The organism is Streptomyces sp. CNQ085, assembly GCF_022614595.1.
GTDB lineage: Bacteria > Actinomycetota > Actinomycetes > Streptomycetales > Streptomycetaceae > Streptomyces.
On sequence record NZ_JAJFAU010000006.1, the window covers coordinates 1 to 55,341 of the forward strand.

The window sequence follows — 55,341 nt, forward strand, 5'->3', positions numbered from 1 at the left end:
GCCCGCCACCGCGAGGACTTCGTCCGCCACTGCCCCGACCTGGTGATCGTGGACGAGGCGCACACCTGCGTGGCCGGCGTACGGCTACCCGCACGTACCCCCGCCGCCGGCCCGGCACCCGGCCCACCGGCCCGGCACCCCCGACCCGGCCTTCACCCTGCCGCCGCAGGGGCCGCAGTTCGTGGGTCGCTAGCCGAGCCGGGGCGCGTCTCCCCCGCGAGGGCGGGGAAACGCGCCCCGGCTCGGCCAGCCGGTCACGTCCGGTCCGCCTTGTTCTTGTAGCCGCGCGCCCACTGCAGGCCCCAGCCGTAGAGCCGGTCGAGTTCCGACTGGAAGCCGTAGACGTACCGCACCTCGCGGCGGGCCACCAGCTGGCCCTTGGCGTCGTTCTCGATCAGCGCCACCGCGCAGGAGCGCGCCTCGGGGGCGCGTTCGTCGAGGCCGACCTCGATGCGCGGGCCGTTGCTGGGAATCAGTGAGACCACCGCCTGGGTGCGGTCGAACGCCGGAGTCCCGTCGTAGATGTAGACGAAGACCAGCAGCCGCTTGATCTCGTCCTTGTGGTCGAGATTGACGTAGATGGTCTCGCCCGACGAGCCGCCGAACCGGTCGTCCCCGCTGAGCTTGACGTACGGCGGCGCGTTGATCTCCCCCAGCAGTCCGCCGAGCGGCTGGACGACGCCCCTGGATCCATCCTTCAGCTCGTACATGCAGGCCAGGTCGAGGTCGACCGTCACCACACCCCGGGTGTGCCCCTGCACCGGTTCGGGCTTGAACGCCTGGAGCGGGTTGCGCAACAGGCCGCCGCGCCGCGGCCTTCCGTCGAGGTCGGACGAGCGCATCCGCCAGGAGAGATTGATCTGCAGGTGGCCGCTGTCGGCGCCCTGCTTGGTGAGCGAGACCGTCGAGTGCCGCTTGGTCAGCTCCATCGCGTACGTCGACGCGCCGCCGACCGTGTCGAACCTAGGGCCTCTGCGCATTCCACCGCGCCAGTTCTCCCACAGGGAGACCATGCCTTCCTACCCCCAACTCCCGAGCGGACCGTCCCGTGACCGTGCCATGACCGTGCCGTCTGCGTGTCCGCGGCGTCTGCCGCGGGGACGGCCACGAGACGCCTCGTGACCGCCCCCGGACAGAGCGTTCCGCAATCGGGCCGCCGTCACACGCCGGAGGGGACTTCCGGCTTCCGCGCCGGGCTGCCGCCCTCGTCCCCGCCCCGCAGGGCGTCCTTGCGATTGTGCCGCACCGAGGTCCAGAAGGCGGTGCCGATCAGCGCGACACCGATCAGGCCGGTGATGACCTCATTGACGTGCCACCTGATGGTGACCAGCAGCAGGATGCCCAGGGCGCCGATGGCGTAGTGGGCGCCGTGCTCCAGGTAGCGGTACTCGTCGAGCGTGCCCTGGCGGACCAGGTAGACGGTGATGGACCGGACGTACATCGCGCCGATGCCCAGGCCGATCGCGATGACGACCGGGTCGTTGGTGATGGCGAAGGCGCCGATGACGCCGTCGAAGGAGAAGGACGCGTCCAGGACCTCCAGGTAGAGGAACATGAAGAACGCGGCCTTGCCCGCGAGCAGGACGACCGAGGGCTCCTTGCCCGCGCGCCGGGCGGCCTCCTCGGCTTCGTGCTGCTGTTCCTCGTCCTCTTCGATCTTGTTCTCGAAGTGACTGGAGAGGCCGTTGACGATCAGATAGGTGAGCAGACCGGCGATACCCGCGAGGTAGACCGTCGCGGACTCGTCCGCGTGCCCCTCGTAGAGCACGGCGTGGGTGCCCAGGACGGATCCCGAGATCAGCAGGGCGATCAGGGCTACGACGACCGAGAGGCCCTCGACCTGGCCGAAGCGGGCCAGCGGGCGCTCGATCACCTTGAGCCAGTGGATGTCGCGTTCCTCGTCGAAGAGGAAATTGAGGAAGATCATCAGCAGGAACATGCCGCCGAAGGCCGCGATCGACGGGTGAGCGTCGGTGACCAGCTGCTCGTAGCGCTCCTGGTCATTGAGCGCCAGGTCGACCGCCTCGATCGGCCCCAGCTGGGCCGAGACGGAGACGATCACAATGGGGAACACCAGGCGCATACCGAAGACGGCGATGAGAATGCCGATGGTGAGGAAGATCTTCTGCCAGAACTCGTTCATCTTCTTCAACACGCCGGCGTTGACGACGGCATTGTCGAAGGAAAGCGAGATCTCCAGGATGGAGAGGATCCCCACCAGGGCGAACGCCTCCCACCCCCCGAACAAGAAGGCGGCGACGAGTCCGGCGGCGGTGACACCGAAGGACCAGCCGAATGTCCTTAGAACCACTGATTACCCAATCTTCTCTCTGGTGGGATCCCCCCACGCCTTGGGCGGTGTGGGCCGCCGGGCGACCCGCTTTACGAAACGTTTACTCCGAAGTCTAGAGCGATGCCCCGCAGCCCCGACGCATACCCCTGACCGACGGCACGGAACTTCCACTCGCCCCCGTACCGGTAGAGCTCCCCGAAGATCATCGCGGTCTCGCGGGAGGCGTCCTCGCTCAGGTCGTAGCGCGCCAGCTCGTTGCCGTCGGCCTGGTTCACCACGCGGATGTAGGCGTCGGTGACCTGGCCGAAGCTCTGCCGTCGGGTCTCGGCCTCGTGGATCGACACGGCGAAGACCACCTTGTCGGCCTGCTGGGGCACCCTGGTGAGGTCCACCAGGACCGTCTCGTCGTCACCGCCGACCGTACCGCCGACCAGCTCGTCGCCCGTGTGCTCGACCGATCCCTCGGGGCTGGTGAGGTTGTTGTAGAAGACGAAGTACTCGTCACCGAGCACCCGGCCGCCCGCGCACAGCAGCGCGCTGGCGTCCAGGTCGAAGCCCGCGCCCGTGCTGGAGCGGGCCTTCCAGCCCAGACCGACCTGGACCTGGGTCAGGTTCGGCGCGGCCTTGGAGAGGGAGACATTGCCCCCCTTGGCGAGCGTGACGCCCATGTTCCTGCTCCTCTCCCGTTGTGGTGCGCCCAGTGTTCCCGGGACACCCGGCGCCGCATACCTCCCGGACACGGAAGTCTGCGGCGCCGGAGACTGCCGGGATCGGGTGCAACCGACCGGCGGCAGGAGACGACCGGCGGGTCTCAGACGTTCACGCCGAAGTCCTGCGCGATGCCGCGCAGGCCGGAGGCGTAGCCCTGGCCGATGGCCCGGAACTTCCACTCGGCGCCGTGGCGGTACAGCTCGCCGAAGACCATGGCGGTCTCGGTGGAGGCGTCCTCGCTCAGGTCGTAGCGCGCCAGTTCCCTGTTGTCAGCCTGGTTCACCACGCGGATATAGGCGTTGCGGACCTGGCCGAAGCTCTGCTGACGGGTCTCGGCCTCGTAGATCGACACCGGGAAGACGATCCTGGACACCTCCGCCGGCACCCCGGCGAGGTTCACCTTGATGACCTCGTCGTCGCCCTCTCCCTCACCGGTGAGGTTGTCGCCGGTGTGCTCCACGGAGCCGTCGGGGCTGGTGAGGTTGTTGAAGAAGACGAAGTGCTGGTCGGAGACGACCTTCCCCTCGGTGCTCGTCAACAGCGCACTGGCGTCCAGGTCGAAGTCCGTACCCGTGGTGGTACGGGCGTCCCAGCCGAGACCGACGATCACGGCGGTCAGGTTGGGGGCTTCCTTGGTCAGCGAGACGTTGCCGCCCTTGCTGAGGCTGACTCCCACGAGTCCTCCCGGTTGGTCATGAGGAGCACGATGTGCCCCCGTTGCGTGGATGCCGTTCGATAACGAGCCGATCCTAGTGATCGGTTCCCGGCCGCCGTACGGTCCTACAGGCTTTCGAGAGCCCTGACGTACTCGTTCAGATCACGCGCGTCGGGCAGCGCGTTGACCACCGCCCAGCGCACCACGCCCTCCTTGTCGATGATGAAGGTCCCGCGCACCGCGCACCCCTTCTCCTCGTCGAAGACGCCGTACTCGCGGGCGGTGTCGCCGTGCGGCCAGAAGTCCGACAGCAGCGGGTAGCCGAGTCCCTCCTGCTCCGCGAAGACGCGCAGCGTGAAAGGGGAGTCGCACGAGACGGCCAGGAGCTGGACGTCGTCGTTGACGAAGCGGGGCAGTTCGTCGCGCAGGGCGCACAGCTCACCGGTGCACACCCCGGTGAAGGCGAAGGGGTAGAAGAGCAGGACGACGTTCTTCTCACCCTTGAAGTCCGCGAGCCGCACGGTCTCGCCGTGCTGGTTCCTCAGTTCGAACTCCGGGGCCTTGGTGCCCACCTCGATCGCCATGGACGGGTTTCCCTTCGGTATAGGTGACGCCTCCACCCTACGCAGGGTCCCCACGGCCTCCGAAGAGCGCCGAGCCCCCGTACGGCCGGGCCGTACGGGGGCTCGGCCCGGCCTTCGGGGCCGGGAGCCGTCAGTGGCTGGTCACCGTTTGCCGGTGCGGGCGGTCTTCGGGGTGACCAGGCGGTTTCCGGTCCAGTCCTTGCCGGCGTTGACGGTGCTGGTCTGGGCCAGTCCAGCGGTCTGGGCCGCCTCGCCGATCTCGCTCGGCTCGACGTACCCGGGCCGTCCGGTCTTCGGCGTCATCAGCCAGACCGGAGCACCGTCCTCGACCAACGTGATGGCGTCCACCAGCGCGTCCGTCAGGTCGCCGTCATCCTCGCGGAACCACAGCACCACGGCGTCGGCCATGTCGTCGTAGTCCTCGTCGACGAGTTCCTGGCCCGTGATGGCCTCGATTCCCTCGCGGAGGGCCTGCTCGGCGTCGTCGTCGTAACCGAGCTCCTGGACCACCTGCCCGGGCTGGAAACCCAGCCTCGCGGCGGGGTTGGTCCGCTCCTCCGCGTGGTCCGCGGTCGCGCTCACGGATTGCCTCCTGTCATCTTTCGAAAGTAGGTGGTGCCCGCGCGGGCGCGCGGAGCAATGGGCGTAGTCCACACGGGCTGGACCGATCGCGCAAGTACCCGGCCGCCGATCCCGCCCAAACGTTGACGTGTCGCCGCACACCACCTGAACCGCTGTGGTGCGCGGCACGCCCGTATGCCTAGTTTGCCCCAATCAACGATGAATAAGACCGGAGTCGAACGGCCGTGCGTGGAGCGCGGCTCTCTTGGGCGTAGGGTTGCCGTTCGGCCGACTCACGCCCCGGCCGCACCGGCCCGGGCACCCGGGCGTCTCACGGAGTGGGGTTACCCCTCGGTAGAGATGACGTATCCGCCCCAGCGGTACACGATGGGAGACGGCGCGACATCCCAGCAGAGCAAGACCGAACAGCGAAGGAACAGCGTGGCTTCCGGATCCGATCGCAACCCGATCATCATTGGTGGCCTTCCCAGCCAGGTCCCGGACTTCGATCCCGAGGAGACCCGGGAATGGCTCGACTCGCTCGACGCCGCCGTCGACGAGCGGGGCCGGGAACGTGCCCGCTACCTGATGCTCCGCCTCATCGAGCGCGCCCGCGAAAAGCGTGTGGCCGTGCCGGAGATGCGCAGCACGGACTACGTCAACACCATCGCGACCAAGGACGAGCCGTTCTTCCCCGGCAACGAGGAGATCGAGCGCAAGATCCTCAACGCGACCCGCTGGAACGCGGCCGTGATGGTCTCTCGCGCTCAGCGGCCGGGCATCGGGGTGGGCGGCCACATCGCCACCTTCGCCTCCTCGGCCTCGCTGTACGACGTGGGCTTCAACCACTTCTTCCGCGGCAAGGACGGCGGCGACGGCGGCGACCAGATCTTCTTCCAGGGCCACGCCTCCCCCGGTATCTACGCCCGCGCCTTCATGCTGGACCGGCTCACCGAGACGCAGCTCGACGGATTCCGCCAGGAGAAGTCGAAGGCGCCCGACGGTCTGTCCAGCTACCCGCACCCGCGGTCGATGCCGGACTTCTGGGAGTTCCCGACCGTCTCCATGGGGCTCGGTCCGATCGGGGCGATCTACCAGGCCCGAATGAACCGCTACATGCAGGCGCGCGGGATCGCCGACACCTCCGACTGCCATGTGTGGGCCTTCCTGGGCGACGGCGAGATGGACGAGCCCGAGTCACTGGGACAGCTCTCCCTGGCCGCCCGCGAGGGTCTGGACAACCTGACCTTCGTGGTCAACTGCAACCTCCAGCGACTCGACGGCCCGGTGCGCGGCAACGGCAAGATCATCCAGGAGCTGGAATCGGCCTTCCGCGGCGCCGGCTGGAACGTGATCAAGGTCATCTGGGACCGCTCCTGGGACCCGCTGCTTGCACAGGACCGCGACGGCGTCCTGGTCAACAAGCTGAACACCACCCCCGACGGCCAGTTCCAGACGTACGCCACCGAGACCGGCGCGTACATCCGTGAGCACTTCTTCGGCGGCGACCACCGGCTGCGGAAGATGGTCGAGAACATGACCGACGAGCAGATCCTGCACCTGGGACGCGGCGGCCACGACCACCGCAAGGTGTACGCGGCCTACAAGGCGGCCCGGGAGCACAAGGGCCAGCCGACGGTGATCCTGGCGCAGACGGTCAAGGGCTGGACGCTCGGCCCGAACTTCGAGGGCCGCAACGCCACCCACCAGATGAAGAAGCTGACGGTCGAGGATCTCAAGCGCTTCCGCGACCGGCTGCACCTGCCGATCGCCGACAAGGAGCTGGAGTCCGGCCTGCCCCCCTACTACCACCCGGGGCAGGACTCTGAGGAGATCCAGTACATGCACGACCGGCGGCGCGAGCTGGACGGCTTCACGCCCAGGCGCGTGGACCGCTCCAAGCCGCTGGTACTGCCGGGCGACAAGACCTACGCCACGGTGAGGAAGGGCTCCGGCCAGCAGCAGGTCGCCAGCACGATGGCGTTCGTACGGCTGCTGAAGGACCTGATGCGGGACAAGGAGATCGGCAAGCGGTTCGTGCTGATCGCCCCCGACGAGTACCGCACCTTCGGAATGGACTCCTTCTTCCCGTCGGCCAAGATCTACAACCCGCTGGGCCAGACCTACGAGTCGGTGGACCGCGAGCTGCTGCTGGCGTACAAGGAGTCCCCCAACGGTCAGATGCTGCACGACGGCATCTCCGAGGCCGGGTGCACGGCCTCGCTGATCGCCGCCGGCTCCGCCCACGCCACCCACGGCGAGCCGCTGATCCCGGTCTACGTCTTCTACTCGATGTTCGGGTTCCAGCGCACCGGTGACCAGTTCTGGCAGATGGCCGACCAGCTCGCGCGCGGCTTCGTACTCGGCGCCACCGCCGGCCGCACCACGCTGACGGGTGAGGGGCTGCAGCACGCCGACGGCCATTCCCAGCTCCTGGCCTCGACCAACCCGGCCTGCGTCGCCTACGACCCGGCCTTCGGCTTCGAGATCGCCCACATCGTGCAGGACGGCCTGCGGCGGATGTACGGCGAGAATGCCGAGGACGTCTTCTACTACCTGACCGTCTACAACGAGCCGATCAAGCAGCCCGCCGAGCCCGAGGGCGTGGACGCCGAGGGCATCGTCAAGGGGCTGTACCGGTACCGGCAGGGCGAGGCCGGGTCGATCCCGGCGCAGATCCTCGCCTCCGGTGTGGCCGTGCCCTGGGCCGTGGAGGCCCAGCGCATCCTCGCCGAGGACTGGAACGTCCGGGCGGACGTCTGGTCGGCGACCTCGTGGAACGAGCTGCGCCGGGAGGCCGTCTCGGTCGAGCGGTACAACCTGCTGCACCCGGAGGAGGAGCAGCGCGTGCCGTACGTGACCCGCAAGCTCCGGGGGACCGAGGGCCCGGTGGTGGCCGTCTCGGACTGGATGCGCTCGGTACCCGACCAGATCGCCCGCTGGGTGCCCAACCGCTACCAGTCGCTGGGTGCGGACGGTTTCGGCTTCGCCGACACCCGCGGTGCGGCCCGGCGTTTCTTCCACATCGACGCCGAGTCGATCGTCCTGGGCGTGCTCACCGAGCTGGCCGGAGAGGGGAAGGTGGACCGCTCGGTGCTCAAGCAGGCCATCGACCGGTACCGGCTGCTCGATGTGGCCGCCGCCGACCCGGGCCCGGCGGGCGGCGACGCCTGACCCCCGGCCGCGGACGTGACCGCGGATCCCACCGATGTGCTTCGGCCCCGGCCTCCGCGCCGGGGCCGAAGCACATCGCGTACCGGCACATCAGGTGCCGGCAGACCACGCGCCACGTGTCGGCACAGCCGTCACAGCCACAGCCCCCATGAGCCGGAGGCGGTGAAGAGCCATATCAGGCCGAAGACGGTGTCCAGCGCGCCCAGGACCACGGCCACCACGGCCGCCTTCGACCGGGTGCTCCAGTGGCGGCCCATGGCCAGCCAGCCGCAGACCATGGCGATGGGACCGAGCACGAAGCCCATCACGAAGAGTCCGACGACCGCGCAGACCGCGCCGATGACGCCGAACGTCGAGCGCTCGTCCCCGGTGAGATCCCCGCCGCCGCGCCGTTTGCCTTCGAAGTACCGCGTGCCCGTCATCTTCCCTCCCGGGGTCGTCGGACCGGCCTGTGGCTTCGGATACCCCGGGCCCCCCGTACGATGCCGGGCATGGCGGATATACAGGCCAAAGAATGCTGGGAGCGCCGGACCCAGGGGCCACTGCTGCTGTTGTCGGTCCTCTTCGCCGTCGCCTATGCCGTACCGATCGTGCGCACGGACCTCGCTCCGTGGGTACGGGACGTGTGCAAGGGTGTGGAGTGGGGGGTCTGGGCGGCGTTCGCACTGGACTACGCGGTGCGGCTCCGGCTGGCTCCGCGGCGGTGGGCCTTCGTGCGCAGCCAGCCCCTCGCGCTGCTGGCCGTACTGCTCCCGCTGCTCCAGCCGCTGCGACTGCTGCGGCTGGTCTCCGCCCTGCTGCTGGTCGGGCAGCGGGCCCGGATGGCCTCCCGGGTGCGGGTGACCACCTATGTGGCCGGCTCCTGCCTCGGGTTGCTGGTGTTCGGCTCGCTGGCCGTGCTGGAGGTCGAACGGAACTCCCCTAACGGCAACATCACGACACTCGGCGACGCGGTGTGGTGGTCCTTCACCACCATGACCACGGTGGGTTACGGCGATCTGGCGCCGACCACCGGCCTGGGCCGGCTGCTGGCCATCGGGCTGATGCTCTCCGGAATCGCTCTGCTCGGTGTTGTCACCGCCAATATCGCAGCCTGGTTCATCGCCCGGTTCGAGGAGGAGGACGCCGCGGAGCGGCAGCAGACCGCGGCGATCGAGGGCCTGACGGCCGAAGTACGCGCTCTGCGGGCGGAGGTCGCGGAGCTGCGGGGCGGGCTCGCGGGCCCGAGTGGGCCCGGCCACGGAACGGTGACGGACGGAACGGTGACGGACGGGGCGGACCATGTCAGCTCTCCCAGATCTTGACAGCCCGCACCCGATAGTCCGTCCGCGGCGCCCAGCTGCCCGACGGGTAGGTGTCGAACTCGCCGGTCCCGGCGCACTCCGCGCTCTGGTAGGCCGTGACGGGCCGTCCTGTGCGGTTGGCCAGCGAGGCGGCGGAAGCGCCCCGTGGCAGCGGCACACAGCTCTCGATGTCGGTGTCCGCCAGTTCGTGGGTGCGGCGCGGCCCCTTGAAGTCCGCGCGCTCCCACAGGCACAGTTCCCCGGCCGCGCACTCCCCCAGGCGCGGTGCCGGTGCTGCCGCCGACACGGCCGTCTGCGGTGTCAGGAACGTGAGCAGCGCGGCGACCGCCGCCAGGGCCGTGGACAGCGCGGCCCGGCGGAACCCTTGGTCACGGTGCGTACGGACGCGGTGGGCGCCCGCTGCGCCGTGGATGCGGCGGGTACGGCGGGTACGGCGGGCGTGATGAGCGCGGTGAATGTGACGCATGTGGGCCTCTCCCCCGTGTGTCGGTCGCTGTGCGATCAGCTTCGGCACGGACATGCCTGCCTGCCAAGAGCGGGCCGACCGTTTCACCGGGACGGGTAACGGGTTTGTCCACAGCCGCCCGGTCGTCCACAGATCTCCGCCACTCCGTGCACATATCGGGCACGCATCGGGTACTTCGAACTGGGTGACGGAAGGACGGTCGGCGTGACGGTCGCCCACCACCGGGTGGACGAGGCGTGACGTATGCGGCGCGGCTGGTGAGGAGGACCCGGGCGCCGACGCATACGATGACCCGTATGGGTGACGTACTGGCCGGAATTAACTCCTCCTGGGAGTTCGACACCGACTCCGCGCTCATCCGCTTCGAACGGGGCATCCGCACTCCGAAGCTGTTCCACGTACTCGGTGAGCGGCGCGTCCCCTACGAGGCGCTGAGGTCCGTCGAGCTGGCCCCCGGCACCAGACGGGGGACGGTCGTGCTGCGCGCCGAGCCTCGCCCGGGCGCCGATCCGCTGGTGGAGGTCGCCGCAGGGCAGCTCAGGGAGACCAGCGACCCCTACCGCCTGGTGCTCCCCGCCGAGCAAGAGCCCCTGGCAGCCGCCCGGGTCGGCGAGCTGCTCTCCCTTCTCGGTCCCCGGGCGCAGGAGCCGGCCGACCGCCACCTGGTCGCCGCTCCCGCCGCTCCGCTGCAGTTCAAGGCGTATGACGGCAAGGTCTCCTTCGACGGCCGGACGGTGTCCTTCCGCTGGTTCTGGACCGGAGCCTCCTCGGCGAAGTGGAAGGCGGGCGACCAGTCTTTCCCCGTAGGTGAGTTGCAGGGTGTCCGGTGGCGCTCGCCGGAGGTCGTGGGCGGTCACCTGCGGTTGGTCCGCCGCGGCGAGACGGAGGACCGGGAGCGCCCGGAGGCCGACCAGGACCCGGCCGCCGTCGTCTTCGGCCTGGGCTACGGCCTCGTGCACGAGTCGCTGCCGCTGGCGGCCTCGGTGCTGGAGGCGGTACGGGCCGCCGGACCCGCCGCGGCTCCGGAGACGGCGGCGGCTCCCGCCCCCCGCGCGGCGGACCCGGTCACCACGGTCCGGCCCGCTCCCGCCGACATCGCCGACCGCATCCGGCACCTGGGCGAGCTGCACGGGGCCGGGCTGCTCACCGACGAGGAGTTCAGCACGAAGAAGGCCGAGCTCCTCGCCGAGCTGTGATCCCCGCCGCGGCGATCCGCACGGCCCACCCGGCCCGTTCGGTCCTCTCGCGGCCCATCCGGTTCCTTCAGGATCTCTCCGGCGCCCGCCGTGCGTCCGCATAGAAATCGATCTTGAAGTCGAGGACCGCCGGTGTGCTCCACAGCTCCTCGATCCGGCGCCCGACGTCCTCGCGGGTCGCGCGCAGCGGTTACAGCCGCTCCTCGAAGGTGTGGTCCCCCGCGCGCACCAGTTCCGCGTAGCGCACCATGTCCGCCACCGGCATTCCCGTCAGGCGCGGCTTGCCGACGAGGGCCGGCCAGTCCAGGCCGCGGTTGGTGAAGCGGCGCTGCCCGGTGTGCGAGCGGTCGATGGGCGGCATCAGCCCGATCCGCTCGTACCAGCGCAGCGTGTGGGTGCTCAGGCCGGTGATCGCGGCGACCTCGCCGATCGTGTAGCGGTCCCGCCCGTCCGGCCGCGGACGGGACGCTTCGGCCGCCGCGCACACGTCCTTCCGCGGTTCCCCGGCCTCCCCACCGGCGTCCGTGTCCGTCCCTATCCGTCCCTGTGTCCGCGTCATGGTCATGGGTGAACGCCACGGAGTTCGAGTGCGCTCCGGGCAAGCGGACGGCAGGAGCGAAATCCCGCCGCCCCGGCCCGCCGTACCCCACGTTAGGCTCAGGGGCATGGACAGCCTGCGCACGATCGAGAACTGGCCGGTCACGACGGCGGCGGCCGCCGTCGTGCGCGCCGACGGCACGGTGGCCGGAACGCACGGCCCCGCCGATCACCGCTTCGCGCTCGCCTCGGTCACCAAGCCGCTGGCGGCGTACGCGGCGCTGATCGCCGTCGAGGAGGGCGCGATCGAGCTGGACGAGCCAGCCGGTCCCGAGGGCTCGACGGTGCGGCACCTGCTCGCCCACACCTCCGGCCTGGCCTTCGACGAGCACCGCACGACGGCCGCCGCGGGCGCCCGCCGGATCTACTCCAACACCGGCTTCGAGGTGCTCGGCGACCACATAACCAGGGCCACCGGCATCGCCTTCCCCGAGTATCTGCGCCAGGCCGTCCTCGTCCCCCTGGGCATGGCGGCCACCGATCTGCCGGGCTCCCCGGCCAAGGACGGCGTCTCCACCCTGGCCGACCTGGTCCGCTTCGCCGCCGAGATCCAGGCCCCGCGCCTGCTGGATCCGCGCACCGTCGCCGAGGCCACGTCCCCGGTCTTCCCCGGTCTCCCCGGCGTCCTGCCCGGCTACGGCAACCAGAAGCCCAACGACTGGGGCCTGGGCTTCGAGATCCGCGACGGCAAGTCCCCGCACTGGACCGGCGCCTCCTCCTCACCGCGCACTTTCGGCCACTTCGGGCAGGCCGGTACGTTCCTGTGGGTGGACCCGGAGGCGGGCGCCGCCTGTGTGGCCCTGGCGGACCGGGCGTTCGGCCCCTGGGCGATCGAGGCGTGGCCGCCGTTCACCGACGCGGTGCTGGCCGAGCTGCGCGGGAACTGAGGCCGGCGCCGCCCGACCGCCGCGGACGGGCGGCCCGGAGCGAGGCCGGACTCGACGGCACCGCCCAGACCCGCACCCGGAGCGGGCGGTGGACGCGGTGGCAGGACCCCCGCCTCGCCGGCGTACGGGCGCTGGAGACCGAAGAGGGCCGGGACAGCGGTGGCGGCCCGGGCCCGGCCGCCTCAGCCGTAGGACGGCTCGGAGTGCATCTCCCAGATCAGCGCCTCGGCCCCGGCATCGCTCCCGGACGCCTCCAGCCCCCGCGCGCCCGTGATCCGCGCCGCGTCACCCGCTTCCAGCGGCTCACCGTCCAGACGCAGCCCGCCGCGCACCACGTGCACGTACACCCACGGCGCGTCCGGCACCGCGGTACGCTCCCCCGCACCCAGCCGCCGCACGTGCAGCACCGCGTCGGCACGGGCCGGGGCGTAGGGGGTGCCGTCGGCTATGCCGCGTACGACCTCGTACTCCGCCTCGCCCCCGAACACTCCCGGCACCAGCCACATCTGCACGAACCGCAGCGGCTCGGCGCCCGCGTTGCGCTCCACGTGCCGGATGCCGCGGCCGGCGCTCAGCCGCTGCACGTCCCCGGGCCGCACGGTCACACGGCGGCCGGCCGAGTCCTCGTGGGTCAGCTCGCCCTCGACCACCCACGAGACGATCTCCACGTCCGCGTGCGGGTGCTCGGCGAAGCCCGCGCCCGGCGCGAGCCGTTCCTCGTTGCAGGCGACCAGCAGTCCGAAGCGCGTGTTGGACGGGTCGTAGAAGCCGGAGAAGGAGAAGGAGTGCCGTGTATCGATGCCGGCGGCCGGGTCCCCGCCCCGATAACGGTCCGCATCGCGCCATATGTGCAGCATTCCTCCACGGTACGCGGACGGTCCGACATCCCACACGACGGGCCGTAGGCCCTCACGCCTCCCGGCGGAACAGGGCCGTCCAGAGGAAGGGCTCGCCGAAGCGGGTATGGCGGTGGCCGTGGTGATGCTGGCGATGCACCGCACCGGCAGCGCCGCCCAGGGCGCGTTCGTGCTCACCGCCTGGATGGCGCCGCACGTACTGGTCGCGCCGTTGACGGGGGCGCTGGCCGAACGGGCCCGCAGCCCACGGCTGTTCTACCCGGGTGCGCTGGGCGGCATGGCGGCCGGCATCGCGGTGCTGGCGGCGATCACCGGACGCGCTCCCCTGCCCGTGGTACTGGCCGTCGCCGCCCTCGGCGGCGGTTGCGGTCCGGTGGCCACCGGCGGGCTGTCCGGCCTGGTGGCCCGTCTGGTGCCCGAAGGTGCTGACCGCGACCGCGCGTACGCCCTGGACGCGGCCACCTACAACGCCGTTTCGGTGGCCGGTCCCGCCCTGGTGAGCGTGATCGCCGCGCTGGCCTCGCCCGCCCCGGCCGTGTTGCTGCTGGCCGTTTCGGCGGCGGGTGCGGCCGCCACCGCGGCGGTGCTGCCGTACGGGCGGGCGAATCCGGGCGAAGGCGGGGACGGGACCGCGCCGCCCGGCCCGGAGTCCCGCAGGGGGCTGCGGGCCGGTCTCGGGGCGGGCCTGACAGCTGCGTGGCGCGTGCGGGAGCTGCGGGCGGCCACCGCCGCCACCTCCCTGGCCTTCGTCGGCGTCGGCGGCCTGCGGTTCGGCACTCGCCGGGGCCATGGCCGGGCTGCCACCGCACCTGTTGCTACTGGGGATCGCGGCCCTCCAGCTCGCCGCCGCCGGACTCCACCGCCTCCTGAGTTCCCGTCCGCGCCCGGCCGGGAAGCCGGCCACCCGGGCCGGTGTTCCGGCCCGCGGGCAGCGAACCTCCGGCTGAAGCCTCCGCGCCGGGGGCGTTCAGCCGTACGCGGGGAGGACGGAAGTGTCCACCGTCCAGTCGCCCACCCGCACCGTCTCGCCGAAGGCGAACTCCGTGGAAGTGCCGTAGCGCGGGCCTTCCGGGGTGCGGTGGATGCCGGGGTGGAGCGCCCCCGTGCCCTTGCGGGGGTCGGGCAACAGGTAGCAGGGGATACCCGTCGCCGGGTAGTCGCGGGTCTTCCCCTCGTGGTCGTTCTCCGGGTTGGTCCGCGAGACGACCTCGACCACGACATCGCGGGGGTGGACGGCCTCGCCCGTCTCCGGACAGCTCTCGGGGAAGACCATCACGTCCGGCCGCCGCCCGACTCCCACAGCGGGATCCTCCGGGCCGGCGCCGCCGTGGGCGATGAGATCCACCCCCTGTCGCTCGATCCGGGCGTCGGGCTGCCTGCCCACCCGGCGGACGATCAGTTCGTGCTGACTGCCCGGGGACATCACCATGACGATCTCTTCGCCGTTGATCTCGACGGCCCGGACCTCCCCGGGGATGTGCCTGCGCAAGCCGTCCGTTGTACGGATCCGACACCCGCCACCCATATGGCCGTACCAATAGGGCAGTCTTGTCCCGTGCCAGAACCCACTCAGACACCAGCACCCGACAAGCAGCGCCCCCACCCGCACCCCGCGACGCTACGGCGGCTGGAGCAGTCCTCCGGCAAGCTGGCCGCCGCGGCCCTCACCCGCATGGGGGAGCAACTGCCCTGGTACCGGGCGATGCCGCCGGAGAACCGGTCGTGGATCGGACTGGTGGCGCAGGCGGGCATCGCGGCGTTCACCGAGTGGTTCCGGCACCCGGAGACGCCCCAGGCGATCAGCACCGACGTGTTCGGCACCGCGCCGCGCGAGCTGACGCGGGCGATCACGCTGCGGCAGACCGTGGAGATGGTCCGCACCACCATCGAGGTCGTGGAGGCGACGATCGACGAGGTCGCGGCGCCCGGCGACGAGAGCGTGCTGCGCGAGGCGCTGCTGGTCTACGCCCGCGAGATAGCGTTCGCCACCGCCCAGGTGTACGCGCAGGCCGCCGAGGCGCGTGGTGCGTGGGACGCGCGGCTGGAGTCGCTGGTGGTCAACGCCGTGCTCTCCGGCGAGGCCGACGAGGGTGCCGTCTCCCGCGCCGCGGCGCTGGGCTGGAGTTCTCCCGAGCATGTGACGGTCGTGCTGGGCACCGCGCCCGACGGCGACAGCGAGTTGACGGTGGAGGCGATCCGGCGCGCCTCCCGGCACGCCAAACTCCAGGTGCTGACCGGGGTGCTGGGCGACCGGCTGGTGGTCGTCGCCGGCGGCTCGGACGACCCGCTGCACGTCGCCAAGTCGTTGATCGGCCCGTTCGCCGCGGGCCCGGTGGTGGCCGGTCCCGTGGTGGGCGACCTGCTGTCGGCGACGCGTTCGGCGCGGGCCGCCGCCGCCGGGCTGAAGGCGTGCGCCGCGTGGCCGGACGCACCGCGCCCGGTGCTCGCGGATGATCTGCTGCCCGAGCGCGCGATGGCCGCTGATCCCACCGCGCGGGCGCTGCTGGTGGAGGAGGTCTACAGACCGCTCCAGGAGGCAGGGGCCGCTCTCCTGGAGACCTTGAGTGTTTATCTGGAGCAGGCGAGCAGTCTGGAGGGGGCCGCGCGGATGCTGTTCGTGCACCCCAACACCGTCCGCTACCGGCTGCGACGTGTGACAGATGTCACTGGATGGTCTCCCTCGGACGTCCGTTCGGCGTTCACGCTGCGCGTCGCGCTGATCCTGGGTCGTCTGGCGGACGGGGGCGGGCAGATATAGTCATGCCCATCGGTTTTGTCGGCCTCCCACAATTCACCTGACCGTTCTTCGTGCCGGTCCCCACCGGCGAGGACCTTCGTCGACAAGAGAGAGTGTGAGAGTGCTCGTACTCGTCGCTCCCGGCCAGGGCGCCCAGACGCCCGGCTTCCTGACCCCTTGGCTCGAACTCCCCGGTGTGGCCGACCGGCTGCGTCAGTGGTCGGCGGCCATCGACCTGGACCTGGTGCACTACGGCACCGAGGCCGACGCCGAGCAGATCCGCGACACGGCCGTGGCCCAGCCGCTGCTGGTGGCCGCGGGGCTGGTCTCCGCGCAGGCGCTGCTGGACGGTGTCCCGCTGGACTCCCTCGGCGCCGTCGCGGGCCACAGCGTGGGCGAGCTGACCGCCGCCGCGATCGGCGAAGTCCTCACTCCCGAGGCCGTGATGGCGCTGGTGCGCACCCGCGGCCGGGCGATGGCCGAGGCCGCGGCCGCCACCCCGACCGGTATGACCGCCGTCATCGGCGGCGACCCGGGGACGGTGACGGCTCGTCTGGAGAAGCTGGGGCTGACCGCGGCCAACGTCAACGGCGCCGGACAGATCGTCGCCGCCGGCACCATGGATCAGCTCGCCGCCCTGACCGAGGAGAAGCCGGAGGGGGTGCGGATGGTCAAGGCGCTGTCCGTGGCGGGCGCCTTCCACACCCATCACATGGCCCCGGCCGTCGACGCGCTGGCGAAGGCCGTCGAGGGCGTGGCGCCCAAGGACCCGCGGGTGCCCCATGTCTCCAACCAGGACGGGCGGGCGGTCACCGACGGCGGCGAGGTCGTGCGGCGGCTGGTGCGGCAGGTAGCCGGGCCGGTCCGCTGGGACCTGTGCATGGAGACGTTCGAGGAGATGGGCGTCACCGCGCTGATCGAGGTGTGCCCCGGCGGCACCCTCACCGGTCTGGCCAGACGTGCCCTGCCGGGTGTGAGGACGCTGGCGCTGAAGACCCCCGAGCACCTCGACGCGGCCCGTGAGCTGATCGCCGAGCACGCCTCTCCCGCGGCCCAGCGGCCGGACAGCAGTCGATAGGAGCTTGCGAGAGCATGACCGCGAAGATCAGGCCCGCGAAGGGCGCACCGTACGCGCGCATCCTCGGCGTCGGCGGCTACCGTCCGACCCGCGTGGTGCCCAACGAGGAGATCCTCAAGCACATCGACTCGTCCGACGAGTGGATCCGCTCCCGTTCGGGCATCACCACCCGGCACTGGGCCGGCCCGGAGGAGACCGTCGCCGAGATGACGCTCGCCGCGGCGGGCAAGGCCATCGCGGACGCGGGGGTCACTCCCGAGCAGATCGGCGCGGTCGTGATCTCGACCGTCTCCCACTTCAAGCAGACGCCCTCGATCGCCACCGAGATCGCCCACCGGCTGGGCACCGGCAAGGCCGCCGCGTTCGACATCTCGGCGGCCTGCGCGGGCTTCGGCTACGGACTGACCATCGCCAAGGGCCTGGTGGTGGAGGGCAGCGCGGAGCACGTGCTGGTAGTCGGTGTCGAACGGCTGTCGGACCTGACGGACCTGACGGACCGCACCACCGCCTTCCTCTTCGGCGACGGCGCCGGGGCGGTCGTCGTCGGCCCGTCCGAGGAACCCGCCATCGGTCCCGCGGTATGGGGTTCGGAGGGCGACAAGGCGGATGTCATCGCGCAGACGGTGCCGTGGGACGAGTACCGCGAGGGCACGGTCGAGAAGTTCCCGGCGCTCCGCCAGGAAGGCCAGACGGTCTTCCGCTGGGCCGTCTTCGAGATGGCCAAGGTCGCCCAGCAGGCGCTGGAGGCGGCCGGGATCACCGCCGACGACCTGGACGTCTTCATCCCGCACCAGGCCAACATGCGGATCATCGACTCGATGGTGAAGACCCTCAAACTGCCGGAGCACGTCACGGTCGCCCGCGATGTGGAGACCACCGGCAACACCTCGGCCGCCTCCATCCCGCTCGCCATGGAGCGGCTGCTGGCGACCGGGCAGGCGAGGAGCGGCGACACCGCACTCGTCATCGGCTTCGGGGCGGGTCTCGTCTACGCGGCGACGGTCGTTACCCTCCCATAGCCGGATGTTCCGCACCGCAGTACACCGGACCACAACCCACCACGCGTAACACGACACGAAGGAGCGCCACCATGGCCGCCACCAAGGAAGAGATCGTCGAGGGTCTCGCCGAGATCGTCAACGAGATCGCCGGCATCCCGACCGAGGACGTCCAGCTGGACAAGTCCTTCACCGACGACCTGGACGTCGACTCGCTGTCCATGGTCGAGGTCGTCGTCGCCGCCGAGGAGCGCTTCGGCGTCAAGATCCCGGACGACGACGTCAAGAACCTCAAGACCGTCGGCGACGCGGTGGACTACATCCTCAACCACCAGGACTGACCGGTCCGCACGCCCGTCGAAGCGTTTGTCGCCACCCGTCCAGCGGTGGCGGGATACCCGCACTTCCCCTACCAGTGGAGAAATTCCTGTGAACGCGACCCACCACACCGTGGTCGTCACCGGTATCGGCGCAACCACACCGCTGGGTGGCGACAGCGCATCGACGTGGGAGGGCCTGCTCGCCGGCCGCTCCGGGGTCAGGGCCTTGGAGCAGGAGTGGGCGGCCGGACTGCCCGTGAGGATCGCCGCGCGGGCGGCGGTCGACCCCTCCGATGTCCTGCCCCGCCCGCTCGCCCGCAAGCTGGACCGCTCGGCGCAGTTCGCGCTGATCGCGGCCCGCGAGGCGTGGGCGGACGCCGGCTACGAGGGCAGGGCCGGGGAGAACGGGCAGGTGGACCCGGGCCGGCTCGGCACCGTCGTCGCCTCCGGCATCGGCGGCGTCACCACCCTGCTCGACCAGTACGACGTCCTCAAGGAGAAGGGTGTCCGGCGCGTCTCCCCGCACACCGTGCCGATGCTGATGCCCAACGGCCCCTCGGCCAACGTGGGCCTGGAGGTGGGCGCCCAGGCGGGCGTGCACGCTCCGGTCAGCGCCTGCGCCTCGGGCGCCGAGGCGGTGGGATACGCCGTGGAGATGATCCGCACCGGGCGCGCCGACGTGGTCGTCGCCGGCGGCACCGAGGCGGCGATCCACCCGCTGCCCATCGCGGCGTTCGCCAACATGATGGCGCTGTCGAAGAACGAGGGGGACCCCGCGAAGGTCTCGCGCCCCTACGACAAGGCCCGCGACGGCTTCGTGCTCGGCGAGGGCGCGGGCGTCGTGGTACTGGAGTCGGCCGAGCACGCGGCCCGGCGCGGCGCCAGGGTCTACTGCGAGGTGCTGGGGCAGGGGCTGTCCGCGGACAACCACCACATCGCACAGCCCGAGCCGGGCGGACGGGGCATCGCCGACGCCCTGCAGGGCCTGCTGGAGAGCACCCGTCTCAACCCCTCGGAGATCGCGCACCTCAACGCGCACGCCACCTCCACCCCGCAGGGCGACGTCGCCGAGATCAAGGCGCTGCGCAAGGTGCTGGGCTCCGACCTGGACCACGTCGCCATCTCCGCCACCAAGTCCATGACCGGCCACCTGCTGGGCGGCGCGGGCGGCATCGAGACGGTGGCGACGGTGCTGGCACTGCACCACCGCACGGCCCCGCCGACCATCAACGTCGACGAGCTGGACGAGGAGATCGACGCCGACATCGTGGCCGGCGGACCGCGCCCGCTGGGCGAGGGGCCGCTGGTGGCGATCAACAACTCCTTCGGCTTCGGCGGCCATAACGTCGTCGTGGCCTTCCGCACCGCCTGAGGCTGCCTGGCGCGACAGGCTCGCACACCGCCGATGGGGCCCTCCGGACGATGTCCGGCGGGCCCCATCGGCGTCCGGGGAGGTCCGCGGGGCTCCGGAGAGGAGCGCGGCTCCGGAGGGCGGGGAGCGGAAACGGAGGCCGGGCCGGCGCGCAGGCGTCCGTGAGCCGTCACCGCGCCCGTCCGCGCCGGGATCAGACCACCTGGTGCAGCCAGCGCACCGGGGCGCCCTCGCCCGCGTAGCGGAAGGGCTCCAGCTCGTCGTCCCAGGGCTTGCCGAGGAGTCTGGAGATCTCGGCCTCCAGCTCGGTCTCGCCGCGCGCGGCGCGGTCCACGGCGGCGCGCAGTCTGTCCTCGGGGATGAGGATGTCGCCGTGCATGCCGGTGACGGCGTGGAAGATGCCCAGCTCGGGGGTGGAGCTGTAGCGCTCGCCCTCGGCGGTGGAGCAGGGCTCGGAGGTGACCTCGAAGCGGAGCATGCGCCAGCCGCGCAGCGCGGAGGCGAGTTTGGAGGCGGTGCCCGGTTCGCCCTGCCAGGACAGCTCCGCGCGCCAGGTGCCCGGCGAGGCGGGCTGCTTGATCCAGTCGAGGCTGACGCGGGCGCCGAGCACTCCCGCGACGGCCCATTCCACATGCGGGCACAGCGCGCGGGGGGCGGAGTGCACGTACAGAACTCCACGTGTCGTCACCGGGACCTCCTGTGTGGTTCGAGTGCGACCTTCCGTGGCGGCCTCGAATCCCTGCCGGCATTGCGCCGGGTCACCGGTTGACATCTTGCCCCGTCGGTCACGTGTCCTCCGGCTCCCGAAGTTACGAACAGTAAACACTATCCATGCTGATTCTCCCTAAAAGGGACAGCAAGTGACTCGATGTAATCTGTCAAACGTGTCCGGCGGCCATTTTCGGACCGTCACGGCAAAAGCTACCGTGCCGCGGCACCCATGGGGTGACGTACCGTCGGCCGGGGCGGTCAACCCACCCGTCCGAACCATCACCTCACCAGGACACCGGAAGGAACGGGGGGAGTACCCGTGCGAGACGACACGCCGTCCGGCCGTCCGCCGGCGGGACGCGTACGCCGCGGGGGGCTGCTGCCCGCCGCCACCGTGGCCCTCGTCGTGTTCGCCGTGTCGTGCGGTGGCTCCGATGGTGGTGCGCCGCACTCCCGGGGCGCGCCCGCCGAGACCCGCCCCTCCCCCTCCCCATCACCCACGTGGGATACCGGCCCCGATTCGCTGGCAGCCCTGGGCGACTCCATCACCCGCGCCTTCGACGCCTGTTCCCTGCTGGAGGACTGCCCGGAGGCGTCCTGGGCCACCGGCGCCTCCCCGGAGGTGGACAGCTTGGCGCGGCGGCTGGGCGTCCCCGCCGCCGCGGCCTGGAACCACGCGCGCTCCGGCGCCCTGATGGCCGAGCTGCCCGCCCAGGCGCGGAAGGCGGCGGCGCACCGGCCGGAGCTGGTGACGGTGCTGATCGGCGCGAACGACGCCTGCCGGCCGACGGTGGAACGGATGACGCCGGTGGAGGAGTTCCGCGCCGGCTTCACCGAGGCGCTGCGCACCCTGCGCCGGTCATCGCCCAAGACCCAGGTGTACGTGGCCGGCGTACCCGACCTGGAGCGGCTGTGGGAGCTGGGCCGGTCCCACCCGGTGGCCGCGCGGGTGTGGCAGCTGGGCATCTGCCCGTCGATGCTGGGCGGGGCGGGCGCCCCGGACACCGCGGCGGCGGCGGAGCGCCGGGCGAAGGTGTCGGCGCGGGTGGAGGCGTACAACGCCGCGCTGGCGGAGGTCTGCGAGCGCGCGGAGCGCTGCCGGCACGACGGAGGGGCGGTGCACGGCCACCGCTTCACCGCCCGCGAGCTGAGTTCCTGGGACTGGTTCCACCCCGGCCCGGAGGGCCAGCGCGTACTCGCCGAGATCGCCCACCGGCAGATCACCGCCGAGCCTCCGCCCGTCTGAGCGGCGGAAACCGGCGTCCACTCCACTGACGGCGGTCGAGCCCCGTCATTACATTCGCGCCAGCGTTTCGAACGTATAACGAAATATCGAACGCCAGAGAGGGGCGGCCGCTGTGCGCATCACCGGGGTCAGCACGCATGTCGTCGGCACTCCGTGGCGCAATCCGGCCTATGTCCGGGTACAGACCGAGGAGGGTCTCACCGGCGCCGGTGAGACCCGGATGCTCGGGCACACCGACGCCCTGGTCGGCTATCTGCGCGAGGCCGAGGCGAACCACATCGCCGGATCCGATCCCTTCGCGGTCGAGGACCTGGTGCGGCGCATGAAGTACGGCGACTACGGGCGTGCCGGGGAGATCGTGATGTCCGGCATCGCCTGCCACCGCGTCAGCCAGGGCAGCGGCGTGTGGATGCTGACCGACGCCGAGATCTCCGAGATGGTCGGCGCCCGCGCCGAACGGAACGTGGAACCGTGCCTGTTAACCGGGCCGCGCGGCACCCGGGACGCCGACACCGGCACCCGCACGTCCTCCGGCGGCGCGGGGCTGCGCGCCCGCGGCCACGACACGCTAGCCGGGTGCGTCGAGGACGCCGTACGCGCCACCGAACTCGGTGTACGCTGCCTGCTGGTGGCCGACGAGAGCGTGCCGCACACGCTGTACCGGCTGCGGACGCGCGGCGTCCTGCCCGCCGGCACCACCTTGAAGGTGTCGGCACTGATCGGCCCGGTGAACCCCGCCTCGCACGCCGTCTTCGAGCGGCTGGGCGCCGACTCGGTCAACGTGCCGTCCGGCCTGAGCGTGGAGCACCCGACCGGGATCCGCCGGGTCGGCCGCGCCCCGATGGACTTCCACCTGGAGGCTTCCGACGACCTCGGCGGCTACGTGCGGATGACCGACGCCGTGCCGAAGGGCGACGAACCCGAGGTCAACGACACCGAGTCCTACGACAACGGCGTCAAGACCGTCCCGGCCTACCTGCTGGAGCCGGTCAGCATCGACGGATCCAACACGCAACTTCTCGTGGACGAGTGCTACTACACCGCCGACCAGCTCAAGTGACTCGCGAGAGACCGTCGAGGAAAGTCATGAGCACATGAGCGGCCTTCTGGAAATGCGCTCGGTCATTAAGGTCATCAAGACCTTCCCCGGGGTCAGAGCGCTGTCCGGGGTCGACCTCACCGTCCGCCCCGGTGAGATCCACGCTGTCTGCGGGGAGAACGGGGCCGGCAGCGGGCGTACGAGCCGGAGGCGCTGCCGCTGAGCCTGTTCATCCTCAAGTGCGTGGCGGCGGTGGGATTCGATGTCTGGAACAAGAGGAAGGTGGGCTCGTGAGCACCGGCAGACGCAGTGTGATCGGCGCGGCTGCTGCGGCCGGACCGGCAGCAGCGGCATCTCGCCGTACTTGGCGGTGGTGTACGCGGGCGACTGTACCCGCACGTCCGGCACCCGCCCTCGGACGTGGAAGGCCGCCCCGGCGGCACCGGAGTGGCCTTCCTCACGCGTGCGTCGAGCGCGCCGCACAACTCACCGGTTCACACCTGGTCGTGCCCGGTCACGTCCGACCGCACCTCAGGCGATGTCGAGCACGACCTCGATGTTTCCCTCGGTCGCCCGCGAGTACGGGCACACCTGGTGGGCCTTCTTCACCAGATGGAGAGCCGCTTCCCGGTCCAGGCCCGGTATGGAGGCGGTGAGCTCGACCCTGAGACCGAAACCGCCGTCATCCGTCTTGCCCAGGCCGACCCGTGTGGTCACGGTCGATCCGGAGATGTCCGCCTTCTCTCGGCGGGCGACGACACCGAGCGCGCTCTGGAAACAGGCGCTGAAGCCGGCGGCGAAGAGCTGCTCGGGGTTGGTGCCGTCGCCACTTCCGCCCAGCTCCCTGGGCGGGTTGACGACGACATCGAGCCTGCCGTCGTCGGTGGCGACCCGACCGTCGCGGCCGTTCTCGGCAGTGGCGACGGCAGTGTAGAGGACATCGGCGGGCTGAACGGGCATGAGGATCCTCCTGTGTTGGACTGCGTGGACATGCATCGATTCACGTCGAAGTCACCTGCGCGCGGTTCGCGGCGCCCGGCGCACCGAGGAAGGAACGCGGCCGGAGCACGCGGCCTCAAGAGCGCCCCGGCTCCTCCGGCGGCCCGTCAGCCGTCCAGGCTGACGACCATCTTTCCGACGTTCCGGCCGTGGAGCATGCCGAGGAAGGCGTCCACCGCGTTCTCGATGCCCTGGACGACCGTCTCGTGGTATTTCAGCTCCCCGGAGCGGATCCAGGCCGAGACCTCCTCGACGAACCGCGGCCGCAGATCCGAGTGGTCGCCCACGAGCATGCCCTGGATCCTCAGCCGCTTGCCGATCACCATCACGAGGTTACGCGGAGCCGCGGGCGGCTCGGTGGCGTTGTACTGGGCGATCATGCCGCAGACCACGACACGGCCGTGCGTCCTGAGCGAGCCGATCGCCGCCTCCAGGTGCTCACCGCCGACGTTGTCGAAGTAGACGTCGATCCCCTCGGGCGCGGCCTTCTCCAACTGCCGGGCCACCGGGCCGTTCTTGTAGTTGAAGGCGGCGTCGAAGCCGTACTCCCCGGTGAGGAGTGCGGCCTTCTCATCCGAGCCGGCGCTGCCGACGACGCGGGAAGCCCCCTTGAGCCGGGCGATCTGGCCGACCTGGCTGCCGACCGCTCCCGCCGCTCCCGAGACGAAGACGGCGTCACCCTCCTTGAAGGAGCCGACCTCCAGCAGTCCGGCGTAGGCGGTCAGCCCGGGCATGCCGAGCACCCCGAGATAGGTGGTCAGCGGCGCCAGTTCGGCGGAGACCTTCACCGCGCGCCCCGCCTCCAGCGTGGCGTACTCGCGCCAGCCCAGGCCGTGCAGCACGTGGTCGCCCGGGGCGAACCCCTCGGCCTCGGAGGCGATGACGACGCCGACCGCCCCGCCGTCCATCGGCCGGTCCAGTTCGAACGGCGGGGTATAGGACTTGACGTCGTCCATCCTGCCCCGCATGTACGGGTCGACCGAGAGGTGGAGATTGCGCACCAGGATCTGACCGGCGGCCGGGGCTCGTACGGGGGCCTCGCGCAGCGCGAACCCCTCCGGCGACGGCCATCCCTGCGGGCGGGCGGTCAGGTGCCACTCACGTCCGGTGGCGGGCAAGGTCATGGAAAACGCCTCCACATGCTTCAGATTCTGAAACAATCATCCCCTCGATGTTTCATGTTGTCAAGCAAGTCGGTACTCTGGGGTCATGGCCTCCCGTTCCGCCTCCGCCACCACTCCTGCCGACCCCCTCACCCTCGAGGTCGTCGAGCTGATCGGCTCCGTCGTCAACCGCTTCCTCCAGGAGTACGACGAGGCCGCCGCCAGGCACTCCCTGACCGGAGCCCAGGCGCGGCTGCTCGCGCTGCTCCACCTCCAGAGTCTGCCGATGCGGGAGATAGCCCGGCGGCTGAAGTGCGAGCCCTCCAACGTCACGGGCATCGTCGACCGGCTGGAGTCGCGCGGTCTGGTGGAGCGGCGCCCCGACCCGTCCGACCGCCGCGTCAAGCTCGCCGCCGCCACCGAGACGGGCCACGAGACAGCCGAACGGCTTCGCGCGTCGATGGACTTCGCCCGTGAGCCGCTGGCCGATCTCACGCCGGTGGAGCGCTCCCTCCTGCGTGACCTGCTCAGGCGCATGCTGGGCGACGCCCCCGGTGACGGCCTCCCGGACGCCTCGGCCCGCTGAGCCGGGGGAACAGCACGGGACCGGGCCGGCCGGGCGGAGTCGATCCCACTCTGCCTGGCGGCACCACCACAGGAAGCGCTCGCAGGCGTGCCCCGGCTCGGGTTCCGGCTCCGCCGGAGGCGGTGGTCGCGGACCGGCGGGAAGAGCAGAGGGGAGGCTCCTCTGTGAAGATCCGGTGTCAGCCCGCGAAGGGCGGCTACGCCAGCCCCTCCCCCGCTTCCGGCAGCACCATCAGCGAGCCGGCCAGCTATTCCGCACCGGGGTCGGCGCCCGTCCGGCTACGCCGCGCCGCGGTGCCCCAGCCGCGCCGACAGCTCGGCCGCGCCCTCGACCGCCAGGGTCTCCAGCTCGGCGCGCCGCTCCTCGCTCCAGCGGATCGTGGGCACCGAGATGCTGAGCGCCGCGACCACCTTTCCCGTGCCGTCGCGCACGGGCGCGGCCACACAGCTCACATCGGGACTGGACTCGCGCCGTTCGACGGCGACGCCGCGCCCGCGGATCTCGGCCAGCGCCTCGCGCAGTTCCCCGGGCGAGGTGATGGAGTTCTCCGTCATGGCCCGCAGCGGCTCGTCGCCGGGGCCGGGCAGACGCGCGTCCAGCTCGTCCGGGGGCAGCGACGCCAGCAGCATCTTCCCCGCCGAGGTGCGGTGCGCGGGCAGGCGGCGGCCCGCGGCGGAGACCATGCGGACCGCGTGGGTGCTGTCCACCTTGGCGATGTAGATGACGTCCGCGCCCTCCGGGATGGCCACGTGCACGGTCTCGTCGCAGGTCTCGGAGACGCTCCGAGCCGCCTGCTGCCCTTCGGCGGCGAGGTCGAGCCGCTCGGCGTAGCGGCTCCCGAGCTGGTAGGGGCGCACTCCGAGCCGGTAGCGTCCGGGCTGTCCGGGCACGGGCACGGGCTCCAGGTACGAGCGCGCGGCCAGGGTGGTCACCAGTTCGTGGACGGTGGTGCGGGGCAGGCCCAGTTTCCGGGTGATCTCCGCAGCCGACAGGATCCCGTCCCCGTCCAGGAAGAGTTCCAGAAGGTCGAGAGCCCTGGTCACGGCCGGTACGAGGCACCCCATGGCAGCGCTCCCCCTCTCCCCCGAGGACTCCGGGCCCGCCGGCACCCGCAGTCGTTCGAGATCCCGAAGAACGACCGGAATCACGAACACAGGCCAGCCGCAGCTCGAAGCGCCCCGCAACGACCCCTTCTCCACGGGCGCCCCGGCGACGATCGTCCAGTGCTGCGCGGTCGCCCGGTGGCTGCGCGAGCGGCTGGAGCGCGACGGCCTGCTCGCGTACGCCAAGACCTCCGGATCCAAGGGGCTGCATGTGCTCCGCCCCGCTGCGGCCCGACGACTCCAGGGTTGTGGCCGGCTACGCCGAGCGGCTGGCCCGCGAAGCGGCCGAGGCGCTGCCGGATCTCGTCGTGGACCAGGTGTCCCGGCAGCTGCGCGAGGGGAAGCTCTTCATCGACCACGGCCAGAACCCGTGGACGCGGACGGCCGCGGCCCCGTATCCCTGCGCGTACGGCCGGATCCGACCGTCTCCGCCCTGGTGACGTGGGACGAGGTCGCCGGCTGCGAACAATCCGGCGACCTCGTCTTCACGGCCGGCGATCCGGCCTCCCGGCCGGAGAGGCACGGCGATCCGCTCGCTCCCCTCCTGGACCCCTCCCGCGCGGGGCGGCTGCCGGACGGCCCCTGACGCGGAGCCGCCGGACGCGACCCCGGGCGCGGACTTCCTCAGGCGTTCTCAGGCGTTGCCGGTGCCCCAGCCGTCGTCGAACGGCGTGCGCTGCTCGACGCGGCGGCCGCGCAGCATGCGGACCCTGTCGGACACCGGGCCCGGCACTCGGTCGCCCATCCGGTCGGAGACCGTGTTCAGCGCCTTGCCGGCCATCTCCCGCCCGTTGTGCGCGGCGGACTCGCAGGCGTTGCGCACCGCGGGGTTCTCGGCGAGCTTCCGGGCGCTCTCGCGCAGCTGCTCGTACTTCTCCCGCCCGGCTCGCGTGCCGAACACGTACCCGACGGCCACTCCTACGACGAACGTGAGCCGGTAGCGCATGGCTCCACCCTTTCTCAGGTCTCTCCCGGCGCACCCCGACTGTGCGGGTGTGCGCCCTGTCGGTCTGCGGCGGACGTTCCACCGAGTACCCCGTGGCGCGCCGCGGATACCGATTTCAGAGCACCCCCCGGCATGCGCTACTGTATTCCTCGCCAGCGGGGAACGCCCCCGGGAAACCGGAACGGGCGCCTCCAAGCAGCAGTCCCCTGTAGCTCAATTGGCAGAGCAGCCGGCTGTTAACCGGCAGGTTACTGGTTCGAGTCCAGTCGGGGGAGCAGAACGAGAAGGGCCCCGCAAGGGGCCCTTCCTCATGTGCCCGGGGCGCGTACGGGACACCCTTCCGGGGCCTGCTCCGTTCCGACGACCGGCCTCCGGCCCGTGGTGACGGGCCCCATCGCTCCTGCCTCACCCCGGCACGGGCGGGAGATCGTATGAGCGGCTATGCTGCGGCAGACGGCGCGCACAGATGTGCGTGGCGCGCCGTCCCGGGGCGGTAGCTCAGCCGGTTAGAGCAGCGGACTCATAATCCGTCGGTCGTGGGTTCGAGTCCCACCCGCCCCACTCGCGGCGACCGGCGGGGTCGCTCCGGAAGCCGGAGTCGCCCCGCCGCGTCCTTCCCCCGCCCGGTGCCGCCCCCGGCGGGCGGCTCGGGCGCGGACACGGGTGACGCACATACCGCGGCTGTGCTGCGGAAGTACGCCGGGCTCCAGCGCCGTCCACCGGGCTGGCCCAGGAGACCCCCGGGCCCCGCACATCCGCGGGCACGGCCGGCCCGGCGTCACCCGGGGAAGGCTCACTCCTCGGGGAGCAGATTATTGAAGACCTCGATCAGGTCCTCGATCCGCTCACCGAGCGGGGTGATCTCCCAGTCTCCGGTGAAGCCCACGTCCGTCAGCCGGTCGCCGAGGTGGTCGAGGACCTCCTCGACCACCTCTTCCGACGGGGCCGGTCCGCCGTCACGGCACTCCGCACCCCGGCGTTCCCTCCGACAGCTCCACCAGAAGCCCGTACGCCTTCCTGTTGCCCGGAAACCAGGCAGGACCCGGCCATGGGCCGCATTCATCACCTCGACCACCTCCACACCTTCAGGTCGCCGGGCACCGCGCCGGCTCCTCTTCCGGCCGTCTGTTCACGTGAAGGCCACCGCCCGGCTCCAGGAGCTCACCTCGGTGCGCTCTTCCCTCGTACCGAGGACCGCAGCACCGCGAGGCGTTCCTTGTCGGGGTCGATCGCCTCCAGGATCGCCTCGGCGTTCTCCCGCCTGCGGGTGCCCAGCTCCTGGTACAGCAGCCACAGCCCCTCCCTCGCCAACTCCCGGCAGCACGGGCCGAGATCGGGGCTCCCCCGTTCGACTTCCTCCTCGTCGGACTCGCCGGAGACGATCTGGTGGATCAACTCCACCACCGCGTCACGCGCCTCGACCGAGATCTCCTCCGTCAGCGCCGCGAGGAGCACCGACAGCGCCGGGAGCACCGAGTCGAAGAGCTGCCCCTGGACGACCACGGTGTTCTCCAGGTCCCAGTAGGCATCCATGACCTCTTCCTCGATCTCTCCCGAGACCATCCGGCGCAAAGCGTCCGGAACCCGCTCAGAGCGGTCCCCCATGGTGTGGAGACCGGCCCACCGGTGCCGACCGATCTCGGCCTCGCACAACCCCTTGCTCACCAGGGCCCTCCCGTGTTCCCAGCCACGTCCGGGGGCTCGTCTTCGTGGTCCTCGAAGAACCCGACCCCCGTGGCAGTCAGCCTCACCTCCAGCGCCCCCTCTTCCCGCCGGTAGCGGGACTGTAAAACGTTCGGTGTAACTCCTGAGCAAGGAAGATGCATCGATGACCAGTGAGAACGAGACCGAGACCGAGACCGTCAAGGCCGTCGAGCCGCAGTCGGCGAGGGGTGTGGACAACCAGCTGATCGACGAGCTGGTGGGCCGCGCTCAGGCCGAGGGCCTGCAGCTGACCGGCGAGGGCGGGCTGCTCCAGCAGTTGACCAAGCGGCTCCTGGAGTCCGCTCTCGAAGGCGAGATCACCGACCACCTCGGCTATGGCAAGCACGACCCGGCCGGGAAGAACGGCGGCAACAGCCGCAACGGCACCCGGGCCAAGACCGTGCTGACGGACGTCGGCCCGGTACGGACCAGCCGTTCCCCGTCGGGCCCGTACAGGTAGGAGGTCTCCTTGGCGCCGCCGCCCTCCACGGGCTCGGAGACCTTGACCAGCTGCCCCTCCACGTCCCAGGTCAGGGTCTGGGTGTTGCCACCGCGCCGGCGCTTGGTGGTGTTGCCCGCCGCGTCGTAGTCGAAGGTGTTCAGCCGCTCGCCGCCGGGGCCGGTGGAGGTGACCTCGGCGAGCGCGTTGGGACCGCCGACGCCCTCCTGCCCGTAGCGGTAGGTCCGGGTGACGTCCTTGGCGGTGTCACCGTCCGGATCGTGCTCGACGAGTCCGGTGCGGTTGCCCGCCTCGTCGTAGGCGTAGGTGTGCCAGAAGGGGTTGGTCCCGGCATCGGGGCCGTCCTGGCATTCGGTGTCCTCCTCGGTCCAGGCCGAGGTCATCCGGCGCAGCCGGTCGTAGGTGAAGCGCTGGGTGTCGGGGCGGGAGTCGGCGGTGGCGGCCTGGCCCGGCGTGCTGGTGATGCCGGTGACGTTACCGCCTCGTCGTAGGCGTAGCGGACGTCGTCGATGCGGCCGGGGGTGATGGCCCGGTCGTAGACGGCACGGGCGAGCCGCTTGGTGAACTCGTCGAACTCGTAGGAGGCCCACACCTTCTTCCCGGTGGCGCCGGCCTCGGTGCGCAGCACCTCGCCGAAGGCGGAGTACTGGACATCGGTCACGTAGTTGGCCGCGCCGCCCATGGAGACGGGCAGGCCGTCGGCGTTGTAGCGGAAGACCACACGCTCGCGGGTGAGGCCACCCATGCCGGGCAGTTCCGCCCAGGAGAGGTTGCCGGTGGGCGTGTAGCTGTACTTGTAGGTGTAGGTGCCGCCGATGAGCCCCTCGTCCTCGGGGATCACGGTCCGGGTGCCGGTGGGTCGGTAGGCCTTGTCGTACCCGGTGACCTCCTCGCGGTACTCCCGGCCGCCGTGGTGGCGGACGGCCGCGACGGGCAGGCCCTTGCCGAGGGTGTCGTAGGTCCACTCCAGGCGGAGGGGGCCGTCCTCGCGCACGGCGGTGGGCCGGCCTCCGGCGTCGTAGTCGGTGTGGAGGGTGTTGCCGCGGGCGTCGGTGGTGGCCACCACTCGGTCGGAGTTGTCGTAGGTGTAAGTGGTGGTACCGCCGTCGGGGTCGGTCACCGAGGTCTGGCGGCCGCGGGCGTCGTAGGTGAAGGTGGTCTCGGCGCCGCCGGGGGCGGTGATCTTCACCAGTTGGTCGAGCGCGTCGTAGTGATAGACGGTGTCGCGCCAGGCGCCGCGGTCCTCCTCGGTGTACTCGCGCACCCGGGAGACGCGTCCCTCGTCGTCGGTGAAGGTGGTGGTGACGGTGTCACCGCCGGGCGGCACCGTGGTGGTGGAGCCGCCGTCGCGCTCGATGGTGGTGCGGTGCTTCTCCTCGCCGCGGAAGTAGACGGTCTCGGCGATCGGCTCGCCCAGGCCGTTGTAGGTGACGCGGGTCTGCGAGGGCACCTCGTTGTCGCCGACGACGAGCAGGTCGGTGGAGGGCTCGGCGGTGTTGTGGTAGCCGTCGTTGGTCTTGAAGTCGCGTCCGGCGGAGTCGTGGAAGGTGTCGTTGACGATCCGGCCCTCGCCGACGGCCTCGTCCTGGGTCTGCCGGGTGCGCAGCAGGCCGTCGAGGATCTCGTGGGAGACCGCGTAGTCGCCGTTGTCCTTCAGGGTGCGGGTGGTGACGACCGTGGGCGCGTCGCGGCGGATGTCGTAGCCGTAGGTGGCCGAGGGGCTCTGGGTGGCCTTGTCCCGGTCCATCTCCCAGACCTTCAGCAGGCGGCCGAGCGGGGCGTACTCCATGTCGGCGCGCTTGCCGTTGGCGTCGGTCTCGGCGAGCGGCAGGCCGCGCAGCGGGTCGAACTCGACCGTCTCGGTGTGGCCGAGCGGGTCGGTGGTGACGGTCTGCGTCGGGACGGCGACGGCGGACGGGGCGACGGCAGCGACTGGGCCGCCGCCGAGGTCGCCGAGGAGGGCGGCGGTTCCGGCCCGTACGCACGGTATGCCGCGCCGGCCCACGCCCGGGGCGAGGGAGGAACCGACATCGTCCTGGGCCGGGAGGACGCCGAGCACACCCTCACCCTCTACGAGGACCTGCGCTGCCCGGTCTGCGCCGCCTTCGAGCAGGCCAACGGCGGGAGGATCCGCGAGGACGCCGAGGCGGGCCGGTACCGGGCCGAGTACGTCTTCGGCACCTTCCTCGACGAACGCGCCGGCGGCACCGGTTCGCGCAACGCGCTCAGTGCGCTCGGTGCCGCGCTGGACGTGAGCCCCGAGGCGTTCCTGGCCTACAAGGAGGTGCTCTTCTCCGCCGACCGCCACCCCGACGAGGTCTCGGACGAGTTCGCCGACGACCGGCACCTGGTCGGACTCACCCAGGAGGTCGCCGAGCTCAGGGGACACGACGGCTTCGAGAAGGCGGTCCTGGACGGGGTCTACGATCCGTGGGCGCTGCGGGTCTCGGCGAAGTTCGACGCGGCCGAGGACGTCACCGGCACGCCGGCCGCCGAACTCGACGGCGAGCGGATCCAGGAGGGGGGCGCCGGTACCCCGCCCATGGACCCCGGACGGTTCGGCCGGCTCGTGGAGGCGGCCATGGAGCGGTCCGCGCGGCGGTGACCGGCGAGAAGACGCACCGGCTGCACGCCGGCCGAAAGGCCCCCTGTGCGAAACTTGGCTCCGTTTCCACGCGAACGGGCTCTTCCGGCGGCGCCTCACGTCCCGGGGCCCACCTGATCCGTTCCACGGGGGAGAGCCCTGCCGATGAGACGCACACCGCTTCCGGGCGTCGGCACCCAGTACGACGTCACCACCCGCTCCGGGCGGCACCTGTCCGTCGTTGTCCACCAGGACGGCCGGCGCTTCCTGGGCTTCTACGACCCCGAGGACCCCGACACCTGCCAGGCGTCCTTCCAGCTCGAATCCGACGAGGCCGCCTCCCTCGCCGCGCTGATCGCCCCCGAGCCCGAGGCCCCCGATCTGGCCGTCGGAGAGCTGGACCTGGCCACCGAGCGGATCCCGGTGACCGCCAGGTCCCCCTACCGCGGACGACCGCTGGGCGACACCCGCGCCCGTACCCGCACCGGGGCGTCCATCGTCGCGGTGCTGCGGCGCACCGCGCCGCACCCGGCCCCGGGACCGGACTTCAGGCTGGAGGCGGGGGACGTCCTCGTGGTCGTGGGCACCCGCCAGGGCGTCGACGAACTCGCCCAGATCATCACGGAGGGCTGAGCATGCACGACACCACCATGCTGCTCATCGAGCTGGGCGCCATCATCCTCGGGCTGGGAGTCATCGGGCGGTTCGCCGGACGGATCGGTCTGTCCGCCATCCCCCTCTACCTGCTGGCCGGTCTCGCCTTCGGCCACGGCGGCATCTTCGAGCTGAGCGCCAGCGAGGAGTTCGTCGCCATCGGCGCCGAGATCGGCGTGATCCTGCTGCTGCTCCTGCTGGGCCTGGAGTACAGCGCCTCCGAGCTGGTGGACAACCTCAGGACGCAGTACCCCTCGGGCATGGTGGACTTCGTCCTCAACGCCACGCCCGGAGCCGTCGCCGCCCTCGTCCTGGGCTGGGGTCCGGTGGCCGCCGTGGCACTGGCCGGCGTCACCTGGATCTCCTCCTCCGGTGTCATCGCCAAGGTCCTCACCGACCTGGGCCGGCTCGGCAACCGCGAGACACCCGTCGTCCTCGGCGTCCTGGTCATGGAGGACCTGGCGATGGCGGTGTACCTGCCGCTGCTGACCACCCTGCTGGCCGGTGTCGGCCTGATGGGCGGCAGCGTCAGCCTGATCGTCGCCCTGGGAACGGTCGGCCTGGTCCTCTACGTCGCGCTGCGCCACGGCCGGCTGATCAGCAAGGCCGTCTCCTCCGACAACCCCGAGCTGCTGCTGCTGGTGGTGCTCGGCCTGACCGTCCTGATCGCCGGGATCGCCCAGCAGCTGCACGTCTCGGCGGCGGTCGGCGCGTTCCTCGTCGGCATCGCCCTGTCCGGTGAGGTGGCCGAGAGCGCCCACCGGCTGTTCGCCCCGCTGCGGGACCTGTTCGCGGCCGTCTTCTTCGTCTTTTTCGGGCTGTCCACCGACCCGGGCAACATCCCGCCGGTGATCGTCCCGGCGCTGATCCTGGCCGTGGTGACGGTGGTGACCAAGATCGCCACCGGCTGGTACGCGGCGCGGCGCGCCGGCATCAGCCCCAGGGGCCGGCTGCGGGCGGGCGGGGCCCTGGTGGCGCGCGGCGAGTTCTCCATCGTCATCGCCGGCCTGGCGGCCGGGGTCGCCACCGAGATCCGTCCGCTGGCCACCGCGTACGTGTTGCTGATGGTGATCATCGGCCCGCTGGCCGCCCGCTGGACGGAGCCCGCCGTCAGGGCTCTGACGCCCCGGCTGGTACCGGTCTCCCCCGGCCCGTCGGGGCAGCAGCCGGCCGGGACGCCGGAGGGGCCGAGAACCCCTTCCGACACCGCGGCCCGCGCGGACTCCCCCACTCAGCCGTAGGGCGGAGGGAGACACCCGCGGCCGGTGGGGCATCATCTCCTCCATGGGGACAGTCGCCGGTCTGGACAGTTCGTCCGAGTACACCCGCATCGTCGTCTGCGACACCGACACCGGTGCCGTCGTCAGACAGGGATACGCCCCGCATCCCCTGCCCGGGGGCGGCGGTGAGGAGGACGGTGCCGGGCAGGCCGCGGGCAGACCCACCGAGACCGACCCGCAGGCGTGGCTGCTCTCGCTCGGCGACGCCGCGGCCGGCGGGGTGCTGGAGGGCGTCCAGGCCATCGGCGTCTCGGCGCAGCGGAACGGGCTGGTCGCGCTCGACGAGGCCGGCGTGCCCGTGCGTCCCGCGCTGGTCGGCAACGACCGGCGCGCGCAGACCGCCGCGGCCGACCTCGTCGACGCGCTCGGCGGCCACGAGGCGTGGGCGCGGGCGGTGGGCGCCGTACCGCAGGCGGCGCAGCCGGTGGCGAAGCTGCGCTGGCTGGCCCGGCACGAGCCGGAGGCGGCCCGGCGCGTGGCCGAGGTCCTCCAGCCGCACGACTGGCTGGTGTGGCAGCTGCTGGGCCGTCCGCCGCGCCGCACCACCGACCGCGGCGACGCCTCGGGGACCGGTTACTGGTCGGCCGCCACCGAGTCCTGGCGGGCGGATCTGGCCGAGCTGGCGCTCGGCCATCCGGTGAAGCTGCCCGAGGTACTGGGACCGGCCGAGCCCGCCGGGCACACCCCCGAAGGACTGCTGATCTCGGCCGGCACGGGCGAGACGATGGCCGCCGCCTTCGGCCTGGGCGTCGGGCTCGGCGACGCCGTGGTCTCCCTGGGGGCGTCCGGTTCGGTCTTCTCCGTGCACCACCAGGTGCCGGCCGAGCCGACCGGCACGATCACCTCCCTCGCCGACGCCACCGGTATGCACCTTCCGGTGGTGCACACGCTCAACGCCGTACGGGTGCTGCGCGGCGCCGCCGAACTGCTCGGCACCTCCCTGGAGGGGCTTTCGGAGCTGGCGCTGACCTCCACGCCGGGCTCCCACGGGCTGGTGCTGCTGCCCTATCTGGAGGGCGAGCGCACCCCCGACCTGCCGCACACCGCCGGCACGCTGGCCGGGCTGCGGCGCGAGAGCATGAGGCCGGAGCATCTGGCGCGCGCCGCCTTCGAGGGGATGCTGTGCGGACTGGCCGACGCCCTCGACGTGCTGCGCGGCCGGGGGGTGTCGGTCGGCCGGGTCTTCCTGCTGGGGGCCGCGGCCGATCTGCCGGCCGTGCGGGCGATCGCCCCGGCCCTGCTGGGGGCGCAGGTGGTGGTCCCCGAGCCCGCCGACTACACGGCACTGGGCGCCGCCCGCCAGGCCGCCTGGGCCCTGGGGGTGTCCCGGGGCGCGCTCTCGCCGCGGCAGCCCCCGATGTGGCCCGCCCCCGCCGGCCGGGTCCTGGAGCCGGGCGAGGAGCTGGCGGTGGGCCAGGCGGTGCGGCAGCAGTACGCGACGGTACGGGAGCAGACGCACCCGGGGGCTTTCGGCTGAGCCCGCACCGGCCGCCGCGGCCGGGCGCAGGGCCGACCACGCCGGGGGCTCAGTCCAGATAGCCCCTGAGCTGGTCCGCGTAGGCGTGGTCGCGGAGTTTGGCGAGGGTCCTGGACTCGATCTGGCGAATGCGTTCGCGGGTGACGCCGAAGAGGCGGCCGATCTCCTCCAGCGTGCGGGGCCGGCCGTCGACGAGGCCGTAGCGCAGCTGGACGACCCTGCGCTCGCGCTCGCCGAGGGTGCACAGCACCGCGTCCAGATGCCGGCGCAGCAGCAGGAAGGCGGCGGACTCCACGGGTGAGGGCGCGTCGCCGTCCTCGATGAGGTCGCCGAGGTTGACGTCGTCCTCCTCGCCCACGGGGGCGTGCAGCGAGACCGGCTCCTGGGCCAGCCGCAGCACCTCGCCGACCCGCTCGCCGGTCAGGCCGAGCTGGGCCGCGACCTCCTCGGGTGTCGGCTCGTAGCCGCGCTCCTGGAGGATGCGGCGCTGGACGCGGACGACCCGGTTGATCAGCTCCACGACGTGCACCGGGACCCTGATGGTGCGGGCCTGGTCGGCCAGCGCCCGGGACATGGCCTGGCGTATCCACCAGGTGGCGTAGGTGGAGAACTTGTAGCCGCGTGTGTAGTCGAACTTCTCCACGGCCCGGATGAGGCCCAGATTGCCCTCCTGGACCAGGTCGAGCATGGTCAGCCCGCGTCCGACGTACCGCTTGGCCACCGAGACCACCAGGCGGAGGTTGGCCTCGATCAGGCGGCGCTTGGCCACCCGGCCCATGACCACCAGCCGGTCGAGGTCGAGGGCGAGACTCTCGTCGAGGCCGGGGGCGCGGGTGAGTCTCTCCTCGGCGAACAGGCCCGCCTCGACGCGCCGGGCGAGTTCCACCTCCTCCGCGGCCGTCAGCAGGGGGACACGGCCGATCTCGCGCAGGTACTGGCGGAAGAGGTCGGCGGAGGGGCCGGTCGCGTCGGGGCCGGCGGGCCGGGAGAGGGGAGCGGGCTTCTCCCGGAACCGCTCGGGACCGGCTTCCGTGTCCTGGCCGGGGGCGGGCCGGGGGTGCGCGGACGGAACGGCCGGCGGGCTGTCGGGCGGTAAGGCGGCCGGGTCCGGAGCGTTCGGGGATCCAGGGGCGGCGAGGGGGACGGGAAAGGCCGGGGCGGCGGGGGCCGCGCCGGCCGGGATCCGGGTCTGCACGGGGGCGGCCTCCAAGTTGATCGCTGCCGGTTCGGGGACGACAGGCGAGACGAGGACGGGCGCGGCCGCACCGCTGTCCGCACCACGGCGGGCGAGCGGCGTCGAAGACGGTACGCGCTCCGAGGACTCAGGCACCTCCCTCAGTGTGGGGTACGACACACTGCCGCCACGAGGGGCGTGCGCGCGGTTTCCGGACTCCTGGGTGACCGAACACGTACGGAACGTGTCAGAACGGGCCGGGAAGGACCCGCTGCTGCGGGGGCGGGCCCCGCGCGGGCCTACGACCAGAGCGCGGCGGCGCCGCGGTCGCGCAGCGACCGGCCGTACCGCTCCAGCGTCCACAACTGCTCGGCGACGGCCGTCTGGGCCTCGTCCCCGCTGTTCGTCATGCGTGCGAGGGTGCTGCTCAGCTCGGCGATCCGGCGGTTGACCGCCTCCAGCCGCACCTTGACCAGGAACTCCCCGGCGTATGCCTTGTCGGGCTCGCGCGGGGTGCGCGGCGGCTCGACGCTCAGCTCGGTGATCATCGACCGCACGGTGTCGTCCGGCGCGGCGTCCCGCACCCGGGCCAGGTACTCCTCGTCGGCGCGCTCCACCCCTCCGGCCTCCTCCACGGCCCGGCGCACCTGCGCATAGGGCTCGGCGGTGAACTCGTCGGCGCCGTAGGCGTCGAAGAGCGGGGAGACCAGAGCCGGGAACTGCAGCGCCAGCTTGAGCAGTTCGCGCTCGGCCAGTCGCTGGGGGCTGCGCAGGTCCAGCCGGGGGCCGCCGGGCGCGGGGCCGGGCCCCACCTGTCGTACGGGCGGCGAGGCCGGGCGGCGCTGCTGCGAACCCCCATGGCCGCCCTGGCCTCCGTGACCTCCCTGGCCGCCGGCCCGCCGCTCGCGCTCCCAGCGGGCCAGCTGCCCCACCCGCCGCACCACGAACTCGGTGTCGAGGATGCCCAGCAGCCCGGCCAGGCGTACGGCGTACTGGTGCTGGATCGAGCCGTCCTTGATCCGCGCGACGATCGGCGCGGCCTCCTCCAGGGCCGCGGCCCGGCCTTCGGCGGTGTCCAGGTTGTGCTGTCCGGTGACCGAGCGGATGGCGAACTCGAACAGCGGCGAGCGGCCCTCCACCAGGGCCACCACCGCCTCGTCGCCCTCGGCCAGCCGCAGGTCGCACGGGTCCATGCCGCCGGGGGTGATGGCGATGGAGGTGCGGGCGGCGAACTTCTGGTCGTCCTCGAAGGCACGCAGGGCGGCCTTCTGGCCGGCCGCGTCGCCATCGAAGGTGAAGACGACCTCCGAGCGGGAATTGTCCATCAGCAGTCGCCGCAGGATCTTGATGTGCTCGCCGCCGAAGGCAGTGCCGCAGGTGGCGATGGCGCCGGTGACCCCGGCGAGGTGGCAGGCCATCACGTCCGTGTAGCCCTCGACGACCACGGCCCGGCCGGTCTTGGCGATCTCACGTTTGGCCAGGTCGATGCCGTAGAGCACCTGGGACTTGCGGTAGATCGCCGTCTCGGGGGTGTTGAGGTACTTCGGCCCGTTGTCGTCCTCGCGCAGTCTGCGGGCACCGAAGCCGACGACCTCGCCGGTGATGTCGCGGATGGGCCACATCAGCCGGCCGCGGAAGCGGTCGATGGGGCGGCCGTTGCGGCTCTCCTGGGCAAGGCCGGCCAGGATCAGCTCCTTGTCGCTGAAGCCCCTGCCGCGCAGGAAGCGGGTGAGGTGGTCCCAGCCGGCCGGGGAGTAGCCGACCCCGAAGTGCGCGGCGGCCTCCTGGCCGAAGCCGCGCTCGGCCAGGAAGCGGCGGCCGGTCTCGGCCTCGGGCGAGTCGAGCTGCTCGGTGTAGAAGGCGGCGGCGGCCTTGTGCGCCTGGACCAGCCGGATGCGCTCGCCCTGCTGGCGGCCGGGGGCGTAGCCGCCCTCCTCGTAGCGCAGGGTGACCCCCGCCTGGGAGGCGAGCCGCTCGACGGCCTCGGAGAAGGAGAGGTGGTCGACCTTCATCACGAAGTCGAGGGTGTCCCCGCCGGCCTGGCAGCCGAAGCAGTGGTACAGGCCCTTGCTCGGGCTGACGTGGAAGGAGGGGGATTTCTCGTCGTGGAAGGGGCACAGGCCCTTGAGGCTGCCGCCGCCGGCCGGGCGGAGCTGGAGGTACTCGGAGACGACGGCGTCGATCGGGACCGCGTCCCGCACCGCCTTCACATCGTCGTCGTTGATCCGTCCCGCCACGGCGGAAAGTCTACGGCCGCCCTGCGGCCTCCCCGGCACGGCGGGTCCGCGGGCGGGGTGGATCACGCCCCGGCCGGCTCCTCCAGCGGCACCGAGGGGTCGGCCAGCTTCTCCGGGTCGCTCTCCCGGCCGGAGCGGATCAGCCGCTGGACCGGCCCGGTGGTGCCCTCGGTGTTCATCCCCAGCCCCGCCAGCACCCGCCCCTCGCTCAGCCAGAACGCGGTGAACTTCCGCTTTCCGAGGTCGCCGCGGACGACCACCTGGTCGTACGAGCCGGGCGGCGCCCAGCCGGAGTACTCCATGCTCGTGCCGTACTGCTCGGAGGAGAAGTACGGCACCCGGTCGTAGGAGACCTCCTGCCCGAGCATCGCCCGGGCTGCGGCCGGCCCGCCGTTCAGGGCGTTGGCCCAGTGCTCGGCGCGCAGCCGGGCGCCGAACAGCGGGTGGTGGACGGCGGCGACGTCGCCGGCGGCGTGGATGTCGGGGTCGCCGGTGCGCAGCGAGGCGTCCACGGCGATGCCGCCCACGGGCTCCCCGGCCAGCTCCAGCCCGGCGGCCCGGGCCAGGGAGACGCGGGGGGCGGCGCCGATGGCGGCGAGCACGGCGTGCGCCGGATGCTCCTCGCCGTCCCCGGTGCGGACGGCGAGGACCTGGCTGTCCTGGCCGACGATCTCGGTGAGGGAGGTGCCGAAGTACAGGCGTACGCCGTGCTCGCGGTGCAGATCGGCGAGGACGGCGCCCAGTTCGGGCCCGAGGACGGCGTGCAGCGGGGTGGGGTTCGGCTCGATGACGGTGACCTCGGCGCCTCGGGAGCGGGCGACGGCGGCCACCTCCAGGCCGATCCGGCCCGCGCCGACGACGACCAGGTGGCCGTTGTCGCGGCCGAGCCCGGCCAGGGTGCCGCGCAGCCGGTCGGCGTGCGCCAGGCGGCGCAGGTGGTGCACCCCTGCCAGCTCGGTGCCGGGGACGTTCAGACGGCGCGGCTCGGCGCCGGTGGCCAGCAGCAGTTTGTCGTAGTGGACCCGGGCGCCGTCGCCCAGCTCCACCGTCCCCGCCTCCCTGTCCAGGCGGACGGCGGGCTGGCCGAGGTGGAGTTCGACCGCGGCCCCGGCGTACCAGGCGGGCTCGTGGACGAAGACGCCGCCACGTTCGGCGGTGCCGCCGAGGTAGCCCTTGGAGAGGGGAGGCCGCTCGTAGGGGTGGTCGCGTTCGTCGCCGATCAGGATGACGCGGCCGGTGAAGCCCTCGGCCCGCAGGGTCTCGGCCGCCTTCGCCCCGGCCGGGCCGGCGCCGACGATGACGAACGTGCGATGTGCGTCGACCACGTGCTTCCTCCTCGTTGCGCTGCCCCCTGCGGTGGGTTCCCGGAAGCGGGCCCCGCCGGCCGCGCCGCCGGAAGGGGCGGCGGGCTGACCGTCCGGGGTGGTCCGGGTGGGGGTGCGGTCCGCGGGCGGCTCCGCGGACGTCTCCCACGGATTCTCCCCATCCTCCGGGCCGCTCTATCCCCCTTCGCGCGCACCGTCCTCCTTTGCCCTGGACCACCCGGTACGCGCACCCGTCTCCGCGTGTTCGTGCGCCCGGGCCGCGGCCGCTCCGGCAAGCCGCCTGCCGCCACGGCGAGGGGACCATGGCACGCGATCTGCTGGGTCCGCTGGATGTCCTCGGCGAGGAGCGAGTGCACCTGGTGGGCCGCTCGACGGGCGCGGTCACGGTGCTGCCGGCCGGCGCCCGGGACGAGCGCGTCGCCCGGCTGGTCGTCGACGGGATGGGCGCGGGGGGTGGTCGAGCCGGGCAGTGTGGAACCCGCGAACTGCCGCCCGAACCGGTGATGGCGGCGCTGCCGGCCGGCGACCCGGCCGGCGTGCCGCTGCGGATGGCGGACCTGCGGATCTGGGCCGACGAGGTGGGCCGACGAGGTGGGCACCGACCGCCGCGCCCTGGCCGCGCGGGGCAGGTCCATGCACCAGGGCCCGAGCGAACCGGCGGACGTCACCGTGCCGACCCTGGTGCTCGCGGGCGCGGACGATCCGCTGGCCGGGGGCCCCGGGGCGCTCGCCGACGCGCTCCCCCGCGCCTCGCCGCGGCCCCTGCACGGCGACCCTCCGACGGCCGTTCGCGATCCGTCCTTCGCCCCGGCGACAGCCGACTTCCTGGAGTCCGCCGACTGACGCGGACCGTTCGCGACACGCCCCGGCGGCCGTACCCGAACCGTTCGCCCCGCGGACCGCCGCGCGTCACATCGGGCGGGTAACGGGGCCGTGGACGGGTACACACACGGCCCACCGGGGACGACGCGGGGAACGGGACGGCGGATGCGCGTGATGACGTGGAACCTGTGGTGGCGGTTCGGGCCGTGGCGGGAGCGCTACGGGGCGATCCTCGTCACGCTGCGCGAGCTGCGGCCCGACGCGGTCGGTCTGCAGGAGGTGTGGGTCCGCGACGGTGAGAACCTCGCCGCACGGCTCGCCCACGACCTGGACATGCACTGGACCTGGGCCCCCTGGAACGTCCCCGTGCGGTGGCGCAAGCGACTGGACGACCCGGAGCTCGGCGTCGGCAACGCCGTGCTCAGCCGCTGGCCGGTGGCGGACCGGGCCCTGGCCACGCTGCCCCCGGCCGGGAGCGACCACGAGCGGGTGGCGCTCTACACGCTGCTGGAGGCGCCCGGCCGACCGGTGCCGTTCTTCACCACGCACCTGACCTCCGCCGCCCACGCCTCGGCCCTGCGCCGCCGACAGGTCGCGGCCCTGGCGGGGTTCGTCGCGGCGCACCGCGGCGGGACCGACTTCCCACCCGTGGTCACCGGGGACCTCAACGCACCGCCCGACTCCGACGAGATCCGCCTGCTGGGCGGCTCGCGCACGGCCCCCGCCGTCGAGGGCCAGGTGCTGCTGGACGCCTGGGAGTACGCGGACCCGGCCGCCCCGGCGGCCACCCGGGACGCCGCCAACCCCTATGTCGCGGCCACCTTCCGGCCCAGCGCGCGCGTCGACTACGTCCACGTCGGGCCGCCGTCCGGACCCGGCGGGCTGGGACGTGTCACAGCCGTACGGCGGGCGGGCGACGGCCCGGTCGCCGGCATCTGGCCGTCCGACCACGCCGCCGTCGTGGCGGATCTGGCCCCGGAGCCGGCCTCCTGAACCATCTGTCCGCGGGCGGAAACCGCCGGGAATCGACCCGTGACCGGGACCCGCACATCCCGGCCACACCCCGCGGGAATGGACCGGAAGTCACTCTTAACGACTGGTCTGAACCAATCTATCGTCAGCCGCGAGGCCCTGCGTACGGCAGGCCACCACCCCCCGCACCACTCCGCGCGCGGACCGGACCGGCCCGCACACGGAAGGAGGAGGAGCCCCCACATGCGACAGACCGGACACATCCCGCGTACGGCACGGACGGCGCGGACGGCGCGGAGGAGCCCCGCGAGGCTGCTGGCCTCGCTCTTCGCCTTCACGCTGGCACTGCCTCTTGCGATTGTCATGACCTCGGCAAATTCGGCAGGCGCCCACGGCTGGATCACCTCCCCGCCCAGCCGCCAGGACCACTGCGCCACCGGCCGGGTCACCGGCTGCGACGGCCTGCAGTACGAGCCGCAGAGCGTCGAGGGCCCCAAGGGCTCGCGCCTGTGCAGCGGCGGCACCCGGTGGACCTTCCTGGACGACGACAGCCGCAACTGGCCGGTCACCCAGGTCTCCAGCACCGTCACCTTCCAGTGGCGGCTGACCGCCGCGCACAGCACCAGCACCTGGGACTACTACGTCGACGGCGTGCTGTTCAAGCGGTTCGACCAGGGCGGCACCCGTCCGCCGTCGAACATCTCGCACACCCTGAGCGGTCTGCCCTCCGGCAAGCACAAGATCCTCGCCGTGTGGAACGTCGCGGACACCGCCAACGCGTTCTACAACTGCGTGGACGTCCAGGTCGGCAGCGGCGGCGGAGACGGTGGTGGCGACGGTGGCGGAACGCCCACCCCGCCGGCCGAGTGCGCCTCCTCCCCCGCCTGGGACCGCTCCGCCGTCTACACCGGCGGCCGGACCGTCACCCACCGCGGCCACGCCTGGCGGGCCGCCTGGTGGACGCGCGGCGAGGAGCCGGGCGTCTCCGGGGTCTGGCGGGACCTGGGCCTCTGCTGAACCGCGCACCACACGCCGCCGCCCCCGCCCCGCCGCTCCGGAGCGGCGGTCAGAGCCCTGCGACCACCACCCGGTCGCCGCACGGCCTGCGCATGCCGTCCTCGTCGGAGGCGGAGATGGTGACGGGCCGCCGCGGGCCGGTGGCCGGCCTGTGCCGTCATGTCGCCCTCACGCCGCCGGGCCCGTGAGGCGGGCGTGGAGGCGGCGGGCGGAGGCGTCGGTGAGGGAGGCGATCTGGTCGACGATCGCGCGCAGCCGGGCCCGGTCGTCGCCGGCCTCCGAGAACAGCGCGCGGAACTGCGGGTCCAGCCCGTCCGGGGCGCGGGCGGCCAGCGCCAGGGCCAGCCCGTCCAGGACCTCGCGCTGCTCGCCGCGCAGCCGCTCCTGGTCTGGGCGCTGCATGACGTACCGGTCGGCGACGGCCTTGAGCACGTCGCACTCCAGCCGCGCGGCGCGCGGGACCACCAGGCGGGCGCCGTAGCGGGTCAGGCGGCCCGGCCCGTACGCCGCCCGGGTCGCGCCCTCGGCGGCCAGGCAGAAGCGGCCGATGAGCTGGCTGGTGGCGTCCTTCAGCCGGGCCTGGGCCACGGCCGTGCCGTCGTAGCCGTGCGGCCACCACTCCTGGTCCAGCAACCGGTCCAGGGCCTCGGCGAGTTCGGCCTCCTCGGTGCCGGGCGGGGCGTAGCGGGCGGCGGCGACGGCGAAGACCTCGCGGCGCTCGGGCTCGGCCAGCAGCAGATTGGGGTCGAGATGGCCGGCGTGGAGACCGTCCTCCACGTCGTGGACGGAGTAGGCGACGTCGTCGGACCAGTCCATGACCTGCGCCTCGAAGCACTGCCCGTGCTCGGGGGCGCCGCACCGGAACCACTCGAAGACCGGCAGGTCGTCCTCGTAGACGCCGAACTTCCCCGGCCCGGGGCCGGCGGGGTGGCCGCCGCGCGGCCAGGGGTACTTGGTGGCGGCGTCCAGCGCGGCACGGGTGAGGTTGAGGCCGACGCGGAACTGCGGGCCGTCTCCGCCGGCCGGACCGGCGAACCGTTTCGGCTCCAGCCGCGACAGCAGCCGCAGCGACTGCGCGTTGCCCTCGAAGCCGCCGCAGGGCCCGGCGATCTCGTCCAGTACGCGCTCGCCGTTGTGCCCGAAGGGCGGGTGGCCCAGGTCGTGCGCGAGACAGGCGGTCTCCACCAGATCCGGGTCGCAGCCGAGCGCGGCACCCAGTTCCCGGCCGACCTGGGCGCACTCCAGGGAGTGCGTCAGACGGGTGCGGGGGGTGGCGTCCCACGCACCGGCGGCGGCGTCGGGCGTGACGACCTGGGTCTTGCCCGCGAGCCGCCGCAGCGCGGCGGAGTGCAGCACCCGCGCCCGGTCACGCTGGAAGGCGGTGCGTCCGGGCCGTTTGTCGGGCTCGGGCACCCAGCGCTCCAGCGCCGTGCCGTCGTAGCCGGCGACGTGCTCCGCCGCTCCGTCTCCGTCTCCCCAGGGGCCGTACGTCGTGTCGTCCATGGCGTACTCATCGCCATACCCGCCGTGCATACACCGACGCTAGCCGCCCCGGGTGACAACCGCGGACGGGCACGGGCGGACACAGGCGGCGGAGCCGGTCAGGAGGCTCGGGCCAGGGCGCCCCGCGGCGGGCAGGGGACGGGCGCGCGGGCCGCCGTACGCACCCGGGCGAGCGCCTCGTCGTAGCGGTGCAGGACGAGGCGGGCCAGCGCCGGGTGCGCGCCCAGCGGACGGGCGGCCGGCAGGCGGGGGGCTTCGCGCGCGCACCGGGCGGCGAAGAGGCCCGGTGCGGTGAAGTACGAGGCCAGAGCGGTGTCGTGGCGCCCGGCGGCGCGCAGGGCTGCCAGGGCCTCGGGCACGGTCGGCCCGGCGGCCGAGGCGTAGGCGGGCACCACCGGGACGCCACCCAGGCGTGCGGAGAGCAGGACGGCCGTCCGTTCGGCGTCCCGGGCCGAGTCCGGGTCCCGCGATCCGGCCGCCGCCAGCACCACGGCGCCGGTGCGGGACGCGCCGGCGCTCCAGCCCGTCTCGGCCAGCCGCCCGGCCAGCGCCTCGGCCAGCAGCGGGTGCGGCCCCAGCGGTGCGGCGGCCAGGACGGACAGGTGCCCGGCGGCGGCAGCGGCTCCGGGCAGGTCGTGCTTGACGTGGTGGCCGCGGCCCAGGAGCAGCGGGACGAGGACCGCCTCCCCGGCCGGGAGCGCCTCCAGGGCGGCCGGCAGCAGCGGCTCGTTCAGCTCGACGTGGCCGAGTTCCACCCGCAGGTCCGGCCGCAGGGAGCGCACGAGGCCGAGCAGTGCGGTGACGGTGCGCGGCGCCCCGGGGTCGCGGGAGCCGTGGGCGACCGCGACCAGTGGGGGCGCGGGACGGGGGCGGGCCCGGAGGGAAGAGATCATGGGGCGAGTGTGGCGGGCCCCGGTTGCTCCGCCGTTGCGGCGCCGTGACGCCCGGTTGCGCACGGCTCACGGCACCGGTCCGGGCGGACTGAGGCGGGCGTACCGGGCCCGTAACCCGCGGGGGCGCGCTGTGTAACACGCGCGACGCACGCTGGGCGGCATGAGCGTGACGACTGCCCAGCCCGCCGGACACGGCCACCGTGCGCCCGCGGCGACCGTGGACACCCACTGCCCGTACTGCGCCCTGCAGTGCGGCATGGGGCTGCGCCCCACCAGGGACGGGGGGAGGGTCGAGGTGGTCGAGCGCGCCGCTTTCGACGTCAACCGCGGCGCGCTGTGCGGCAAGGGGCGCACCGCCCCGGCCGTGCTCTCCTCCCGGGTGCGGCTGACCGGGCCCCTGGTGCGGCGCCGCGCGGGCGGGCCGCTGGAGCCGGCCGGCTGGGACGAGGCGCTGGACCGCGCCGCAGCGGGTCTGTCGGCGGCGCGGACCGCGTACGGACCGGACTCGGTGGGGGTGTTCGGCGGGGGCGGGCTGACGAACGAGAAAGCGTACGCGCTGGGCAAGTTCGCCCGGCTGGTGCTGGGCACCTCCCAGATCGACTACAACGGCCGGTTCTGCATGTCCTCGGCCGCCGCCGCCCTGAACAGGGCTTTCGGGCTGGATCGGGGGCTGCCCTTCCCGCTGGCGGACGTCGCGCGCACCGGATGCGTGATCCTGGTGGGCGCCAACCCCGCCGCCACCATGCCGCCCGCCCTGCGCTACTTCACCGAGCTGCGCGAGCGGGGCGGGAAGCTGATCGTGATCGACCCCCGCCGCACCCGCACCGCCGAGCACGCCGACCTGCACCTGGCCCCGCGCCCCGGCACCGATCTGGCCCTCGCCCTGGGCATGCTGCACCTGGTGGTGGCCGAGGGGCGGGTGGACACCGACTTCGTGGCGGCGCGCACCAGCGGCTGGGAGGAGGCGCGCGCGGCGGCGATGGCGCACTGGCCGGAGCTGGTGGAGCGGATCACCGGGGTGCCGGTGCCCGCGCTGCGCGAGGCGGTGGCGCTGTTCTGCGACGCGGAGTCGTCGATGGTGCTCACCGCGCGCGGGCCCGAGCAGCAGTCCAAGGGCACCGACACCGTCGGCGCCTGGATCAACCTGTGCCTGGCCACCGGCCGGGCGGGCCGCCCGCTGTCCGGCTACGGCTGCCTGACCGGCCAGGGCAACGGCCAGGGTGGGCGCGAGCACGGCCAGAAGGCCGACCAGCTGCCCGGCTACCGCAGGCTGGACGACCCGGCGGCGCGCGAGCACGTGGCGCGGGTGTGGGGTGTGGAGCCCGGCGTACTGCCCGGGCCGGGGCGCAGCGCGTACGAACTGCTGGACGCACTGGGACGCGATGTGCGCGCCCTGCTGCTGACCGGTTCCAACCCACTCGTCTCCGCGCCGCGAGCCGCCCATGTGGAGGAGCGGCTGCGGTCGCTGGACTTCCTGATGGTGTGCGACGTGGTGCTGTCGGAGACGGCCGCGCTGGCGGACATGGTGCTGCCGGTGGCCCAGTGGGCCGAGGAGACGGGCACGATGACCAGCCTGGAGGGCCGGGTGCTGCTGCGCCGCAAGGCCCTGGACGCCCCGCCCGGGGTGCGCACCGACCTGGAGGTGCTGAACGCGCTGGCGGGGCGGCTGGGCTGGGAGAAGGGGTTCCCCACCGACCCGGAGGAGGTCTTCGAGGAGCTGCGGCGGGCCTCGGCCGGGGGGCCCGCGGACTACTCGGGGATCACCTACCGGCGTATCGCCGAGGAGGACGGGGTCTTCTGGCCGTGCCCGGAGGTCCCGTCCGGGGGTCCGGGAACGGACGAGGCCGACGACCCGGCGGTGGCCCGCTCCTCCGGCCCCCACCCCGGCACACCCCGCCTGTTCCTGGACCGCTTCGCCACCGGCGACGGCCGGGCCCGCTTCGCGCCCGTCGCCCACCGCCCGCCGGCGGAGGAACCGGACGCCGACCACCCGCTGCTGCTGACCACGGGCCGGGTGCCGGCCCAGTACCAGTCGGGCGCCCAGACCCGGCGGGTGGCGGAGCTGAACGACGCCGCCCCGGGCCCGTTCGTCGAACTCCACCCGCGGCCGGCCGAGCGGATCGGCGTGGCCGAGGGGGAGCCGGTGGCAGTGGTCTCGCGGCGGGGACGGGCGGTGGCACCGGCCCGGATCACGTCGGGCATCCGCCCGGACACGGTGTTCATGCCGTTCCACTGGCCGGGCGAGGGCCGCGCCAACACCCTGACCAACCCGGCCCTGGACCCGGTCTCGCGCATGCCGGAGTTCAAGGTCTGCGCGGTCCGGGTGGAGCGCGCGGGCAACGAGTCGGCAGCGTCCGGTCCGGTGGAGGGCGAGACCCCGGAGGGGACGCGGTAGCGTCGTCGGCGTGTGGACGGGGGTGGACCTCTCCGCCGCGGACGTCACCGGCGACACGGCGCGGTGACGTCCGCGGCGGTCGGCAGACTCTCGTTGCGCGCGCCGGTGCCCGCACCCGCTCAGAAGCCGCGCGTCTCCTCGGCGACCCAGGCCAGGTAGTCCGCGCCGCCGCGGACTACCTGGGTGGCGATGATCTCGGGAGTGTCGTAGTCGTGGGCCCCGCACAGGTACGCCTCCAGGGCGTCGTAGCGGGCCGCCGCCGTCTTCAGCAGCACCTGCCACTCGGGCTCGGCGCGCACCTCGCCCTCCCACCGGTAGACCGAGGTCACCGGGCCGGAGACCTGAGCGCACGCGGCGACGCGTGCCTCCACCGCGCCGCGCGCCAACGCCCCGGCCTTCTCCGGGCTGTCGGTGGTGGTCAGCACCGTCAGGATGCCCGTCTCAGCCACGGCCACCGCTCCTCCTCTTCCGCGCGGCCTTCGCCGCCCGCACCGTCCTCGCCGCCTTCGCGGCCCTGCCCGTCCACCGTAGCCGCGGCAACCGCGGCGGGGTCCGTGCCGCCCACCGCCCGGGGGCTCACCCTTGAGGGGTATTCCAGGACTCTTTTCGGACAAGACGGTTGACCGGGTCGGCCGACGGCGCGTTGTCTGCCGGTGGTACGGGCCGCCCCCGGGCCGATCCGCCTCCCGTCCCCCTCCCCCGGAGCCACCACATGACCGCTGCTCCCCACCGCCCCCGGCCCGACACACCGCCGGGCCCCCCGGTCCGCCCCGGCCGCACGCGCCACGTCCCGCTGTACGGGCCGGGCCTCGACGGTGACGGCCTGCCCGCCCTGTACGAGCGGCTGCGCGTGGAGCACGGGCCGGTCGCGCCCGTCGCCCTGGCCCCGGGGGCACGCGCCTGGCTGGTCATGGGCTACGGGGAACTGCTGCGGGTGGCGCGCCGTGAGCAGGAGTTCAGCCACGACCCGCGGCACTGGCGCCTGGTACACGAGGGGCGCGTGACCGCCGACTCGCCGCTGCTGGCCTTCTTCGGCTGGCGCCCTGCCCTGATGTTCGCCGACGGGTGGCGGCACCGGCGGATGCGGGCGGCGGTCGCCGACGCGCTGGGCCGGGTCGACGACGGTGAGCTGGGCCGCCTGGTGCGCGAGACCGCCGACCGGCTGATCGACTCCTTCACCGGGCGGCACGAGGCCGATCTCGTACCGCACTACGCGCACCGCCTGCCGGCGCGGGTCGTCGCCCGGCTGCTGGGGGCGGACGAGCAGGTCAGCCGCAGACTGGCGGAGGCCGTCGCCGGCACAGCCGCCGCCAACGCCGACTCCCCCCACGCCGGGCGCCGGCTGGAGCGCCTCCTGCTGGCCCTGCTGCGGGAGAAGCGGCGTGCGCCCGGCCCCGACCTGGCCTCCTGGCTGCTGACGCACCCCGCCTCGCTGCGCGAGGAGGAGGTGCTGCACAACCTGGTGGTGACGGTGGTGGCGGCTCACCAGGCGACGAAGAACTGGATCGCCACCACACTGCGCCTGCTGCTGACCGATCCGGCCCTGCGCTCCTCGCTGGACGGCGGGTGCCTGACCGTGGACGAGGCGCTGGACCTGGTGCTGTGGCGGTTCCCGCCCACCCAGAACTTCCCCGGCCGCTACGCCCTGCGCGATGTCCGCCTGGGCCGGCAGGAGGTGCGGGCCGGGGACATGCTTGTGCTGGGGCTGGCCGCAGCCAACGAAGATCCGGAGGTGCTGCCCGCGTGCGGGCGTCCGGTGACGGGCAACCGCGCGCACATGGCGTTCGGCGCGGGGCCGCACGTCTGCCCTGCCCAGCCGCAGGCCCGGCTGATCGCGCGGACGGCCGTGGAGGTGCTGCGGCGGCGGCTGCCCGGCCTGCGACTGGCCGTGCCCGAGGAGCGTCTGGCCTGGACGTCGTCGCCGTGGACCAGCGGTCTGGCGGCGCTGCCCGTCCGGTTCACCGCGCCGTGGTCCGCGGCCGAGCCCACCGCCTCCCGTACGCGCCTCGCGTGCGGCGACCCGGGAGACCGGCGCCGGGGGTGAGACGGGACGGCGGGCTGCCGGCGAGGACCCGCCGGAGGGCGGTCGTGTCCGGTCCGGCCCGTGGACCGACGGAAGGTCCGCCGTCGCGCGACCACCCGGACCTGTCCGGAACCCCACGGACTCCCGGTACCGAAGATCGATCAGACTTCCTCTGTTCTCAAGCCAGTTGACGAGTAGGATCGCTGCGGTCCCGGGCCCGCCCGGATAGGTGGGAACCAGACTGGTTCTGATCGCTTCGTCTGAGAGGTCGTTGTCGCCAGTGGTGAGCCGGCAAGCGGGGGGACGAGAATTCTGGTGGCCGGCCGTGGTGGTGTCCGCCGTCTGCGGAGCAGCGGTCGCGGTGGGGCCGGCGGTCTTCCTCCCCGCCGGACGGTCTGCTCCCGTTCCCGGGTGGTTCGCCGCCGGCACCGGCGTCCTGGCGGTGGCACTGGTGCTGTGCCTGGCCGGACTCCTCCGGCTGCGCGGGCGGACCGGTGAGCTCCTGGAACAGGTCGCGCGGGAGCACGCCCTGGCCGCCGCGCGGAGCGCCGAGGTGGTTCGTCTGGCATCCGTTCGGGTGCCGGCCATCGCCGAGCGGGTACGCGAGGGACGCGGCCTGGACGGGGTTCCGGGCCCGGCCCTGCCCTCCTCCGAGACGGGCGGCGAGTTCGCCCGGGCGCTGGAGGACGTGGTCCGGGCGCTGGGATCGGACGAGGCGGTGCGCCGGGAGCGCGCGCTGCGCGACTCGGTACAGGCGGCCTTCGAGTCCGTCGCCAGGAACATGCACGTGATGGCGACGGTGCAGCAGCAGGTGCTGGACCGCGTCGAGCGGTTCATCAAGGACCCGGACCTGATGGCCGAGGTGATGAAGGCCGACCACGCGGCGGCCCAGATGACCCGCAAGGCACAGACGCTGCTGGTGATGTGCGGGGTTTGGCCGACCCGGCGCGAGTCGCGCCCGGTGTCGCTGTTCGACTGCGTGCGCGGCGCGCAGTCGCGGATCGTGGAGTTCGGCCGGGTGGAGGTGCACGGCGGACAGAACCTGTACGTGGTGCCGCCCGCCGTGGAGGGGCTGATGCACGCCACGGCCGAGATCCTGGAGAACGCCACGGTCTTCTCACCCTCGCGTACCCAGGTCGTCGTCTCGGTCCGCGAGGTGGCCGCGGGCGCGGTCGTCGAGATCGACGACGCGGGCCTGGGGATGCCCCCCGACGTGATGGAGCAGGCGCTGCGGCAGCTGCGGAGCGGTCTGGACCTCACCGAGCTGGGAGCCGTGCCCCGGCTGGGGCTCGCCTGCGTGGGCCGCTGGTCGCGGCAGCTCGACTTCAAGGTGGAGCTGACGACCGCCTCGGCGTACGGCGGGACCCGGGCGGTGCTGTTCGTACCGCACCGGCTGCTGACCGAACCGATCGACCGGGAACCGGCGTTCCTGGCCGCGCCCGCCAGCGGGCACACCCGTCCGTGGGAGGCCGCACCCGCCCCGGAGCGTGCGGAGCACCGGGAACACCCGCAGCGGACCGGCGGCGAGGGGGAACGGACTCCCACAGGCCTGCCGCGGCGGCGCAGTCGGCGGCGCTCCCCGGCCGACCCGCTCGACCCGCGCGACCCGCAGCCCCTGTCTCCGGGCGGGCACCGCACGGAGGCCGCCGACGGGCCTCCCCCGACTTCCCGGGCTCCCTGGTCGCCCGAGGCCGCGGGCGCTTCCGTGGCCGACATCGTCTCCGGCGCCCGGCGCGGCCGGGCCGAACTGGAGAGTGCCCCGCAGACCGACGAACGAGAGGAAGGCCGGTAGTGGCCGGAGCCATAACGAGACTGCCCGACGTGGGCTGGATGCTGCGTCCTCTGACGGAGATCCCCGGGGTGCGCCACGCCGTCGTGGTGTCCGAGGACGGGCTCCGCCTGGGACACGCCTCCGCCGAGGGACTGTCGGGCCCGGTACCGCACCTCGGCGTGGACGAGGCCGAATCGCTCTCCGCCGCCTGCGCGGCGCTGACCATGACAGGACTGTCCACGGTGTCCCTGCTCTTCGGCCGGGGAGCCGGTGTGCGGCAGCTGATGCTGGAGTCCGAGGACGGGTTCGCTCTGTTCACCTCCGCCGGCACCGGCGCCCATCTGGGGGTGGCCACCGAGGCCGACGCCGATGTGGGCCTGGTGGCCCAGCAGATGCAGGTGCTGGTCGCGAAGATCGGGGCGCACTTGAGCAGTGGGCCCCGCGACGCGGCGGACCGGCCGCATGAGGGATGACGAGCAGGAGCGAGGCACGTCCGCGATACGCCCCTACGTGATCACGAAGGGGCGTTCGGGCGTCTCTCGGGACCTGCCCTGGGAGACGCTCGTCATCGCCTCCGGCGTCACGCCTCCGGCCACTCTCCAGCCGGAGTACCTGCGGATCGTGGAGCGCTGCCGGGGCCTGCTGTCGGTCGCGGAGATCGCCGCGCACCTGGGCCAGCCGCCGCCGGTGGTGCAGGTTCTGCTGGCCGATCTCATCGAGTGGGGGCTCGTCGAGACCCGGCCGCCCGTCCCGCCGGCCCGGCATGCCGATGTTTCCCTCCTGAGAAAGGTGCTTCATGGGCTCGAGAGCCGCCTCTGACACGTCCGCCGCCGGTGTGCGCCCGGACGGCCGCGCCGCCCCTCCGGGTCCGGCAAGCTCCCCGGACTCCGGAAAGTCCGGCGTGTACGTGCGGTCGAGCGTCGCGGGCGCGGCCAAGATCCTGGTCGTCGGACCGTTCGGGGTGGGAAAGACCACCCTGATCGGCGCGGTGTCGGAGATCAGGCCGCTGTCCACCGAGGCCGTGATGACCCGGGCGGGCGCCCGAGTGGACACCGGCGGCGAGCGGTCGAAGAGAACCACCACCGTCGCTCTGGACTTCGGGCGGATCACGATCGACGGCGAGCTGGTGCTCTACCTGTTCGGCACCCCCGGACAGCCGCGGTTCCTGCCCACCTGGCGGGAGCTGGCGCGCGGCGCCCTGGGTGCGCTCGCCCTGGTGGACACCCGCGACCTGGAGGCGTCCTTCGACTCCATCGGGCACCTGGAGGACCTGGACCTGCCCTTCAGCGTCGCCGTCAACCTGTTCCCGGACAGCCCCCGGTACGCGGAGGGTGAACTGCGGGCCGCGCTGGACCTGCTGCCGCACACCCCGCTGGTGGTCTGCGACGCCCGTGACGGCGAGTCCTCCCTCAGGGCCCTGATCTCCCTCGTCACCCATCTCGTCAACTCCGCCACGGACTCGGAGCCCTCATGACCGTTCCCTTCCCCGACCGCACCGGCACCGGGCCGCCGCCGGGCTGCCCTGCGCACGGAGGTCCCGCCCCGCTGTACGGCCCGGGTCTCGACGGGGACAACCTGCCGACGCTGTACGAGCGGCTGCGCGCGGAGCACGGGCCGGTCGCGCCCGTCGCCCTGGCCCCCGGCATCCACGTCTGGCTGGTCATCGGCTACCGGGAGCTGCTCCGCCTCGCCCGCGAGGAACAGGACTTCAGCCACGATCCGCGGCGCTGGAACCTGCTGCGCGAAGGCCGTGTCCCGGCCGACTCCCCGCTGATGGCGTTCGTCGGCTGGCGCCCTGCCCTGATGTTCACCGACGGGCAGCAGCACCGGCGGATGCGGGCGGCGGTCGCCGACGCGCTGGGCCGGGTCGACGGGCACGAACTGCGCCGGACGGTGCGGGCCACCGCCGAGCGGCTGATCGACTCCTTCGCCGGGCGGCACGAGGCGGACCTCGTACCGCACTACGCGCACAAGCTGCCCGTCCAGGTCATGGCGCGGATGCTGGGCGTGGACGACCGGACCGGGCGGCAGCTGGCCGAGGCCACCGCCGGAATGGCCGCCGCCAACGCCGACTCCGCCCGCGCCAGCCGCCGCATGGAGAGCGTCCTGCTGGAGCTGATCAGGGAGAAGCGGTGGCGGCCCGGCCCCGACGTCACCTCGCGGCTGTTGCGGCATCCGGCCCGCCTCAGCGACGAAGAGGTGCTGCACAACATCGTGGTGATGATCGTCGCGGGCAACCAGACGACGAAGAACTGGATCGCCACCACACTGCGCCTGCTGCTGACCGACCCGGCCCTGCGCTCCTCCCTGACCGGCGGGCACCTGACCGTGGACGACGCACTGGACCTGGTGCTGTGGCGGTTCCCGCCCACCCAGAACTTCCCCGCCCGCTACGCCGTCCGCGACATGCGCTTCGGGGGACAGGACATCCGCGCGGGGGACATGCTCGTGCTGGGGCTGGCCGCCGCCAACACCGACCCGGAGGTGCTGCCCGACGGCGCACGCCCGGTCACCGGCAACCGCGCGCACGTGGCGTTCGGCGCGGGACCGCACACCTGCCCGGCGCAGGACCCCGCCCGGCTGATCACCCGTACCGCGGTGGACACCCTCCGGCACCGTCTGCCCGACATGGAACTGGCCGTTTCCGAACAGCAGTTGTCCTGGGCCTCGTCGCCCTGGACCAAGGGTCTGGCGGCGCTGCCCGTCCGCTTCACCGCGCCGCAGTCCGACCTCGCCACCGCGATCCCACAGGGAGAGTCCAGATGACCGAAGCCGCCACCGGCGCGGCCGGCCCCGCCGAGCCGTACGTCCTCGACCCGCGCGGCACCGATCCGCACCCGGTCAACGAGCAGCTGCGCGAGCGGGGGCCGGCCGCGCCGGTGGTGCTCCCCGGCGGCGTCGACGGGTTCGTCGTCACCGGGCACGATGAGCTGAGGGATTTCCTGGGGCACCCCCACGTGGCCAAGGACGCCTGCCACTTCGCCGCCCTCCGGCGCGGGGAGATCCCCGAGGGCTGGCCGCTGCGCACCTTCGCCACCGTCCCCGGCATGACGACGGCCGACGGTGCGGACCACCGGCGGCTGCGCTCCCTGGTCACCCGGGCGTTCACGCCTCGGCGTGTGGAGCTGCTGCGGCCGCGGGTGACGGAGCTGGTCGGCGAGTTGCTGGACGACCTGGCCGAGGCGGCCGACGAAGGGGGCGGAACCGCCGACCTGCGGCGGCACTTCGCCTTCCCGCTGCCCATGAGCGTGATCTGCGAGCTGCTCGGCATCGGCCCGGAACCGAGGCTGCGGCTGCACAGGCTCTCCAACCTCATCGTCAGCACCGACATCTCCCCCGCCGAGGCCGTGGCCGCGAACCGGGAGATCATGGCGATCCTCGCCCAGGTAGCGGCGGATCGCCTCGCCGACCCCGGCGACGACCTCACCAGCGCCCTGATCGCCGCGCGTGAGGACGACGGCGACCGGCTGAGCGAGGAGGAGCTGGTCGGCACCCTGCTGCTGATGATCGTCGCTGGGCACGAGACC

At 72.7% G+C, this 55,341-nt stretch carries 54 protein-coding genes, 2 tRNA genes and 5 pseudogenes (1 of these 61 only partly in view); 35 read left to right on the forward strand and 26 right to left on the reverse strand.

All coding sequences use genetic code 11. The features are described from left to right. Positions 1–254 precede the first annotated feature (254 nt). The 6 genes from LJ221_RS02310 to LJ221_RS02335 all read right to left on the reverse strand — a co-directional run bounded on the left by LJ221_RS02310 (position 255) and on the right by LJ221_RS02335 (position 4,825). Entirely contained in the window at positions 255–1,013 is a 759-nt protein-coding gene (locus LJ221_RS02310; protein ID WP_241713268.1) for a Tellurium resistance, read from the reverse strand. A 146-nt stretch (positions 1,014–1,159) separates the two neighbouring features. Further along, positions 1,160–2,311 carry a DUF475 domain-containing protein gene (locus tag LJ221_RS02315; RefSeq protein WP_241713269.1) on the reverse strand — a complete coding sequence of 384 codons (1,152 nt, stop codon included), beginning with the start codon at positions 2,309–2,311 and terminating at the stop codon, positions 1,160–1,162. Between the two features lie 71 nt (positions 2,312–2,382). Further along, positions 2,383–2,961: a TerD family protein gene (locus LJ221_RS02320; protein WP_241713270.1), complete on the reverse strand. Its 579-nt coding sequence runs from the start codon at positions 2,959–2,961 to the stop codon at positions 2,383–2,385. 143 nt (positions 2,962–3,104) lie between these two features. After that, positions 3,105–3,680: a TerD family protein gene (locus LJ221_RS02325; RefSeq protein WP_241713271.1), complete on the reverse strand. Its 576-nt coding sequence runs from the start codon at positions 3,678–3,680 to the stop codon at positions 3,105–3,107. 104 nt (positions 3,681–3,784) lie between these two features. Beyond that, entirely contained in the window at positions 3,785–4,243 is a 459-nt protein-coding gene (locus tag LJ221_RS02330; RefSeq protein WP_241713272.1) for a peroxiredoxin, read from the reverse strand. 141 nt (positions 4,244–4,384) lie between these two features. Next, positions 4,385–4,825, reverse strand: coding sequence for a DUF3052 domain-containing protein (locus LJ221_RS02335; protein WP_093654740.1), 441 nt, complete (start codon positions 4,823–4,825; stop codon positions 4,385–4,387). A 420-nt stretch (positions 4,826–5,245) separates the two neighbouring features. On the opposite strand from LJ221_RS02335, the gene aceE reads away from it, so the two are divergent. Next, positions 5,246–7,978, forward strand: coding sequence for a pyruvate dehydrogenase (acetyl-transferring), homodimeric type (gene aceE / locus LJ221_RS02340; protein WP_241713273.1), 2,733 nt, complete (start codon positions 5,246–5,248; stop codon positions 7,976–7,978). 131 nt (positions 7,979–8,109) lie between these two features. Here aceE and LJ221_RS02345 read toward each other — a convergent pair whose 3' ends face one another. Then, positions 8,110–8,400, reverse strand: a complete 291-nt coding sequence (locus LJ221_RS02345) for a small hydrophobic protein (protein WP_241713274.1) — start codon at positions 8,398–8,400, stop codon at positions 8,110–8,112. 60 nt (positions 8,401–8,460) lie between these two features. Here LJ221_RS02345 and LJ221_RS02350 point away from each other — a divergent pair, with 60 nt between their 5' ends. After that, positions 8,461–9,282, forward strand: a complete 822-nt coding sequence (locus LJ221_RS02350) for a potassium channel family protein (protein WP_241713277.1) — start codon at positions 8,461–8,463, stop codon at positions 9,280–9,282. On the opposite strand, the gene LJ221_RS02355 is transcribed toward LJ221_RS02350, so the two are convergent. Next, positions 9,263–9,748, reverse strand: coding sequence for a peptidase inhibitor family I36 protein (locus LJ221_RS02355; protein WP_308314703.1), 486 nt, complete (start codon positions 9,746–9,748; stop codon positions 9,263–9,265). The genes LJ221_RS02350 and LJ221_RS02355 overlap by 20 nt on opposite strands. 296 nt (positions 9,749–10,044) lie before the next feature. Between LJ221_RS02355 and LJ221_RS02360 the strand changes: the two genes are divergently transcribed. After that, positions 10,045–10,944 (forward strand): DUF4429 domain-containing protein, encoded by a 900-nt coding sequence (locus LJ221_RS02360; RefSeq protein WP_241713278.1) that lies wholly within the window; start codon positions 10,045–10,047, stop codon positions 10,942–10,944. Between the two features lie 67 nt (positions 10,945–11,011). On the opposite strand, the pseudogene LJ221_RS02365 reads toward LJ221_RS02360, so the two are convergent. Beyond that, positions 11,012–11,503: pseudogene (locus tag LJ221_RS02365) on the reverse strand (MerR family transcriptional regulator). Positions 11,504–11,609: 106 nt separating this feature from the next. Between LJ221_RS02365 and LJ221_RS02370 the strand changes: the two are divergent. Further along, positions 11,610–12,428, forward strand: a complete 819-nt coding sequence (locus tag LJ221_RS02370) for a serine hydrolase (RefSeq protein ID WP_241713280.1) — start codon at positions 11,610–11,612, stop codon at positions 12,426–12,428. Positions 12,429–12,610: 182 nt separating this feature from the next. Here LJ221_RS02370 and LJ221_RS02375 read toward each other — a convergent pair whose 3' ends face one another. Beyond that, positions 12,611–13,285 (reverse strand): pirin family protein, encoded by a 675-nt coding sequence (locus LJ221_RS02375; RefSeq protein WP_241713282.1) that lies wholly within the window; start codon positions 13,283–13,285, stop codon positions 12,611–12,613. Between the two features lie 106 nt (positions 13,286–13,391). Here LJ221_RS02375 and LJ221_RS02380 point away from each other — a divergent pair. After that, positions 13,392–14,021: pseudogene (locus LJ221_RS02380) on the forward strand (MFS transporter); the annotation flags it as partial. Between the two features lie 231 nt (positions 14,022–14,252). Here LJ221_RS02380 and LJ221_RS02385 read toward each other — a convergent pair. After that, complete coding sequence (locus LJ221_RS02385) at positions 14,253–14,774, reverse strand: Uma2 family endonuclease (RefSeq protein WP_241713359.1); 522 nt, start codon at positions 14,772–14,774, stop codon at positions 14,253–14,255. Positions 14,775–14,810: 36 nt separating this feature from the next. Between LJ221_RS02385 and LJ221_RS02390 the strand changes: the two genes are divergently transcribed. The 5 genes from LJ221_RS02390 (at position 14,811) to LJ221_RS02410 (ending at position 19,790) form a co-directional block, all read left to right on the forward strand. Then, complete coding sequence (locus LJ221_RS02390; RefSeq protein WP_247719538.1) at positions 14,811–16,043, forward strand: helix-turn-helix domain-containing protein; 1,233 nt, start codon at positions 14,811–14,813, stop codon at positions 16,041–16,043. A 100-nt stretch (positions 16,044–16,143) separates the two neighbouring features. Further along, complete coding sequence (locus LJ221_RS02395; RefSeq protein ID WP_241713363.1) at positions 16,144–17,100, forward strand: ACP S-malonyltransferase; 957 nt, start codon at positions 16,144–16,146, stop codon at positions 17,098–17,100. A 14-nt stretch (positions 17,101–17,114) separates the two neighbouring features. Then, complete coding sequence (locus LJ221_RS02400; protein ID WP_241713284.1) at positions 17,115–18,119, forward strand: ketoacyl-ACP synthase III; 1,005 nt, start codon at positions 17,115–17,117, stop codon at positions 18,117–18,119. Between the two features lie 71 nt (positions 18,120–18,190). Then, a complete protein-coding gene (locus LJ221_RS02405; protein WP_093848993.1) occupies positions 18,191–18,439 on the forward strand; it encodes an acyl carrier protein in 249 nt (82 codons plus the stop codon). An 88-nt stretch (positions 18,440–18,527) separates the two neighbouring features. Further along, a complete protein-coding gene (locus tag LJ221_RS02410) occupies positions 18,528–19,790 on the forward strand; it encodes a beta-ketoacyl synthase (RefSeq protein WP_241713286.1) in 1,263 nt (420 codons plus the stop codon). A 193-nt stretch (positions 19,791–19,983) separates the two neighbouring features. On the opposite strand, the gene LJ221_RS02415 is transcribed toward LJ221_RS02410, so the two are convergent. Then, a complete protein-coding gene (locus tag LJ221_RS02415) occupies positions 19,984–20,478 on the reverse strand; it encodes a DUF3145 domain-containing protein (protein WP_241713288.1) in 495 nt (164 codons plus the stop codon). Between the two features lie 342 nt (positions 20,479–20,820). On the opposite strand from LJ221_RS02415, the gene LJ221_RS02420 reads away from it, so the two are divergent. The 3 genes and pseudogenes from LJ221_RS02420 to LJ221_RS02430 all read left to right on the forward strand — a co-directional run bounded on the left by LJ221_RS02420 (position 20,821) and on the right by LJ221_RS02430 (position 23,009). After that, a complete protein-coding gene (locus LJ221_RS02420; RefSeq protein WP_241713290.1) occupies positions 20,821–21,747 on the forward strand; it encodes an SGNH/GDSL hydrolase family protein in 927 nt (308 codons plus the stop codon). Between the two features lie 112 nt (positions 21,748–21,859). Continuing rightward, positions 21,860–22,639, forward strand: a pseudogene (locus LJ221_RS02425) (hypothetical protein); the annotation flags it as partial. 202 nt (positions 22,640–22,841) lie between these two features. After that, positions 22,842–23,009, forward strand: a complete 168-nt coding sequence (locus LJ221_RS02430; RefSeq protein WP_241713375.1) for a hypothetical protein — start codon at positions 22,842–22,844, stop codon at positions 23,007–23,009. A 308-nt stretch (positions 23,010–23,317) separates the two neighbouring features. Here LJ221_RS02430 and LJ221_RS02435 read toward each other — a convergent pair whose 3' ends face one another. Together LJ221_RS02435 and LJ221_RS02440 are read right to left on the reverse strand one after the other, a co-directional pair. Continuing rightward, complete coding sequence (locus LJ221_RS02435) at positions 23,318–23,746, reverse strand: organic hydroperoxide resistance protein (RefSeq protein WP_241713294.1); 429 nt, start codon at positions 23,744–23,746, stop codon at positions 23,318–23,320. A 146-nt stretch (positions 23,747–23,892) separates the two neighbouring features. Beyond that, the gene (locus LJ221_RS02440) at positions 23,893–24,909 is read right to left on the reverse strand and encodes an NADP-dependent oxidoreductase (RefSeq protein ID WP_241713296.1); all 1,017 of its coding nucleotides are present in this window, start codon (positions 24,907–24,909) and stop codon (positions 23,893–23,895) included. 85 nt (positions 24,910–24,994) lie between these two features. Between LJ221_RS02440 and LJ221_RS02445 the strand changes: the two genes are divergently transcribed. Continuing rightward, complete coding sequence (locus LJ221_RS02445) at positions 24,995–25,474, forward strand: MarR family winged helix-turn-helix transcriptional regulator (protein ID WP_241713299.1); 480 nt, start codon at positions 24,995–24,997, stop codon at positions 25,472–25,474. A gap of 278 nt (positions 25,475–25,752) precedes the next feature. Here LJ221_RS02445 and LJ221_RS02450 read toward each other — a convergent pair whose 3' ends face one another. Continuing rightward, on the reverse strand, positions 25,753–26,538 hold the full coding sequence (locus LJ221_RS02450) for an IclR family transcriptional regulator (protein WP_241713301.1): 786 nt from the start codon (positions 26,536–26,538) through the stop codon (positions 25,753–25,755). Between LJ221_RS02450 and LJ221_RS23870 the strand changes: the two are divergent. The 3 genes and pseudogenes from LJ221_RS23870 to LJ221_RS23595 all read left to right on the forward strand — a co-directional run. Then, positions 26,537–26,740 (forward strand): annotated as a pseudogene (locus LJ221_RS23870) (hypothetical protein); the annotation flags it as partial. The gene LJ221_RS02450 and the pseudogene LJ221_RS23870 sit on opposite strands and share 2 nt — an antisense overlap. A gap of 46 nt (positions 26,741–26,786) precedes the next feature. Then, positions 26,787–27,017, forward strand: coding sequence for a hypothetical protein (locus tag LJ221_RS23590; RefSeq protein ID WP_308314704.1), 231 nt, complete (start codon positions 26,787–26,789; stop codon positions 27,015–27,017). Then, positions 27,014–27,163, forward strand: coding sequence for a hypothetical protein (locus LJ221_RS23595; protein WP_308314705.1), 150 nt, complete (start codon positions 27,014–27,016; stop codon positions 27,161–27,163). Before LJ221_RS23590 ends, LJ221_RS23595 begins: the two co-directional genes overlap by 4 nt. 48 nt (positions 27,164–27,211) lie before the next feature. Here LJ221_RS23595 and LJ221_RS02460 read toward each other — a convergent pair whose 3' ends face one another. Next, a complete protein-coding gene (locus LJ221_RS02460) occupies positions 27,212–27,523 on the reverse strand; it encodes a YtxH domain-containing protein (RefSeq protein WP_241713302.1) in 312 nt (103 codons plus the stop codon). A 202-nt stretch (positions 27,524–27,725) separates the two neighbouring features. Between LJ221_RS02460 and LJ221_RS02465 the strand changes: the two genes are divergently transcribed. Together LJ221_RS02465 and LJ221_RS02470 are read left to right on the forward strand one after the other, a co-directional pair. Next, positions 27,726–27,798: transfer RNA gene (locus LJ221_RS02465), tRNA-Asn, on the forward strand. A gap of 212 nt (positions 27,799–28,010) precedes the next feature. After that, a tRNA-Ile gene (locus tag LJ221_RS02470) sits at positions 28,011–28,084 on the forward strand. A 232-nt stretch (positions 28,085–28,316) separates the two neighbouring features. Here the strand turns inward: LJ221_RS02470 and LJ221_RS02475 are convergent. Beyond that, positions 28,317–28,454 carry a hypothetical protein gene (locus LJ221_RS02475; RefSeq protein ID WP_241713304.1) on the reverse strand — a complete coding sequence of 46 codons (138 nt, stop codon included), beginning with the start codon at positions 28,452–28,454 and terminating at the stop codon, positions 28,317–28,319. 230 nt (positions 28,455–28,684) lie between these two features. Continuing rightward, positions 28,685–29,086, reverse strand: coding sequence for a hypothetical protein (locus LJ221_RS02480; protein ID WP_241713306.1), 402 nt, complete (start codon positions 29,084–29,086; stop codon positions 28,685–28,687). Positions 29,087–29,351: 265 nt separating this feature from the next. Here LJ221_RS02480 and LJ221_RS02485 point away from each other — a divergent pair. Next, positions 29,352–29,651, forward strand: a pseudogene (locus LJ221_RS02485) (transposase); the annotation flags it as partial. Here the strand turns inward: LJ221_RS02485 and LJ221_RS02490 are convergent. Together LJ221_RS02490 and LJ221_RS02495 are read right to left on the reverse strand one after the other, a co-directional pair. Further along, complete coding sequence (locus tag LJ221_RS02490) at positions 29,561–30,070, reverse strand: hypothetical protein (RefSeq protein WP_241713308.1); 510 nt, start codon at positions 30,068–30,070, stop codon at positions 29,561–29,563. The pseudogene LJ221_RS02485 and the gene LJ221_RS02490 sit on opposite strands and share 91 nt — an antisense overlap. Continuing rightward, a complete protein-coding gene (locus tag LJ221_RS02495; RefSeq protein ID WP_241713310.1) occupies positions 30,067–31,476 on the reverse strand; it encodes an RHS repeat domain-containing protein in 1,410 nt (469 codons plus the stop codon). Before LJ221_RS02495 ends, LJ221_RS02490 begins: the two co-directional genes overlap by 4 nt. A gap of 75 nt (positions 31,477–31,551) precedes the next feature. On the opposite strand from LJ221_RS02495, the gene LJ221_RS02500 reads away from it, so the two are divergent. The 4 genes from LJ221_RS02500 (at position 31,552) to LJ221_RS02515 (ending at position 35,682) form a co-directional block, all read left to right on the forward strand. Beyond that, a complete protein-coding gene (locus LJ221_RS02500; RefSeq protein ID WP_241713312.1) occupies positions 31,552–32,292 on the forward strand; it encodes a thioredoxin domain-containing protein in 741 nt (246 codons plus the stop codon). 138 nt (positions 32,293–32,430) lie between these two features. Beyond that, on the forward strand, positions 32,431–32,904 hold the full coding sequence (locus tag LJ221_RS02505) for a cation:proton antiporter regulatory subunit (RefSeq protein WP_241713364.1): 474 nt from the start codon (positions 32,431–32,433) through the stop codon (positions 32,902–32,904). 2 nt (positions 32,905–32,906) lie between these two features. Beyond that, the gene (locus tag LJ221_RS02510) at positions 32,907–34,166 is read left to right on the forward strand and encodes a cation:proton antiporter (RefSeq protein WP_241713314.1); all 1,260 of its coding nucleotides are present in this window, start codon (positions 32,907–32,909) and stop codon (positions 34,164–34,166) included. 43 nt (positions 34,167–34,209) lie between these two features. Further along, complete coding sequence (locus LJ221_RS02515) at positions 34,210–35,682, forward strand: FGGY family carbohydrate kinase (RefSeq protein ID WP_241713316.1); 1,473 nt, start codon at positions 34,210–34,212, stop codon at positions 35,680–35,682. 49 nt (positions 35,683–35,731) lie between these two features. On the opposite strand, the gene LJ221_RS02520 is transcribed toward LJ221_RS02515, so the two are convergent. From LJ221_RS02520 to LJ221_RS02530, 3 genes are all read right to left on the reverse strand, one after another. Continuing rightward, entirely contained in the window at positions 35,732–37,012 is a 1,281-nt protein-coding gene (locus tag LJ221_RS02520) for an RNA polymerase sigma factor (RefSeq protein ID WP_241713317.1), read from the reverse strand. A gap of 143 nt (positions 37,013–37,155) precedes the next feature. After that, the gene (gene dnaG / locus LJ221_RS02525) at positions 37,156–39,093 is read right to left on the reverse strand and encodes a DNA primase (RefSeq protein ID WP_241713319.1); all 1,938 of its coding nucleotides are present in this window, start codon (positions 39,091–39,093) and stop codon (positions 37,156–37,158) included. Positions 39,094–39,155: 62 nt separating this feature from the next. Beyond that, entirely contained in the window at positions 39,156–40,418 is a 1,263-nt protein-coding gene (locus tag LJ221_RS02530) for an FAD-dependent oxidoreductase (protein WP_241713321.1), read from the reverse strand. 591 nt (positions 40,419–41,009) lie between these two features. On the opposite strand from LJ221_RS02530, the gene LJ221_RS02535 reads away from it, so the two are divergent. The 3 genes from LJ221_RS02535 (at position 41,010) to LJ221_RS02545 (ending at position 43,229) form a co-directional block, all read left to right on the forward strand. Next, complete coding sequence (locus tag LJ221_RS02535) at positions 41,010–41,261, forward strand: hypothetical protein (RefSeq protein ID WP_241713323.1); 252 nt, start codon at positions 41,010–41,012, stop codon at positions 41,259–41,261. Between the two features lie 144 nt (positions 41,262–41,405). Further along, positions 41,406–42,233 carry an endonuclease/exonuclease/phosphatase family protein gene (locus LJ221_RS02540; RefSeq protein ID WP_241713325.1) on the forward strand — a complete coding sequence of 276 codons (828 nt, stop codon included), beginning with the start codon at positions 41,406–41,408 and terminating at the stop codon, positions 42,231–42,233. 342 nt (positions 42,234–42,575) lie between these two features. Then, positions 42,576–43,229 (forward strand): lytic polysaccharide monooxygenase, encoded by a 654-nt coding sequence (locus tag LJ221_RS02545; protein WP_374228355.1) that lies wholly within the window; start codon positions 42,576–42,578, stop codon positions 43,227–43,229. 168 nt (positions 43,230–43,397) lie between these two features. Here LJ221_RS02545 and LJ221_RS02550 read toward each other — a convergent pair whose 3' ends face one another. Next, a complete protein-coding gene (locus tag LJ221_RS02550; RefSeq protein ID WP_241713328.1) occupies positions 43,398–44,732 on the reverse strand; it encodes a deoxyguanosinetriphosphate triphosphohydrolase in 1,335 nt (444 codons plus the stop codon). Positions 44,733–44,830: 98 nt separating this feature from the next. Next, entirely contained in the window at positions 44,831–45,625 is a 795-nt protein-coding gene (locus LJ221_RS02555) for a sirohydrochlorin chelatase (RefSeq protein WP_241713329.1), read from the reverse strand. A 160-nt stretch (positions 45,626–45,785) separates the two neighbouring features. Here LJ221_RS02555 and LJ221_RS02560 point away from each other — a divergent pair, with 160 nt between their 5' ends. Further along, positions 45,786–48,020, forward strand: coding sequence for a molybdopterin oxidoreductase family protein (locus LJ221_RS02560; protein ID WP_302851936.1), 2,235 nt, complete (start codon positions 45,786–45,788; stop codon positions 48,018–48,020). 119 nt (positions 48,021–48,139) lie between these two features. Here the strand turns inward: LJ221_RS02560 and cutA are convergent, their stop codons facing one another. Then, a complete protein-coding gene (cutA, locus tag LJ221_RS02565; RefSeq protein ID WP_241713330.1) occupies positions 48,140–48,469 on the reverse strand; it encodes a divalent-cation tolerance protein CutA in 330 nt (109 codons plus the stop codon). A gap of 263 nt (positions 48,470–48,732) precedes the next feature. On the opposite strand from cutA, the gene LJ221_RS02570 reads away from it, so the two are divergent. The 7 genes from LJ221_RS02570 to LJ221_RS02600 form a co-directional block, all read left to right on the forward strand. Continuing rightward, entirely contained in the window at positions 48,733–50,064 is a 1,332-nt protein-coding gene (locus LJ221_RS02570; protein ID WP_241713331.1) for a cytochrome P450, read from the forward strand. Between the two features lie 304 nt (positions 50,065–50,368). After that, the gene (locus LJ221_RS02575; RefSeq protein WP_374228353.1) at positions 50,369–51,835 is read left to right on the forward strand and encodes an ATP-binding protein; all 1,467 of its coding nucleotides are present in this window, start codon (positions 50,369–50,371) and stop codon (positions 51,833–51,835) included. Continuing rightward, on the forward strand, positions 51,835–52,287 hold the full coding sequence (locus LJ221_RS02580) for a roadblock/LC7 domain-containing protein (RefSeq protein ID WP_241713333.1): 453 nt from the start codon (positions 51,835–51,837) through the stop codon (positions 52,285–52,287). The genes LJ221_RS02575 and LJ221_RS02580 overlap by 1 nt, the downstream gene beginning before the upstream one ends. Further along, complete coding sequence (locus LJ221_RS02585; RefSeq protein WP_241713335.1) at positions 52,277–52,633, forward strand: DUF742 domain-containing protein; 357 nt, start codon at positions 52,277–52,279, stop codon at positions 52,631–52,633. Before LJ221_RS02580 ends, LJ221_RS02585 begins: the two co-directional genes overlap by 11 nt. A gap of 82 nt (positions 52,634–52,715) precedes the next feature. After that, on the forward strand, positions 52,716–53,288 hold the full coding sequence (locus tag LJ221_RS02590) for an ATP/GTP-binding protein (protein WP_241713337.1): 573 nt from the start codon (positions 52,716–52,718) through the stop codon (positions 53,286–53,288). Beyond that, the gene (locus LJ221_RS02595; protein ID WP_241713339.1) at positions 53,285–54,580 is read left to right on the forward strand and encodes a cytochrome P450; all 1,296 of its coding nucleotides are present in this window, start codon (positions 53,285–53,287) and stop codon (positions 54,578–54,580) included. The genes LJ221_RS02590 and LJ221_RS02595 overlap by 4 nt, the downstream gene beginning before the upstream one ends. After that, a protein-coding gene (locus LJ221_RS02600; RefSeq protein ID WP_241713341.1) for a cytochrome P450 crosses the window boundary here: on the forward strand, positions 54,577–55,341 show its 5' portion. The gene runs 486 nt beyond the window's last position; 765 of the gene's 1,251 nt are visible here — the first part of the coding sequence; it begins with the start codon at positions 54,577–54,579; the stop codon falls past the right edge of the window. Before LJ221_RS02595 ends, LJ221_RS02600 begins: the two co-directional genes overlap by 4 nt.

What these genes read in the sequence shown, in the direction of transcription:
- LJ221_RS02390 (WP_247719538.1), top strand. Translation starts at nt 14,811, where the DNA reads ATGGCCGTACCAATAGGGCAGTCTTGTCCCGTGCCAGAACCCACTCAG.
- LJ221_RS02555 (WP_241713329.1), bottom strand. Translation starts at nt 45,625, where the DNA reads ATGATCTCTTCCCTCCGGGCCCGCCCCCGTCCCGCGCCCCCACTGGTC.
- LJ221_RS02430 (WP_241713375.1), top strand. Translation starts at nt 22,842, where the DNA reads ATGAGCGGCCTTCTGGAAATGCGCTCGGTCATTAAGGTCATCAAGACC.
- LJ221_RS02400 (WP_241713284.1), top strand. Translation starts at nt 17,115, where the DNA reads ATGACCGCGAAGATCAGGCCCGCGAAGGGCGCACCGTACGCGCGCATC.
- LJ221_RS02490 (WP_241713308.1), bottom strand. Translation starts at nt 30,070, where the DNA reads ATGACCTCGGCCTGGACCGAGGAGGACACCGAATGCCAGGACGGCCCC.
- LJ221_RS23590 (WP_308314704.1), top strand. Translation starts at nt 26,787, where the DNA reads ATGTGCTCCGCCCCGCTGCGGCCCGACGACTCCAGGGTTGTGGCCGGC.
- LJ221_RS02480 (WP_241713306.1), bottom strand. Translation starts at nt 29,086, where the DNA reads ATGGTCTCGGGAGAGATCGAGGAAGAGGTCATGGATGCCTACTGGGAC.
- LJ221_RS02320 (WP_241713270.1), bottom strand. Translation starts at nt 2,961, where the DNA reads ATGGGCGTCACGCTCGCCAAGGGGGGCAATGTCTCCCTCTCCAAGGCC.
- LJ221_RS02560 (WP_302851936.1), top strand. Translation starts at nt 45,786, where the DNA reads ATGAGCGTGACGACTGCCCAGCCCGCCGGACACGGCCACCGTGCGCCC.
- LJ221_RS02550 (WP_241713328.1), bottom strand. Translation starts at nt 44,732, where the DNA reads ATGGACGACACGACGTACGGCCCCTGGGGAGACGGAGACGGAGCGGCG.
- LJ221_RS02370 (WP_241713280.1), top strand. Translation starts at nt 11,610, where the DNA reads ATGGACAGCCTGCGCACGATCGAGAACTGGCCGGTCACGACGGCGGCG.
- LJ221_RS02375 (WP_241713282.1), bottom strand. Translation starts at nt 13,285, where the DNA reads ATGCTGCACATATGGCGCGATGCGGACCGTTATCGGGGCGGGGACCCG.
- LJ221_RS02450 (WP_241713301.1), bottom strand. Translation starts at nt 26,538, where the DNA reads ATGGGGTGCCTCGTACCGGCCGTGACCAGGGCTCTCGACCTTCTGGAA.
- LJ221_RS02445 (WP_241713299.1), top strand. Translation starts at nt 24,995, where the DNA reads ATGGCCTCCCGTTCCGCCTCCGCCACCACTCCTGCCGACCCCCTCACC.
- LJ221_RS02540 (WP_241713325.1), top strand. Translation starts at nt 41,406, where the DNA reads ATGCGCGTGATGACGTGGAACCTGTGGTGGCGGTTCGGGCCGTGGCGG.
- LJ221_RS02330 (WP_241713272.1), bottom strand. Translation starts at nt 4,243, where the DNA reads ATGGCGATCGAGGTGGGCACCAAGGCCCCGGAGTTCGAACTGAGGAAC.
- LJ221_RS02360 (WP_241713278.1), top strand. Translation starts at nt 10,045, where the DNA reads ATGGGTGACGTACTGGCCGGAATTAACTCCTCCTGGGAGTTCGACACC.
- LJ221_RS02460 (WP_241713302.1), bottom strand. Translation starts at nt 27,523, where the DNA reads ATGCGCTACCGGCTCACGTTCGTCGTAGGAGTGGCCGTCGGGTACGTG.
- LJ221_RS02515 (WP_241713316.1), top strand. Translation starts at nt 34,210, where the DNA reads ATGGGGACAGTCGCCGGTCTGGACAGTTCGTCCGAGTACACCCGCATC.
- LJ221_RS02545 (WP_374228355.1), top strand. Translation starts at nt 42,576, where the DNA reads ATGACCTCGGCAAATTCGGCAGGCGCCCACGGCTGGATCACCTCCCCG.
- LJ221_RS02595 (WP_241713339.1), top strand. Translation starts at nt 53,285, where the DNA reads ATGACCGTTCCCTTCCCCGACCGCACCGGCACCGGGCCGCCGCCGGGC.
- LJ221_RS02355 (WP_308314703.1), bottom strand. Translation starts at nt 9,748, where the DNA reads ATGCGTCACATTCACCGCGCTCATCACGCCCGCCGTACCCGCCGTACC.
- LJ221_RS02405 (WP_093848993.1), top strand. Translation starts at nt 18,191, where the DNA reads ATGGCCGCCACCAAGGAAGAGATCGTCGAGGGTCTCGCCGAGATCGTC.
- LJ221_RS02510 (WP_241713314.1), top strand. Translation starts at nt 32,907, where the DNA reads ATGCACGACACCACCATGCTGCTCATCGAGCTGGGCGCCATCATCCTC.
- LJ221_RS02440 (WP_241713296.1), bottom strand. Translation starts at nt 24,909, where the DNA reads ATGACCTTGCCCGCCACCGGACGTGAGTGGCACCTGACCGCCCGCCCG.
- LJ221_RS02350 (WP_241713277.1), top strand. Translation starts at nt 8,461, where the DNA reads ATGCCGGGCATGGCGGATATACAGGCCAAAGAATGCTGGGAGCGCCGG.
- LJ221_RS02345 (WP_241713274.1), bottom strand. Translation starts at nt 8,400, where the DNA reads ATGACGGGCACGCGGTACTTCGAAGGCAAACGGCGCGGCGGCGGGGAT.
- LJ221_RS02435 (WP_241713294.1), bottom strand. Translation starts at nt 23,746, where the DNA reads ATGCCCGTTCAGCCCGCCGATGTCCTCTACACTGCCGTCGCCACTGCC.
- LJ221_RS02570 (WP_241713331.1), top strand. Translation starts at nt 48,733, where the DNA reads ATGACCGCTGCTCCCCACCGCCCCCGGCCCGACACACCGCCGGGCCCC.
- LJ221_RS02495 (WP_241713310.1), bottom strand. Translation starts at nt 31,476, where the DNA reads ATGGAGTACGCCCCGCTCGGCCGCCTGCTGAAGGTCTGGGAGATGGAC.
- LJ221_RS02585 (WP_241713335.1), top strand. Translation starts at nt 52,277, where the DNA reads ATGAGGGATGACGAGCAGGAGCGAGGCACGTCCGCGATACGCCCCTAC.
- LJ221_RS02310 (WP_241713268.1), bottom strand. Translation starts at nt 1,013, where the DNA reads ATGGTCTCCCTGTGGGAGAACTGGCGCGGTGGAATGCGCAGAGGCCCT.